The 57,671-nt window shown below is 54.4% G+C and carries 55 protein-coding genes; 20 read left to right on the forward strand and 35 right to left on the reverse strand.

Going from position 1 to position 57,671, the window contains the following annotated elements:
- From AC2FNE_RS07140 to AC2FNE_RS07150, 3 genes are all read right to left on the reverse strand, one after another.
- Window positions 1–483: nuclear transport factor 2 family protein (locus tag AC2FNE_RS07140; protein WP_496805045.1), on the reverse strand; the 483-nt coding region annotated here is incomplete at its 3' end.
- A gap of 370 nt (window positions 484–853) precedes the next feature.
- Window positions 854–2,116, reverse strand: coding sequence for a carbohydrate porin (locus AC2FNE_RS07145; RefSeq protein ID WP_496805046.1), 1,263 nt, complete (start codon window positions 2,114–2,116; stop codon window positions 854–856).
- Between the two features lie 2 nt (window positions 2,117–2,118).
- On the reverse strand, window positions 2,119–3,519 hold the full coding sequence (locus AC2FNE_RS07150) for a metal-dependent hydrolase family protein (RefSeq protein WP_496805047.1): 1,401 nt from the start codon (window positions 3,517–3,519) through the stop codon (window positions 2,119–2,121).
- 139 nt (window positions 3,520–3,658) lie between these two features.
- On the opposite strand from AC2FNE_RS07150, the gene AC2FNE_RS07155 reads away from it, so the two are divergent.
- The gene (locus tag AC2FNE_RS07155) at window positions 3,659–4,624 is read left to right on the forward strand and encodes a helix-turn-helix transcriptional regulator (RefSeq protein ID WP_496805048.1); all 966 of its coding nucleotides are present in this window, start codon (window positions 3,659–3,661) and stop codon (window positions 4,622–4,624) included.
- A gap of 268 nt (window positions 4,625–4,892) precedes the next feature.
- Here the strand turns inward: AC2FNE_RS07155 and AC2FNE_RS07160 are convergent, their stop codons facing one another.
- The 8 genes from AC2FNE_RS07160 to AC2FNE_RS07195 form a co-directional block, all read right to left on the reverse strand.
- Window positions 4,893–5,729, reverse strand: a complete 837-nt coding sequence (locus tag AC2FNE_RS07160) for a phosphogluconate dehydrogenase C-terminal domain-containing protein (protein WP_496805049.1) — start codon at window positions 5,727–5,729, stop codon at window positions 4,893–4,895.
- A 31-nt stretch (window positions 5,730–5,760) separates the two neighbouring features.
- A complete protein-coding gene (locus tag AC2FNE_RS07165) occupies window positions 5,761–7,107 on the reverse strand; it encodes a four-carbon acid sugar kinase family protein (protein WP_496805050.1) in 1,347 nt (448 codons plus the stop codon).
- Window positions 7,108–7,110: 3 nt separating this feature from the next.
- On the reverse strand, window positions 7,111–8,364 hold the full coding sequence (locus AC2FNE_RS07170) for a ribulose-bisphosphate carboxylase large subunit family protein (RefSeq protein WP_496805051.1): 1,254 nt from the start codon (window positions 8,362–8,364) through the stop codon (window positions 7,111–7,113).
- On the reverse strand, window positions 8,361–9,941 hold the full coding sequence (locus AC2FNE_RS07175; protein WP_496805052.1) for a TRAP transporter large permease: 1,581 nt from the start codon (window positions 9,939–9,941) through the stop codon (window positions 8,361–8,363). The genes AC2FNE_RS07170 and AC2FNE_RS07175 overlap by 4 nt, the downstream gene beginning before the upstream one ends.
- Entirely contained in the window at window positions 9,942–10,586 is a 645-nt protein-coding gene (locus AC2FNE_RS07180) for a TRAP transporter small permease subunit (protein ID WP_496805053.1), read from the reverse strand.
- Between the two features lie 95 nt (window positions 10,587–10,681).
- Window positions 10,682–11,701 carry a TRAP transporter substrate-binding protein gene (locus AC2FNE_RS07185; RefSeq protein ID WP_496805054.1) on the reverse strand — a complete coding sequence of 340 codons (1,020 nt, stop codon included), beginning with the start codon at window positions 11,699–11,701 and terminating at the stop codon, window positions 10,682–10,684.
- 249 nt (window positions 11,702–11,950) lie between these two features.
- Entirely contained in the window at window positions 11,951–12,685 is a 735-nt protein-coding gene (gene nanR / locus AC2FNE_RS07190) for a transcriptional regulator NanR (protein WP_496805055.1), read from the reverse strand.
- 314 nt (window positions 12,686–12,999) lie between these two features.
- On the reverse strand, window positions 13,000–13,896 hold the full coding sequence (locus AC2FNE_RS07195; protein WP_496805056.1) for a LysR family transcriptional regulator: 897 nt from the start codon (window positions 13,894–13,896) through the stop codon (window positions 13,000–13,002).
- Window positions 13,897–14,023: 127 nt separating this feature from the next.
- Here AC2FNE_RS07195 and AC2FNE_RS07200 point away from each other — a divergent pair, with 127 nt between their 5' ends.
- The 5 genes from AC2FNE_RS07200 (at window position 14,024) to AC2FNE_RS07220 (ending at window position 18,621) form a co-directional block, all read left to right on the forward strand.
- Complete coding sequence (locus tag AC2FNE_RS07200) at window positions 14,024–14,446, forward strand: DoxX family protein (protein ID WP_496805057.1); 423 nt, start codon at window positions 14,024–14,026, stop codon at window positions 14,444–14,446.
- Window positions 14,447–14,503: 57 nt separating this feature from the next.
- Window positions 14,504–15,325, forward strand: a complete 822-nt coding sequence (ygiD, locus tag AC2FNE_RS07205) for a 4,5-DOPA-extradiol-dioxygenase (RefSeq protein ID WP_496805058.1) — start codon at window positions 14,504–14,506, stop codon at window positions 15,323–15,325.
- A gap of 485 nt (window positions 15,326–15,810) precedes the next feature.
- On the forward strand, window positions 15,811–16,968 hold the full coding sequence (locus AC2FNE_RS07210; RefSeq protein WP_170608564.1) for a M24 family metallopeptidase: 1,158 nt from the start codon (window positions 15,811–15,813) through the stop codon (window positions 16,966–16,968).
- A gap of 2 nt (window positions 16,969–16,970) precedes the next feature.
- A complete protein-coding gene (locus AC2FNE_RS07215) occupies window positions 16,971–17,771 on the forward strand; it encodes a carbon-nitrogen hydrolase family protein (protein WP_170608565.1) in 801 nt (266 codons plus the stop codon).
- Between the two features lie 151 nt (window positions 17,772–17,922).
- A complete protein-coding gene (locus AC2FNE_RS07220) occupies window positions 17,923–18,621 on the forward strand; it encodes an RraA family protein (protein ID WP_170608567.1) in 699 nt (232 codons plus the stop codon).
- 130 nt (window positions 18,622–18,751) lie between these two features.
- Here the strand turns inward: AC2FNE_RS07220 and AC2FNE_RS07225 are convergent, their stop codons facing one another.
- Window positions 18,752–19,495, reverse strand: a complete 744-nt coding sequence (locus AC2FNE_RS07225; RefSeq protein ID WP_496805059.1) for a carbohydrate porin — start codon at window positions 19,493–19,495, stop codon at window positions 18,752–18,754.
- Window positions 19,496–19,670: 175 nt separating this feature from the next.
- Entirely contained in the window at window positions 19,671–20,678 is a 1,008-nt protein-coding gene (locus AC2FNE_RS07230; protein ID WP_496805060.1) for an AraC family transcriptional regulator, read from the reverse strand.
- Between the two features lie 133 nt (window positions 20,679–20,811).
- On the opposite strand from AC2FNE_RS07230, the gene AC2FNE_RS07235 reads away from it, so the two are divergent.
- From AC2FNE_RS07235 to AC2FNE_RS07255, 5 genes are all read left to right on the forward strand, one after another.
- On the forward strand, window positions 20,812–22,209 hold the full coding sequence (locus tag AC2FNE_RS07235; protein ID WP_496805061.1) for an amidohydrolase family protein: 1,398 nt from the start codon (window positions 20,812–20,814) through the stop codon (window positions 22,207–22,209).
- 26 nt (window positions 22,210–22,235) lie between these two features.
- Complete coding sequence (locus AC2FNE_RS07240; RefSeq protein ID WP_170608136.1) at window positions 22,236–23,000, forward strand: DUF3299 domain-containing protein; 765 nt, start codon at window positions 22,236–22,238, stop codon at window positions 22,998–23,000.
- The gene (locus AC2FNE_RS07245) at window positions 22,997–24,175 is read left to right on the forward strand and encodes a carbohydrate porin (RefSeq protein ID WP_170608138.1); all 1,179 of its coding nucleotides are present in this window, start codon (window positions 22,997–22,999) and stop codon (window positions 24,173–24,175) included. The genes AC2FNE_RS07240 and AC2FNE_RS07245 overlap by 4 nt, the downstream gene beginning before the upstream one ends.
- A 166-nt stretch (window positions 24,176–24,341) precedes the next feature.
- Window positions 24,342–25,049: an IS6 family transposase gene (locus AC2FNE_RS07250; protein ID WP_170611008.1), complete on the forward strand. Its 708-nt coding sequence runs from the start codon at window positions 24,342–24,344 to the stop codon at window positions 25,047–25,049.
- Between the two features lie 57 nt (window positions 25,050–25,106).
- Entirely contained in the window at window positions 25,107–25,982 is an 876-nt protein-coding gene (locus AC2FNE_RS07255) for a hypothetical protein (RefSeq protein WP_496805062.1), read from the forward strand.
- A gap of 182 nt (window positions 25,983–26,164) precedes the next feature.
- Here the strand turns inward: AC2FNE_RS07255 and AC2FNE_RS07260 are convergent, their stop codons facing one another.
- The 3 genes from AC2FNE_RS07260 to AC2FNE_RS07270 form a co-directional block, all read right to left on the reverse strand.
- A complete protein-coding gene (locus AC2FNE_RS07260; RefSeq protein WP_170607022.1) occupies window positions 26,165–26,392 on the reverse strand; it encodes a DUF6429 family protein in 228 nt (75 codons plus the stop codon).
- Between the two features lie 188 nt (window positions 26,393–26,580).
- Complete coding sequence (locus tag AC2FNE_RS07265) at window positions 26,581–27,552, reverse strand: SphA family protein (protein WP_496805063.1); 972 nt, start codon at window positions 27,550–27,552, stop codon at window positions 26,581–26,583.
- A complete protein-coding gene (locus tag AC2FNE_RS07270; protein WP_496805064.1) occupies window positions 27,552–28,988 on the reverse strand; it encodes an arylsulfatase in 1,437 nt (478 codons plus the stop codon). Before AC2FNE_RS07270 ends, AC2FNE_RS07265 begins: the two co-directional genes overlap by 1 nt.
- Window positions 28,989–29,101: 113 nt before the next feature.
- On the opposite strand from AC2FNE_RS07270, the gene AC2FNE_RS07275 reads away from it, so the two are divergent.
- Complete coding sequence (locus AC2FNE_RS07275) at window positions 29,102–30,115, forward strand: AraC family transcriptional regulator (protein ID WP_496805065.1); 1,014 nt, start codon at window positions 29,102–29,104, stop codon at window positions 30,113–30,115.
- A 69-nt stretch (window positions 30,116–30,184) separates the two neighbouring features.
- Here AC2FNE_RS07275 and AC2FNE_RS07280 read toward each other — a convergent pair whose 3' ends face one another.
- The 7 genes from AC2FNE_RS07280 to AC2FNE_RS07310 form a co-directional block, all read right to left on the reverse strand.
- Window positions 30,185–30,703 carry a DUF5681 domain-containing protein gene (locus AC2FNE_RS07280; RefSeq protein ID WP_170607038.1) on the reverse strand — a complete coding sequence of 173 codons (519 nt, stop codon included), beginning with the start codon at window positions 30,701–30,703 and terminating at the stop codon, window positions 30,185–30,187.
- 26 nt (window positions 30,704–30,729) lie between these two features.
- Window positions 30,730–32,124 carry a site-specific DNA-methyltransferase gene (locus AC2FNE_RS07285; RefSeq protein WP_170607040.1) on the reverse strand — a complete coding sequence of 465 codons (1,395 nt, stop codon included), beginning with the start codon at window positions 32,122–32,124 and terminating at the stop codon, window positions 30,730–30,732.
- Window positions 32,125–32,191: 67 nt separating this feature from the next.
- Window positions 32,192–32,896, reverse strand: coding sequence for a hypothetical protein (locus AC2FNE_RS07290; protein ID WP_170607042.1), 705 nt, complete (start codon window positions 32,894–32,896; stop codon window positions 32,192–32,194).
- Window positions 32,897–33,353: 457 nt separating this feature from the next.
- Window positions 33,354–33,875, reverse strand: a complete 522-nt coding sequence (locus AC2FNE_RS07295) for a DUF2478 domain-containing protein (RefSeq protein ID WP_170478789.1) — start codon at window positions 33,873–33,875, stop codon at window positions 33,354–33,356.
- A gap of 577 nt (window positions 33,876–34,452) precedes the next feature.
- The gene (locus tag AC2FNE_RS07300; protein ID WP_496805066.1) at window positions 34,453–36,519 is read right to left on the reverse strand and encodes an ABC transporter permease; all 2,067 of its coding nucleotides are present in this window, start codon (window positions 36,517–36,519) and stop codon (window positions 34,453–34,455) included.
- Complete coding sequence (locus AC2FNE_RS07305; protein ID WP_170607048.1) at window positions 36,516–37,568, reverse strand: betaine/proline/choline family ABC transporter ATP-binding protein; 1,053 nt, start codon at window positions 37,566–37,568, stop codon at window positions 36,516–36,518. Before AC2FNE_RS07305 ends, AC2FNE_RS07300 begins: the two co-directional genes overlap by 4 nt.
- Window positions 37,569–37,578: 10 nt before the next feature.
- Entirely contained in the window at window positions 37,579–38,529 is a 951-nt protein-coding gene (locus tag AC2FNE_RS07310) for an ABC transporter substrate-binding protein (protein WP_170607050.1), read from the reverse strand.
- A gap of 367 nt (window positions 38,530–38,896) precedes the next feature.
- Between AC2FNE_RS07310 and AC2FNE_RS07315 the strand changes: the two genes are divergently transcribed.
- Both AC2FNE_RS07315 and AC2FNE_RS07320 read left to right on the forward strand, forming a co-directional pair.
- Window positions 38,897–39,559, forward strand: coding sequence for a DNA-3-methyladenine glycosylase I (locus AC2FNE_RS07315; protein WP_496805067.1), 663 nt, complete (start codon window positions 38,897–38,899; stop codon window positions 39,557–39,559).
- A 42-nt stretch (window positions 39,560–39,601) separates the two neighbouring features.
- Window positions 39,602–40,288, forward strand: coding sequence for a hypothetical protein (locus AC2FNE_RS07320; RefSeq protein ID WP_170607054.1), 687 nt, complete (start codon window positions 39,602–39,604; stop codon window positions 40,286–40,288).
- Window positions 40,289–40,290: 2 nt separating this feature from the next.
- On the opposite strand, the gene AC2FNE_RS07325 is transcribed toward AC2FNE_RS07320, so the two are convergent.
- Window positions 40,291–40,701 carry a c-type cytochrome gene (locus tag AC2FNE_RS07325; RefSeq protein WP_254442590.1) on the reverse strand — a complete coding sequence of 137 codons (411 nt, stop codon included), beginning with the start codon at window positions 40,699–40,701 and terminating at the stop codon, window positions 40,291–40,293.
- Between the two features lie 96 nt (window positions 40,702–40,797).
- Between AC2FNE_RS07325 and AC2FNE_RS07330 the strand changes: the two genes are divergently transcribed.
- Complete coding sequence (locus tag AC2FNE_RS07330) at window positions 40,798–41,235, forward strand: DMT family transporter (protein ID WP_170607348.1); 438 nt, start codon at window positions 40,798–40,800, stop codon at window positions 41,233–41,235.
- On the opposite strand, the gene AC2FNE_RS07335 is transcribed toward AC2FNE_RS07330, so the two are convergent.
- On the reverse strand, window positions 41,219–41,905 hold the full coding sequence (locus tag AC2FNE_RS07335; protein ID WP_170478773.1) for an ABC transporter ATP-binding protein: 687 nt from the start codon (window positions 41,903–41,905) through the stop codon (window positions 41,219–41,221). The two genes, AC2FNE_RS07330 and AC2FNE_RS07335, sit on opposite strands and share 17 nt — an antisense overlap.
- Window positions 41,898–43,184: a lipoprotein-releasing ABC transporter permease subunit gene (locus AC2FNE_RS07340; protein ID WP_496805068.1), complete on the reverse strand. Its 1,287-nt coding sequence runs from the start codon at window positions 43,182–43,184 to the stop codon at window positions 41,898–41,900. The genes AC2FNE_RS07335 and AC2FNE_RS07340 overlap by 8 nt, the downstream gene beginning before the upstream one ends.
- Window positions 43,185–43,567: 383 nt before the next feature.
- Between AC2FNE_RS07340 and AC2FNE_RS07345 the strand changes: the two genes are divergently transcribed.
- Window positions 43,568–43,927 (forward strand): hypothetical protein, encoded by a 360-nt coding sequence (locus AC2FNE_RS07345; RefSeq protein ID WP_170607058.1) that lies wholly within the window; start codon window positions 43,568–43,570, stop codon window positions 43,925–43,927.
- Window positions 43,928–43,956: 29 nt separating this feature from the next.
- Here the strand turns inward: AC2FNE_RS07345 and proS are convergent, their stop codons facing one another.
- Window positions 43,957–45,297 (reverse strand): proline--tRNA ligase, encoded by a 1,341-nt coding sequence (proS, locus tag AC2FNE_RS07350; RefSeq protein ID WP_496805069.1) that lies wholly within the window; start codon window positions 45,295–45,297, stop codon window positions 43,957–43,959.
- A 343-nt stretch (window positions 45,298–45,640) separates the two neighbouring features.
- Here proS and AC2FNE_RS07355 point away from each other — a divergent pair, with 343 nt between their 5' ends.
- From AC2FNE_RS07355 to AC2FNE_RS07365, 3 genes are read left to right on the forward strand one after another with little or no spacing between them, the layout of a single operon-like run.
- Window positions 45,641–46,714: an AI-2E family transporter gene (locus AC2FNE_RS07355; RefSeq protein ID WP_170607350.1), complete on the forward strand. Its 1,074-nt coding sequence runs from the start codon at window positions 45,641–45,643 to the stop codon at window positions 46,712–46,714.
- Window positions 46,715–47,404, forward strand: a complete 690-nt coding sequence (locus tag AC2FNE_RS07360; RefSeq protein WP_496805070.1) for a P-loop NTPase family protein — start codon at window positions 46,715–46,717, stop codon at window positions 47,402–47,404.
- A gap of 49 nt (window positions 47,405–47,453) precedes the next feature.
- Window positions 47,454–48,998, forward strand: a complete 1,545-nt coding sequence (locus AC2FNE_RS07365; protein WP_254448005.1) for a Ppx/GppA family phosphatase — start codon at window positions 47,454–47,456, stop codon at window positions 48,996–48,998.
- Between the two features lie 12 nt (window positions 48,999–49,010).
- Here AC2FNE_RS07365 and AC2FNE_RS07370 read toward each other — a convergent pair whose 3' ends face one another.
- The 6 genes from AC2FNE_RS07370 to scpA form a co-directional block, all read right to left on the reverse strand.
- Complete coding sequence (locus AC2FNE_RS07370) at window positions 49,011–49,385, reverse strand: hypothetical protein (RefSeq protein WP_170478760.1); 375 nt, start codon at window positions 49,383–49,385, stop codon at window positions 49,011–49,013.
- Between the two features lie 37 nt (window positions 49,386–49,422).
- Window positions 49,423–50,436, reverse strand: coding sequence for an endonuclease/exonuclease/phosphatase family protein (locus AC2FNE_RS07375; RefSeq protein WP_170478758.1), 1,014 nt, complete (start codon window positions 50,434–50,436; stop codon window positions 49,423–49,425).
- Between the two features lie 3 nt (window positions 50,437–50,439).
- The gene (locus AC2FNE_RS07380; protein ID WP_170607068.1) at window positions 50,440–51,120 is read right to left on the reverse strand and encodes a molecular chaperone DjiA; all 681 of its coding nucleotides are present in this window, start codon (window positions 51,118–51,120) and stop codon (window positions 50,440–50,442) included.
- 45 nt (window positions 51,121–51,165) lie between these two features.
- A complete protein-coding gene (locus AC2FNE_RS07385) occupies window positions 51,166–51,654 on the reverse strand; it encodes a GNAT family N-acetyltransferase (RefSeq protein WP_496805071.1) in 489 nt (162 codons plus the stop codon).
- Window positions 51,651–52,247 (reverse strand): VOC family protein, encoded by a 597-nt coding sequence (locus AC2FNE_RS07390; RefSeq protein WP_170607071.1) that lies wholly within the window; start codon window positions 52,245–52,247, stop codon window positions 51,651–51,653. Before AC2FNE_RS07390 ends, AC2FNE_RS07385 begins: the two co-directional genes overlap by 4 nt.
- A gap of 120 nt (window positions 52,248–52,367) precedes the next feature.
- Window positions 52,368–54,494: a methylmalonyl-CoA mutase gene (gene scpA / locus AC2FNE_RS07395; RefSeq protein WP_496805072.1), complete on the reverse strand. Its 2,127-nt coding sequence runs from the start codon at window positions 54,492–54,494 to the stop codon at window positions 52,368–52,370.
- 168 nt (window positions 54,495–54,662) lie between these two features.
- On the opposite strand from scpA, the gene AC2FNE_RS07400 reads away from it, so the two are divergent.
- Window positions 54,663–55,109, forward strand: coding sequence for a DUF4174 domain-containing protein (locus AC2FNE_RS07400; RefSeq protein WP_170607075.1), 447 nt, complete (start codon window positions 54,663–54,665; stop codon window positions 55,107–55,109).
- Window positions 55,110–55,185: 76 nt separating this feature from the next.
- On the opposite strand, the gene AC2FNE_RS07405 is transcribed toward AC2FNE_RS07400, so the two are convergent.
- Together AC2FNE_RS07405 and AC2FNE_RS07410 are read right to left on the reverse strand one after the other, a co-directional pair.
- Window positions 55,186–57,231, reverse strand: coding sequence for an ATP-binding protein (locus AC2FNE_RS07405; protein WP_496805073.1), 2,046 nt, complete (start codon window positions 57,229–57,231; stop codon window positions 55,186–55,188).
- 120 nt (window positions 57,232–57,351) lie between these two features.
- Complete coding sequence (locus AC2FNE_RS07410) at window positions 57,352–57,555, reverse strand: hypothetical protein (RefSeq protein WP_170478745.1); 204 nt, start codon at window positions 57,553–57,555, stop codon at window positions 57,352–57,354.
- Window positions 57,556–57,671 lie beyond the last annotated feature (116 nt).

Genomic DNA, 57,671 nt, shown 5'->3' on the forward strand with positions numbered 1-57,671 from the left:
AGCAAGTCCCTCGGTTTGGCCTAACGACATGCTCTCACGCGCGGCCTCGGCCAGTTGAGACATTGACGTCTGCTCCATCCCCATGATGACTTGATTGGGCGTTGGCACAGAGCCGTGTCGACTGACGATTTTCCAGCTCCCTTGCTCCAGCGCGAACACAAGGGTATCGCGAAATTCGAACGGTTTTTCGGACCTGCCCACTAAAGTGACCTTATTAATGAGGGTGGCCCATCCGATGTCGCCTGCTTCAAAGGCTTCCGCGAAAAGCTCCTCCATATGCAGAATATCAGGCTTATCTTGAAAATACGCGACAACCGCGTCTCTTACTTCCTGTCCGCACCAATTCTCGCCACTCGCCGATCCTAGAAAGCGAAGGTACTCGCTGTTGGACAGAAAATTGGGCAAAGCTATCTGATCACCATGGCTGGTGACCATCGCCCAGCGGCGCGATACAGCAAGCAGTTCTGAAGAAGGCTTGATCACAAGTTTTTTCCAAGCGGCATCAGTTTGCTATCCCTGTTGCCGCGGCTCAGCAAATGGCTCTTACTTAATGAATACCGGAATTGCCTTGCAACTCAAAGGGCAACTTTGTCCGCATGTGAGACATCCGAAACCGGTGCAACGAATGACCGGTTCAAAACTGCCCAATTTGGCGGCGTTAAATGACCGCTTTCGGGGAATCGCGCTGCATTGCCGCGACAACCTCCGGAAATAGGCGTCGCGTGGAGGCCGATTTCGCGGCAGTGGCGACCGGCAGAGAAGTCCGCATGCCGGTCGTTCACAGAATTTTACGGAACGACCGCACCGAGCCCAAAGCGGCCCCGCTGGAAATGCAGGAACTGAGCCGTTTCCGTTAAAGATTTATCCGGACGCGCAGCCCGATGATCCAAGGATCATCGTCGCTAAAGCCGGGATTGTTGATGTGCTGTAGGTCACCTGTGATGGCTATGTTGTCGGACACGTCGAAGCGATAAAATGCCTCCACTGTCGTTTGGGTGTCCAACGCGTTGTCGCTACGATCGGCAACTGTGATACCAAAGCCAAAGAGGTCGTCATAAAACCCGGGTCGCCATAGAACCCCTGCATTAACAGCGCGGTTGGCGATGGGTGCCGTGCCGTCAGACCAGCCCAATCGTCCGAAGACCATCAGTTCATTCTCAAAGGTGTGGTTGGCCGACAGCATCGCGCCTTTTGCTGAGGGAACGCCTGCATCGGTGCGCTCATCGACGTGAAACACACCAAGATGCACGTTGGTTAGGTATCGCTTGGAGGGCTCAGGCGTCCATCCGATTTCGCCGTAGGTGAAGAATTCAGAGCCGCCCGGGAACCAGTCAATATCGGTTAACGATCCGTTGGCGTCGCTGACAAGACCAAGCGCATAAACCTGATCGGTCAGAAAGCCGCCTCCCGCGATACCGAACCCAGGATCAGGAATTGGAAGAACTGGGCTGAACAGGATCGAGTAGTTCGAAAACGTTGTACGCGGATTCACATAGCCGAGAATGTCGCTGTAGTCGCCGGGATCGATCCGACCGGCAACAAAGCCTGCGCGTCCACCGGCCAAAGCCTGCGCCCAATAGGCAACGGAGAGCGTGGTGTCCGTATCTGAGAAGGTAACACCGGTCGCGCCGACGTACCCTATTTCGCTTGCAAGCCCTGACGGCGCAATCGATTGCCCAAGGCGGTGACGGTTCTCCAAGATAAACACCAAACTGCCGGTGTTGTCCCCGCCACGGTTCAGGAGGTCCCAGTTGCCCAAAATGCGGAATTGGCCTGACGCGGCTTCGTCGGTGCCGTTCAAGCTGTCGGATGATTTCTGATAAAGAGCCTGATAGTCAAAGCTGAGGTTCAACCCTGTGCGCTTCCTGAGGCGTTCTCGCGCCGCCTCAATGGGATCAAACCATCGGTCCAATACTGGCGAGCGACTGTCTTCCAATCGCCTGAGCCGATCTTCTTCGAGCTGCGCCGGAGCAGAGCCCGGCCCACCGATAGAAGCCTGCGCAGTGGCTTCCAATCTTTCTCTCGGCGAACCGGCTGCTTCCTGTGCTTGTGCCTCCGAAGCAAGCGAAAGCCCAAGCACAGAAGCACTCAGAACCGACAAAATCCTGCGCCTCAACCTTAGTTCTCCAAAGTGTTTTTGTAGATGATACCGTCTTTCATGATCACTCGAATAGTTTCGATACCTTCGCCGCGCGGTTCTGCATCGAACCATTTCTCATTACCGCCAATGACTGTGATGTCCTCAAGCGGGTTTCCGTCAACGATGAGGATGTCCGCGTAGGCGCCTTCTTCGATGACACCAAATTTGCCGGGGTATGGGTTCCGCCGGTTGGTGATCTGAGCCAGTTCACCCGCCGTCGAAGTGGCCGACACAAGCATGGCATGATTCCCGAACAGGCTGGCGAAGTAGTATTTCTCAAAGTCGCGGTGTGCACGGGCTGCCTGCTTTGACAGCAACACGGAATCTACGTTGTGCACGATCTTGGGTTTGTACTTTTTGACGTACTCAACGAGGTTTTTCGACTCCTCGAAGAAGTAATCGACCTTTTCCCGCACTGGCCCCGACGCATAGTTTGGAACCTTCAGCAAGTCAGGTGTGAGGCCCGCGGTATTCAGAGCCCAATACGTTCCCAGCTCAGCCATGCGTTTCACAGTTTCTTCCTGCGCCATTTGACCGTGTTCGATGCCTTTTACCCCCGCATCTAGGGCTGCATTAATTGACCTGTCGGTATAGGCGTGAACCGTAACGTAGGTATCGAAAAACTCAGCTGCTTCGACCGCAGCTTCGAGTTCTTCTTGTGTGTAAGCGTGTGACCAGAGTGGGTCCAAAACAGACGACACCCCTCCACCGGCGAATAGCTTGATCTGGGTCGCGCCGTTTGAAAGGTTTTCGCGCACAGCTTCGCGGACCTCGTCGGGATTGTTCGCAAGTGTTATGACGCCCTTCTTCTCTAAAGAAGTTTCTGGCGCACCCAAGTAACGACCTGAAGGCGCTCTCCAGTCGCCATGACCCGATGTTGGCGAGATGCAGGCCCCCGATGCATAGAACCGCGGACCAATTATGTCCCCGCGATCGATGGCATGCCGGACAGCGTCCGAACTTCCGCACGCGTCACGGACGGTCGTGTAACCATCCATCAAAAAATCGCGCGCGTTTGCTGTAATCATCAAACCAATCTCATCCCAACGCGCACTCTGCCCATCGTTCAAAGTCGTCATCGTATTCACGAGGTTGAAGTGCACATGGTTCTCGACCAGCCCCGGCATCAGGGTGCGGCCATCGCCATCGATGACAACGGCATCGGGTGCATCAATCGCGTCTGAAGAGATTTCTTTGATGATGTTGCCTTCGACAAGAACGCTCGCATTCTCGATCCGCTCTTCATTTATGCCGTCAAAGATATGGACGTTGGTAAAGAGCGTCAAAGGCGCATCAGGCGTCGCACCTTGCTGAGCGTGGCCGGCGACTGCCGCAAATGAAATTGCAACGGTCGCTAGTAAATTTCTTAAAATTTTCATGTGCACACCTCGTCCGTTTGGAAAATTTTGCATATAAAAAAAGACTATCACTCGGTGTTGCTATGAGAAGTTGGGATTTAACGACAGGGCACGCGGCACGGTGGAGCAGCAGCGAAGCCGATTTTGCGGAGAGCACATAATGCCAAAGCCCTTGCCAGTGGCATCTTTGCCGTTTTTGGCGTCCATCGCCGCACCGCTCCAAACCGCCGGATCGCCGGTCACGCGCCATCTGGAGGCGTGCGGCTTGCCCGGGGGCGTTTTGGACGTGCGCGACGGCCTCGTCTCGGAACTGGCGTTATGGGATTTTGAAGAATGTGCCGCGCGAAAGGAAGGGTTCGAACACTTAGGGTATGTCGCGTCCACGGATTTGATCGAAGCGGGTACCTTGTACGGGCACCGGCTACCTGTTGCCCGAACCGTTGGCGAGTTGCTTTGTGAGTTCGCGAAATGGATTACGTCGCATTCGAACTATGCCGCGCACTCAGTGCAGTTCACCGCATCTGGCGCCTGGTACAACTTCGACAATCGTCGACTTACAATATCGCTCCCGTGGCAGGTCGAGCAGTACATCATCGGAATGATTACGGCTCTTGTTCGGACAGCCTCACCAGACTGGAAGCCCGCTCGTTTGCGGTTAACGAATCCGAAGCCTTGGCATCAGGTTCCGAAAGACTGGGAGAACGCCAAAACGGATTGGGGTGCGGGGTTGACCGGCGTGTTTCTAAGCAACGATACCATGTCCACTCCCGTCGTATTACCATTGCATGGAGATGCTATCGTTTCTCCGGACGCGTGCGCTTCCGATGCATTCGAACATGTGCTGAAGTCCCATGTTCTTGGAGGTAATGCTTCTCTGGATGCCGTGGCGCATTCTTTCAGGATGTCCCCGCGCACGCTTCAACGGCTACTCGCTGCGAAGGGCGGCCGCTTTCGCAGTCTGAAATCCGTGGTTTCGATGGGGATCGCACGCGACTTGCTCTACAACCATAACGCAACAGTAAAGGAAGTATCGTACCGCTTGGGTTATTCTTCTGTTGCCGATTTCTCAAAGGCCTACAAACGCCATTATGGCGTCAGCCCAAGCTTGGATCGTATAAGCGGATAACTTCAAGTTTACTCGTTCGGTTGAAACGCGTTGCGTCGAATTTGCGAAAACTGGGTCATGCCCGAAAGGGCGGCTTTGTCCGCATCTCGGTCATTCCAATAATTTTCGCCACCTTCTGCAATTGAGAGAAGCAGCCATTCGCGACTTGAGTTTCAAAAATTTCGGCGTGAAAGTCAGCTACGGGACGCATTCTCTTCGACGCACCAACCCTATGCCTCTGGCCACGCCACCGACGCGAGTATCTAATCAATACATTGTCGTACTTCGATTAGGCACAGATAGATTTCACCGATGCCTTCACGGCCTCGTCAGAAAATACGTTCTCCATCCAACCCTCTTTAAAGATTACGGGTTCGGCCTCTTCGATCGCCTTCATACAGCCGTCAGAGAGTTTGCCCCCCGGCTGAACACCAAATGCGACGGCTAAAAGGATTGTCAGATGCCCCAGCAGGAAATCCTCTGCGGCCTGATAGGGAATGCCGCGCCGCGCGGCTTCGTCAGTTGCGTCCTTCAGGACCTTGGCGAAAGTCGCTCCAATGGATTCTGAGAGCGCCGGCTCTAGCATCGCCATCTGCTCCACAGTGACCCGATGAGACCGCATCACCGGTCCGTAGAATACGCGTGCGATTTCCTCGCATTTGGCATAGTGCTCTTCCGGACCTTGAGCCAAAGCGCAAACGATATGTTGCTTCGCAGCAATTCCGCCGAAGTAATCTTTTTTTGCGTCTGGATCAGTTTCGTCGTTGAAAAGCGGCGGATGGCAGGGATGCGCGACGAAGTAAGTCACGTCATCGCGTTCAGGCAAAGTATCCGCATGCGGAGCCGCCGCATCCAGCATGATTACGGAAGTCCCCGGATTAAGATCATCGATGAACCCGGACAACACCTTACCGATCAGGCGATCTGGCACTGCGAGAATGACAGTATCTGCTGCACTCAACGCCTGGCCCTGGTCAACACAGGTCAGACCCGTTTCCGCCTCAAGCCGGGCCTGGCCTTCGGGATTCACCTCGACAGGCAGCAAGTCATATGGAGCGTTCTTGAGATTAGACGCCAGACGCACGCCCATTTTCCCACCTGCGCCGAAGAGAGCTATACTTGTCATTCTTGAGATCCTTTCATAAGCGGGTACGGCCTCAGGCATCCCCGGTTTTTGTTTTAATGAAGAAATCGGGAGCGCCCATCTGCCCGCCTTTTAATGTGACTTCGAGCCCATCAATTTTTGGCGAGTTGCTGGCATGCAGCCTGCAAAGTGGCGCCCCGGCTGCCAAGGGTGCAATGGCGGATAGTGCATCAGCATTCAGTTCTGTCAGCACTTGGCCGGAGGTGTCGCCGCCGCCAACCGCAATACGTTGAAGACCGGTCGTGCTTCGTACATTGGCGACAAGGTTTCCCAGCGCTCGCCCCAGACTTGCATTTGTGCATTCAGGGCTAGAATTTTGGTGCTCTATTACCTGGCGCATACGGTGAACCGCAGGATCATCCGGGCCGCGAGCCGTGGTGACAATGACGTCCCGGCCTTCGGAGAGCAGCGCTAGGACCGAGACGCGCGCACGATCAATTTCGGCATTTAGCATCCTGTCGTCGACCGCACTTGAGGCGTCAAAATCAAGAATCTTAAAGCCATAAGCCTCAGCTTGCACAATTTGATCGGCGGTCGTGGGCGAACATGAGCCGGAGACGGCGAAGAGTTGTTCGACAGCAGCAAGCTTCGGCACCTGAACTTTCCGTGGGATCAAGCCAACGGCCCGCCAATGCGCAACAAGTGCGTATTCAACACCTTGCGAGCCGATGGCAAATCCGGTGCCGCCCTGATCAATCAATCGACCGGTGATTTCTAAGGTCGCCTCATCCATTGCGTCCAAGGAGATGATTGCAGCGCCGGCTCTAATTGCGCTTTCCACTCCCGCCTCGGCCCTTCCAGCGGTCATCGCAACGTAGTCGACGCAGCCAGTCTTGAGTGATGTCTGACGGGACAGATGCCTACCCAGATCAGCTTCATCCATCGGGGTGACTGGATGACGTGACATGACTGGGTGGCGATCCAAGCGGTGAATTGCCCCGCCCGTGTCCGCAAAGAGATTTCCGAACACCTGGTAGCGGCCAATTGCAGGGGCACCGACCACAAGGGGGATCCAGCCAGGGGCAAAAACGTCTTGGCCGACCTCAGCCGCGACCCCAATTGAGCCAGTGTCTGGCGCGCTGTCGAAGGTCGAACAGACTTTGTAGTGCACCAACGGTGCTCCAAGTTTCTGCAAGCCTTTGAAGATTGGTGGGAGGTGTTCCCTCAGCCATTTGTCGGACTTGGTTCGCGCAATTCCGGCAACGCCGATAGCTTTGAGGTTAGGATATCTCTGCAGCACCTCTTCGCTAGGCAAATCGAGAAACATCATCGTTTCAATACCGGCAAAGCTGAGCACCTCCATCACGGCAGAAGAGCCTGTGAAGTCATCGCCGTAGAAGGAGATCATCGGAGCCGTCATCGATCAAAACGCCTCCAGCGCGGTTGCAAGGGCGGGATGATCCTTGGCATGGACTTCAGCGGCGATCCCTGAACAAGCCGCGTCATAGGCGGCAAGCATCGCTTCGACGCCGGCGGCGACACCGTCCGGATGAGCGACGATCCCACCGCCGGCAGTGACAATAAAATCAGGTGAGCCAACCGCCGCCAACGTGGCAGCGGCCTGATGAACAGTCTGGCCTGAGGAGAATACCGGGACAGCGCACATCGGTTTCGCTTCAAAAAGCGGCTTAGAAACAGATCGGGCCGAGGCTACAACACTCTCGTTGCTTTCAGAGAATTTGTTGTCGATCCCATTTACATGCATGTGGTCGGCTCCAGCCAAACGCCAGAGTTTGGACCAGGCAGGATAGTCCCAGCCAAGGGATGGTGCTCGGGTCAAGGCGCCCCAGCCACAGCGATGCGCGTGGATCGGCAATTCTGTATGGCGACCAAGGGCAATCATGCCCGACATACCCACTGCTGTTAAACTAGCCATGACACAGGTGCCGCCTTCGGCCAGAACCAGATCGTGACGGCGGCGCATCTCGTCAATTTCGCCTGTCAGGTTAAAGGCCATCATCACTTTCTTGCCGGTCTTGTCCGCCGCTGCATTGATAGCCGCCATGACCGACCGAACACGATCATCAAAGGGGCAAGCAGGACCATCAGCCTGCAGTTCATCGTCCTTTATGAAATCGATGCCACTTTCGCAGAGCTCGGAGACCAGGGCGCCAGTGTCTTCTGCGTTCAAGCCAACGCTCGGTTTGATGATCGTCCCGATGATTGGCCGGCCTTCGACACCCGATAAACGGCGGGTACCTTCCACGCCAAACTTCGGACCTGGATACACTTCGGCAAAGGCCTTTGGCAGACGTACATCCATGAGCCGCAAGCCTGAGAACGGTTTGAGTTCGAAAAGATTGCCCGCGATGGTCGCGATCAGGTTGGGCAAAGATGGACCAAGGTTCTCAATTGGCCAAGACAGCGTCACCAAAGCCGATTGGCGGGCACCCCCTTCTGGGCTGGCTGATCCCGGGAGAGATGGCGCCTGAACGGCCTCTAGCGTCTCAAGCTTTTCGACGCATGCGGCAGCACGTGCCTTCAGTTCCGGTGTCTCTCCCGGAACAGGACGAAACGTGCCCGATGATTGCTCGCCCGCCATGATTTCGGCGGCCTGCTCCACGGGAAAGGCCGTTTCAATCAGATAGTCAGCTTCGATACGCACCGGGTCTGTCATAGGAACAACGTGGTAATTTGCGGGACGAAGAGGATCAGCGCCAGCACCAGCAACTGAATGCCGATGAAGGGCAGGAAACTGCGGAAGATCTGCGGCAGGGTAATGTGAGGGGGTGCAACGGATTTAAGGTAGAAGGCCGCTCCTCCGAAAGGGGGCGACAGAAAGCTCACCTGCATATTCACGCAAAAGAGCACGCCGAACCAAACCTGTACCGCCAACTGGCTGTCGAGACCGCCGAAAAGGCCCAGTTCGTCGCGCGGCAGCTTCAGGACGATGGGCAGGAAAACCGGCATCACTAGCAAGACAATCCCGGTCCAATCCATAAAAGCGCCCATGAAAAGGAAAACCAGCATCATGATCAACAGAACACTGAGAGTGGAGATATCCATGCCGACAATCAGGTTCGCCACGTAGGTCGGACCACCGGCCAATGTGTACGCACCTGCCAACGCAGTTGCGCCGATGGTGACCCACATAATTGTACCTGTGGATTTGAACGTCCGCATCGAAGCTTCTTGCAGCAATCGCCAAGAAAACTCTCCGCGCAAGATGATCAAAAGCAGAACAGCGACCGACCCAATACCTGCGGCCTCAGTAATGCCCGTAACCCCACCGTAGATTGATCCCAGCACAACAAATACGATTAGGAGCGGGGCAACCATACCTTTGCCATTGCTCCACGCTGCTCTGATGGTTTGAAGACCGATTCCGAAGACCAGCAAACCCCACAAGCCCGCAGCCACGGCAGCAGACTTGAGCAAATAGCTCGTGCTGACATAGTTCGTTTCTTCGTCAACAAGGCCAGCACCGTTTAGGTAAAGTCCGCGCAGAACCATAATCGCTGCCCCTGTGCCGATCACCATGAGGATCAACGCTAGGCCTTGAACGCGTTTCTCCGAACCGTTCAGATCGCCTTCTCTCGGTTTCGGAAGCGGCGCCAGCTCCGGCTGCAAGTTTGTGCGGATCAGGATGTAGGCGATATAGCAGCCCGCGAGGATGAACCCCGGAACGAAGGCCGCCTGAAAAAGAGCGTGAATCGAGGTATCGGTAATCAATCCGTAAAAGATAAGAACAATGGATGGGGGGATCATGGTCCCCAAACTTCCACTCGCGCAGATCGTCCCGATGGCAAGGTTCTGATCGTAGCCCAGGCGCAACATTTGAGGCAGTGCGATTAGGCCTAAAAGAACCACTTCGCCGCCGATGATGCCTGACATGGCAGCCATGACTACAGCCATCAGTGCGGTCACAACGGCAATGCCGCCACGGGTACGGTTCATCCATTTTTCGAGCGTATCGTACATGTCGCGCGCAATGCCCGAACGCTCCAAAAGATTAGCCATGAATATGAAGAGCGGCACTGACACTAATACATAACTTGTTGTAATGCCGTAGATTCGTTGCCCCAATAGGTTCAAGGGACCGGCACCGAAATTACCAAACAGCAAGTCTGGACCGAATTTCATTACCATCACAACAACGGCCAGAAAACCCGATGCAAAACCCAACGGCATCCCGATAGCCAGCAAGACCAGCATGCCGGCCAAAACGACGAGAGAAATCGTTCCGATATCCATCTAAAAGGTCTCCCGCCGACTTGTTTTGTCTTGATCCTCCCCAGCGGAAACGTCCGCATGATCCTCGGCCCCTCCAAGAGGACGTGCATCCAGATGGTCTTCACTCAGGTCATTAAGAAGATCGTCAATGTCTTCAACAAATTGCCGTTCGCCTTGATCCCTGTTCCAGTCATAGATGAGATTTGAGATCGCCTGGAGTGCCAGAAGCGCCATCGTCAAAAGGATCAAAGGCTTGATGGTCGCGGGGATTGGTGGATTAAATTTCGTGCCAAACCGCTCCCAGCTCAAAAGCTTCTCAAGCGCTTCGTCAAAACTCCCCCAAATCAACGCAAAAGCAAAAACGCAAATACAAATCGTCGATATGACATCGAAGGTGCGGCGCAGCCAAAGCGGGGCCAAATCGTAAAGAATGAAAATCCGGATATGGCTTCGCTGTTGCATCGAGTAGAGCCCGGCAAACATGTAGACGGCGCCGGCGACCCAAAGAGATGTTTCGTTCACCCATAGAGTGGGGCGTTCGAACACGTAGCGCAGAACCACTTCCAGCAAGATAATCGCTACAATAAAGGCGGGAAGCCACATCGTGACCCGGCTGATCAACCAGATGAGTCTGTCGAGTGGACCTGTTCTTTCATGTTCAACCAAGCTGTGCCCTCCCAATTGGCCAGACTAAGGCCAACTCCGCTTTCAGAAGGCATTGGCGAGCCAACTCGCCAATGCCGTTCGTGCGTTAGCGAAGATTACTTAACGAGGCCGATGCGGCGCAGGAACGCTTCGTGGCTTTGCACCATCTTTGTCGCTTCCGGTGATTTAGCGCCCCACTCCTGCCACGCGCCTTGAGCGGCCGCACGGAATGCTGCGCGATCCTCCGCGGACCAGTCGTAGATCGTCACGCCCATCTCGGGCATCTTTGCAAGCGCCTCGCCATTTAAGACCAAAGTCGAGATCATCAGATCAAGTGCAACGTTTTTGTAGGCTACCTCGATTATGCGGCGTTGCTGATCGGTCAAAGACTCCCAAACATCAGTCCGGCAAGCCAATTGGTCAGAAGACATAGAGTGAAAGCCAGGGAAGGTGGTGTGCTTGGCGACATCGTAAACGCCGATGTTGAGGTTTGTGGCGAGTGTCGAAGCGTCGGCACCGTCAATGATGCCTGACTCAAGCGCCGTAATTACTTCCGTAAAGTCCATCACAATCGGCGACGCACCAAGCGACGCAAAGATGTCAGACTCCATGCCCGGAGGAGAACGGAATTTGAAGTCTTTCAGATCTTCGATGCCGCGCAACGGGCTTGTCGAGTTCAGGGATTCCTGACCTCCGACATGCGCGCCAACGAATGTCATGCCATGTGCCGCATAAAGTTCGTTGATCGCTTCGCGACCGCCGCCCTGCTCGACCCATGCCTGATACTGAAGTGGGGTATCATAACCGCCCATCGTGTCGGCCACAAACTGGAAGGCGGCGTTCTTACCGGTTTGGTAAGAACCGTTGGTCATATCGCAATCAAGAATGCCGTTCTTGGCTGCATCAAACGTTTCGGCAGAAGGTACGACAGACGAAGAATAGAACATCTCAATCTGAAGATCGCCGCCCGACATCATCGCGACATCTTCCACAAACTTTTGGATCGCAACGCCATATGGTGACGTCTGGCTTTGGTGGTTCTGTATGCGCAATGTGGTCTGCGCGGACGCCGCCGTTGCTATGAGCGCAGTTGCTGCGACACCTGCAAAGAGGGTCTTGGTTACGGTTTTGAGCATCTTGGTCCTCCCTTTCGCTCTGTATGACTGGGCCCGATTGATATGCTCCAATCCCTTAACCCGGTTGTCCGGACCCGCGTTTTAGCCGCCGCTCATAACGGCCGACTGTACAACTGGTATGATCAGTATATCATCATTTAATTATGTCAAGCCACTAAAACGCACTCGCCGGGTTGGCGAGTCCCGCAGTGTCGTGACAGGAAGATTAGTGAAAACGGCGCCCCTTCGGGTACCGATTGAAGCGAGCGCTTAGCCGGAGTTTGTATAAAGCGGGTCAGAGCGATCCAAATGCTCTCGCATCAGCGCAGCAGCTTTATCCGCATCGCCGGCCTCGATATGGTCAACAATTTTGTCGTGCTCTAGGAGAGTGGTGTTTTCACGCCCAGACCAATGTAAGAGCGGTTTGTAATACTCGAAAAGCCAAGTCAGCATTGCTTGCGTCACAGCCTGCAAAAGAGGATTGCGAGACGTATAGGCGATGGCCGTGTGAAACTCGATATCGGTTTGTATGAACCCTTTTGGGCTCTTCAGTTGAGCCCTCTGCTTTGCAACAAGGTCGCGTAAATGCTCAACATCCTTGGCAGTCCTGCAATCTGCCGCTACGCGCACAGTTCCGGCCTCCAAGATCTTCCTAACCTGCTTGAGGTGTTCGAGATTGGAAGGTTCTGCTGACAGTAGCAGCTTCGCGACATCATCAATTTGGTCAAAAGCAATGTCTGCACTGAGTGCGTTAACGCGACTGCGCTCGCCGTGAGAAATGGTTATCACGCCTTTACTCGCAAGCGCCTGCAAAGCCTCGCGTACGGCGGGACGCCCGACCGCGAAGCTTTCCATCAATTTTCGTTCGGACGGGATTGTGTCGCCAGGCTTTAACTCGCCGGAGACAATCATTTCCCACAGTCGCTCATAGACTTGGTCCGACAGTTTCTGCCGAGTGATAGGCTCGACGTCGAACCGTTTAGCCGCTGAGTTAGTATCTGCCATAGGTGTGTCTCGCAACAGTTTGAGACCACGGTACACACGACGCACTGGTATGACAAGGTGACATGACTGCTGCGATAGGCGGCTCGGCTTCCGCCCCGCCGCAGCCCATCTGCAGACGGTTGATACACCCGTATCCTCCCGCTGGACGGGTTTGAGGAACTGTCCCAGTTTTTCGGCCGGTTTATGCTGCCGGAATGAAACAAGGGCTTTGAAGGCAAGGCCCCAGCTTTTTTACGGTCCGCTCACCGAGGAACGCGGACGCAGACAGGGGCGAGAAAATCGAGCGGACGGGCAGGCCAACCAGTCGGTTCGGATCAGAAGATCCCCTCTGATCGAATGTCCTGCGCCACGAAATCGATCAGGGCCCGGACCTTTCGGGGCAAGCCGCGCCCTTCGAGATAGACGGCGCCGAGCTCCCCGACTGTCCCGGTGTACGCGCCCAGCAAAGGCAGCAGCCTGCCGTCTTCAAGCTCGTTGCCGAGCGCAAAGCGGGGCGTGTAGGCAATCCCCAAACCCTGAGCGGCAAGCTCGATCGCCGCACGGGCGGAGTTCACCTCAAACCGGCTCGTGACGGCCACCGCGCTCTCAACTCCCTCGTATTCGAAGACCCAGCGGCGGGCATTGCGGCGGTTGGTATCGACGATACAGGCGTGTTGGGCCAAGTCGACCGGGATCTCCGGGCATCCCTTTCGCGCCACATAGTCAGGGCTGGCGACGACGACACTTCGAAATGCACCGAGCCGACGCACCTTCAGCGATGCCAGATCGAAGCTGCCTATGCGGAACGCCAAATCGATCCCCTCGGCGGCGAGATCGACGTAACGGTCATTCAGTCTCAGGTCGATAGAGATGTCGGGATGGGCCTCGGCAAAGCGACCAAGCAGACCCGCGACATAGATCTCACCGAAGGTCACCGGCGCCGAGACACGCAACACGCCGGTCAGCTGACGCGATCCTTCGGACACCTCCGCCAGAAGCTCGTCGAGATCCTCAAGGAGCAGCGGAGCACGGGACAGCAAATCCTCGCCCGCTGCCGTCAGCCCCACTTTCCGCGTCGTGCGTTGAAACAACCGGACGCCGAGGCGCGCTTCAAGCTCCGCCACGTATTTTGACGTCAGCCGGTTCGATGTTCCCAGCTGTTCGGCGGCCGCGGTAAACGAGCCTGTCCGAGCCGTGGCAACGAACGCGCGGATCTGATCCAGAAGGTCCATACCCCATTAAGAACATTTTGTGGATATTCATTCAATACCTTCGCTATTTCATGAGGGCCGACCCAAACGTAAATATGGATGACACAAGCACGCCGCCCCGTCGGCTACCCTTAGACAGGATTTCGACATGACCACTTATTCCAATTCCGATTACGCCGCTTTTGCGCTTCGCGTCTCCAGCGGCGCGCTCTTTCTGGCCCACGGCTGGCTCAAGTTCAGCGTTTTCACCATCGCCGGCACCGTTGGCTATTTTGAAAGCCTCGGACTGCCGGGCCTCCTGGCCTACCTGACGATCCTCGCGGAAATCGTCGGTGGCATGGCGCTCATCCTCGGCGTGGCAACGCGTCTTGTCTCGCTCGCCCTGATCCCGGTGCTTCTCGGGGCGACATGGGTGCACGCTGGCAATGGTTGGGTCTTTTCCAGCGAAGGCGGCGGCTGGGAGTTCCCTCTTTTCTGGGCGGTGGTTCAGGGGGCGATCGCCGCGCTTGGCAGCGGCGCTTTCGCCCTCCGGGTGCCCGGACTTCACAAAGCCCTTGGGCAGTTCGCCTGACCTTCAATTGCTCCCGGGCCGCGACCATGCGGCCCGGTACATTCACGGGAGCCCATCATGCAAACGCGCAGTCTCCAGGATCTGAAAGACAGCTTCGCACCGTCCGACCGGATGCCGGTCGTCTTTCTTGGTCACGGAAGCCCCATGAACGTCATCGAGGATACCCCGTTCGGCAGAGCCTGGACGACCCTCGGGCAAGCGTTGCCGCGACCGAAAGCGATCCTTGTAGTCTCGGCGCACTGGATGACCCGGAACACCACCCTGGTCGATGTCTCCGCGATGCCGCGCACAATCCACGACTTCTACGGCTTCCCGGAGGCGCTTTACGCCAAGAATTACCCCGCGAAAGGTGCCCCGCCACTCGCCCGCGAGGTGGTCACGCTGCTGGCCAGCCATCGCGCGCAGGAAGACGACACATGGGGTCTCGACCACGGCGCCTGGGCCGTTCTCAGGTTCCTTTACCCCGAGGCGAACGTGCCGGTCTTTCAGGTCTCTATCGACATGGCGCGCGGTCTCAGTCATCAACTTGAGATTGGTCGGACGCTATCGGAACTGAGAGACCGGGGCGTTCTTATCCTTGGTTCTGGCAATGTGGTTCACAACCTTCGCACCATGCGCCCCGGCGCCCCGCCCCTCGATTTCGCGCTGGAATTCGACACGCTCTTCGCCGAGCGGCTCGCGGATCGCGACTTTGCGGCGCTGGCGGACGAGGAGGCTCTCGGGGCGCTTCTGCCTCAGGCGCACCCGAGCGTCGATCACTACCTGCCCGCCCTGACCATCGCCGGGGCGTCGGATACGCGCGACACATTGAGCTTCATGACCGATGCCATTGATCTTGGATCGGTCTCCATGCGGTCGTTCGTATTTCACGGATCGTGACAGGCCGCTCATCCTGAGGACTTTTTTTGCACAGTGCGTTAACTGACAACAACATCTGGCCCAGCAGTTTCAGTATTGTCATTGCGATACGCTCAGCAAATTGATCTCGTGTGGAACACCTGCCACGATACAAATTGTACTTTATAGTTTGGCTAAAAAATTTCGCTTTCTGGCTCATTGGCGAGGGCGGCTTCGTCCGCGACTCGGACATAGCCTCAATTTTCGCCAGCGTCTGCTCTTGATGTAAGCAGCCGTTCACGACCGGAACTTTGAAATTCTGCGGTGAACGTCGGCTATGCGCTCTTAACCTGTCTCCTGAAAAACGGTCGTATTACCGAGTCGAGCCCAAAGAGCATTATGCAGCAGCTTCGACCCATGTCTGCTTTCGGTTGGCCTGTCACGGTCAACAGTTGATTCAGTGGCCAAATCCTTTCATCGTCCGAAAGCACTTCAATCAATCTGAATAACGGTCGAGGACAGTCATCATGCTTGAAGAAGCCAAAACCCGCACGCTGACCCTGCAGGCCAATATGAAAGAACTGGGTATCCGATGCGCGGTTTTCACGGACGAGAGTTCGATCGCTTACCTAGCCGGGTTCTGGGGGTATCTGGGAATTGAATTTGGCCGCCCGACAATGCTGGTGGTGAAAGCCGATGAAGCTCCCGTAATTATAACGCCACTGATGGAAAGCGAAATGGTGGGGGCTATGACGTGGGTCGAAGATGTGCGCATTTGGGAAGACATAGGCCAGCGCACGTGGGCGCGCGCCCTCGCCACAGCTATTGGAGAAGCGCCCACGGAGATTTGGGTCGAGCGCAGCAGCATTCCAGCGATTATTCGGAACCATCTGGACGAAACCTATCCGGGAGTGCCTACCAAGGACATATCATCGGTTCTCGGAGCGATGCGAATGATCAAGTCTCCATTTGAGATCGAAGTGATGAAAGAGGCCGGTCAAATCGCCGGAGAAATGATGGCCGCGGCGCATTCAAGCCTGCGAGAAGGTGCCCGGGAATATGAAAGCGCACTGGCCGTGATTGACGCGGGCACACGGCGCGCAGCCTCATTTCTAACGGAAAAGGGATGGGATCGATTTGTTTCACCAATGATCCACAACCTCCAAATTCTGCAAAGCGGTCAGGACACATCCATGGTTCACCGCCGTGCTTCGGTGCGTCACTATCGCCGCGGTGACCCGGTGTACTTTTGCTTTTGCAACATGGCGCAATTCAAGCAGTACAAACTTGGCTTTGATCGCATGTTTCACGTCGGTGAGGTCAATGATGAATCGGCACAGATACAGCAAGCGGCCATTGACGCCCAACAGGCCGCAATCGCTGCAATCCGCCCGGGCATTGAGGCACAAGACGTCGCCGCAGCCGCCAACGAAGTGTACGCCTCACGAGGCTATGAGACCGGCTACCGGACAGGTAGATCCATCGGGTTGGCCTATCTGGAAGCACCGGAACTGAAAACAGGTGACAAAACAATTCTGCAACCGGGTATGACTTTTGCGGTCGACGGCGGCATTTCAATCGACGGAGTAACGGCAGGTCGTATAGGGGATTCAATCGTCGTGACGGACACGGGGTTTGAGTACATCACGAACTACCCTCGTGAACTATTGGTTACGGAAAACTAGAAATGGGGCCCAAGTTCCACCTCGCCGTTGGGCAGTCACCTGCCGAACTATCATCGACAGAGCAACGGTTGGACTGGCTCAGTGCGACTTTGTCAGAGGTTGCTAGACGGGGAGCGGATCTTCTTCTTTTGCCCGAACTCTTTGCAACAGGTTACAATATTGGCGTTGAGGTCGAAAAACGTGCCGAGCCTGCCGACGGGCAAATCGCTAAAGAGATTACAAGATTGGCGAAATCCCACGCCCTTGCCATCCACTATGGTTTCCCCGAGGCTGCCGGGGGAATGATATTCAATTCTGCGCAGTGCTTTGGCCCAGACGGCAAACGATTGAGCATAAGTCGCAAATTGCTGATCCCGCCCGGGTTCGAGCGTGATTATTTCACGCCTGGCCAGGGGTGCGCCCTGTTTACGTATCTTGGCGTTCGGATTGCTACGCTAATCTGCTACGATGCAGAGTTTCCCGAAACTGTGCGGCATGTAGCTTCTCGTGGGGCTGTGCTGATACTGGTGCCAACGGCCCTCGGAGCGCAATGGGAATGGGTTGCAAAACGGATGATCCCTAGCCGCGCGTACGAAAACGGAGTTTTCCTAGCCTACGCCAACAGTGCTGGCACAGAGCGTGGATTGGAGTTTTTGGGTCAAAGCTTCATTGCGACACCGGATGGTCAGGAGTTGGCTCGCGCCGGCGCGGAGGCGGAAGTCATATACGGCACCTTGGACTTTGACAGAGTCTCTTCAGCCCAGTCCCGACTTCCCTACCTTTCCGATCGCAAACTGTTAGAACTGGACGTACGCGAGCCCTAACCCGATTAAGACTCTGTCTGCGAGTAAGACAAAAGTGCATGGCGCAGCGAATGGCCCTAACAACAGAGGCGGCATGACATTGCGCAAGTCGACAATAAGTAGCGTGGCTGAGTGAGGATTGCTTGCTAACTGACAGGAGAGGAATTGCCACATGATCGAAGCGCCGCCAACACTGACTATTAAGAAGACCCTTAGACGCCCGACTGAAGCGCAGATTTCCGCCTTCAAAGATGCTCCCACAGGCTTTGTGGTTGATGCGATGTTTGGTGGTGGCGCGCTCTCCAACAACATTCAGCCTTTTGGAGGGGGTCGTGACTTCGAATGTGTCGCGGTGGGACCAGCTTTGACCGCGGAATGCGGTGCTGCAGATGTTTTGGCAGTATTCGCGTCGTTAAAATTCATTCGACCCGGCGACATTGTCGTGTCGTCCTTTTCAGCTCACTCCGGATGCGCTGCTGGTGGTGACGGTTTGATTGGAATGATGAAGAACTCTGGTGCGGCTGGGTTCGTAACGGACGGACCGCTTCGTGACTACAACGGCATCGTATCAGTGGGTTTACCGGTTTGGTGTACCGGCATTACCCCGGCATCGCCCCACATGTCGGGGCCAGGCGCGGTTGGTTTTCCAATCCAAATTGGCGCACAAGAAGTGGAAACCGGTGACATGATCGTGGCCGACCAAGATGGCGTTGTTGTCGTACCGTTCGAGCGATTGGATGAAGTGATCCAGAACCTCGAACGAATTAAGAGTGCCGAGCAGAAACAGGACGAACGAGTTGCCACAGGTCTACAGGCTCCAGAATGGGTGGAGCAGCTATTAGCAAGCGACCAAGCTATTTTTAGAGAGTAAGAACCCGTCGCGCATGCAGCGAGCCAAAAGTCGGCTTCGTCCGCATGCCGGTCGTTCACAGAATTTTACGGAACGACCGCACCGAGCCCAAAGCGGCCCCGCTGGAAATGCAGGAACTGAGCCGTTTCCGTTAAAGATTTATCCGGACGCGCAGCCCGATGATCCAAGGATCATCGTCGCTAAAGCCGGGATTGTTGATGTGCTGTAGGTCACCTGTGATGGCTATGTTGTCGGACACGTCGAAGCGATAAAATGCCTCCACTGTCGTTTGGGTGTCCAACGCGTTGTCGCTACGATCGGCAACTGTGATACCAAAGCCAAAGAGGTCGTCATAAAACCCGGGTCGCCATAGAACCCCTGCATTAACAGCGCGGTTGGCGATGGGTGCCGTGCCGTCAGACCAGCCCAATCGTCCGAAGACCATCAGTTCATTCTCAAAGGTGTGGTTGGCCGACAGCATCGCGCCTTTTGCTGAGGGAACGCCTGCATCGGTGCGCTCATCGACGTGAAACACACCAAGATGCACGTTGGTTAGGTATCGCTTGGAGGGCTCAGGCGTCCATCCGATTTCGCCGTAGGTGAAGAATTCAGAGCCGCCCGGGAACCAGTCAATATCGGTTAACGATCCGTTGGCGTCGCTGACAAGACCAAGCGCATAAACCTGATCGGTCAGAAAGCCGCCTCCCGCGATACCGAACCCAGGATCAGGAATTGGAAGAACTGGGCTGAACAGGATCGAGTAGTTCGAAAACGTTGTACGCGGATTCACATAGCCGAGAATGTCGCTGTAGTCGCCGGGATCGATCCGACCGGCAACAAAGCCTGCGCGTCCACCGGCCAAAGCCTGCGCCCAATAGGCAACGGACCTTCGCAACCGAGCTTTGCTAACTCCGAAATACACAACGAAACGGCCAGTTGCAGAGGTTGTATCGGCGGTGGCAACCAACCATTCATGTCGTCGACTAACCTGTTCAACGTCGCACTACAACTTTTCCGAACTGATCCCACGAGGACTTAATCTTCGAAGCGTTCATTTGGCTCGACCACATTTACTTGCTTCGGAACTTGGTCGGTGTCATTCCGGTCTGACTTCGGAAAAAGCGAGTGAAATGGGACTTGTCAGAATAGCCTAGCATCAGACCAATCTCCGCAATTGTCATCTGGTCTTCTTTGAGGTGCTCCTTGGCGACATCGATACGCAGCCGTTTGATTTCGCGCGGTAACGTTGTGCCTTGTTTTTGAAGCGCTTTCAGGAACCGTTCCGGCTGTATTCCCAGAAACCCGGCCACCATCTCCGGCCCCAAATCGGATTCATCCAGTTTGCCGCGCAAGACAGAGCGCAAAGCAGCCACCACAGTTACTTCTTCATCTTGTCGCGGTGAGGCCATCGGCTTGGCAGAGCCGTCAGAGACATGGTGCAAAAACAACCATTCCACAGGAAAACTAATTTGCATTCCGGGATCGGTTCCAAGGCCAACCTTGATCCCTTTGTAGTTGACAGGCAAACCATTGATGTATCTGCTTTCCCATCGCACACGCGAAGAGTCCCAGGAATCGCCGACGACGGTCTGCAATAGGCGTACATAGATTGCAGCACCAAATCCGGTTACCTGAACGGGTGGGACAGTTGGCTCCTGTTGTCTATCGATACGATAAGTCGCTTTGTCCGCTTCAATGATAAGGCCGTGCCTCACAGAATTGGACTCCTGAGGTACGAGTTCAACAAAGCGGGTAAAAAACTCGAACAGCGTCTTTGTAGTTCGCAGGGCTTGAGCGAACGGAGGCCATTCTTGTAGGTCAAATGACTCCCCCACATTCAGTCCAAGGTATCGATCCCCTGACACTTCTGAGAAGGCATTTACCAAGCCGTAGACCAACTCTGAGTGAACGAACACGGAGGGGTTAGTCAACAGTTCGGCTTTCAAGCCGACCTGATCCAATGCTGGTTGCGGATTGATCTTACGTTCGGTGAGATATTGCAGAAACGGAGCAGCTAAAGAGAGGCGAACAAAGCCCTCGCTATGCTCTCGGGAGGCGGAGTTGAAAGGCAAGCTCATAACCCTTGTTTGGATTAGCTTTAAGAAGTGGCCATTTTTGCAGTCACATTCGTACATCCTAATTCAAAAGGGGCAACCGAGCCAATGAATTCCGGACTATAGTTGGCAAAACATGAATATGAAGGGAGTACTTATGTCCGGCTTACGAATGTCTCTTTGCTCGACGGCAATTGTCGCGGCAGTTTTTTCTTTTTCGACGACCGCGCAGGCTCAGGATCAAGAAGAACCCCAAACGCTGTTTACCAACGTACATGTCTTCGACGGCGTCAATGAACAGCGGATCGAAAATGCAAGCGTTCTGGTTGAGGGCAACCTTATCAAGGTCGTCTCAACTGATGCGATCGATGCCCCCAATGCGGAGGTGATCGATGGCGGCGGTAGGACACTCACACCTGGCTTCATCGAGCTTCACGCACACCTCATGCTCATGGGACCGTCTATCGCTTCCATGGAAACGAACTCGACCTGGGAGGATTTTGGCATCCATGGAACCAGGATGGCCGAGATGTACCTGATGCAAGGATTTACGACTGTAAGAGATGCTGGCGGCGCCAACGGCGGTCTGCGGAGGGCCATCGACGCCGGACAGATCGTCGGTCCACGTCACTATGCGTCAGGCGCGTTCCTCGGGACACGCGGCGGCCACGCTGACTTCGCATCCTTCACCTCGCCGCCGGGAGGACAGACCAACTTCGGTAATCTGAACATGGCGCAACAGGTCAGCGGTGTCGATGATGTCTACTTGTATGGTCGTAATAACATGCGCATGGGGGCGACACAGCTGAAATTCATGCAGTCGGGTGGGGTGATCTCGGCCTTTGACCCATGGCAGTTGCTCGCCGGCTCCAAGGAAGAAATCGAAGCTGCCGTTCAGGTTGCCAACGAATACGGCACCTATGTCATGGCGCATTCTTATCGCAAGGAAGCAATCATGAACGCCCTTGAGGCCGGTGTAATGTCCATTGAACACGGCTTCTCCTTCGATTGCGAGATTGCCGAGATTATGAACGAGAAAGGGGCTTACATAACGACCAACCTCACGGCTTTTGATCCGGGTTTGTTGGATATCCCATCGGTCAAGAACGAGCCCAAGAGCCTCGCGAAAGCGATATCGGCGTCCGCGACTTTCGCGAACTACATTCCGAATATGAAGGAATGCCCGGTAAAACGCGGCTTTCAGACCGATTGCGTGGGATCAGTGGAAGCCTGCAACATCCAGATTGCTTATGAAAAACATCTCAATAACGAGTTCTTCGGACCGTACCAGTCGATGGTGACGCTTACGTCAATCGGCGGTGAGGTCGTAGCATTGTCAGGCGATTTCTCGAACCCTTACACGGCTGGCAAGCTCGGTGTGATCGAGGAAGGCGCCTATGCGGATATCCTGCTGATCGACGGTAATCCGCTCGAAGATTTCTCGGTGGTTGGTACGGGTGATCAATGGTTTGGGGCCGACCCGAGGCCTGAAAGCCCAGAAACAATCCGCCTGATCATGAAGGACGGTGTAATCTACAAGAACACACTGGATTGAGCTGTCTAAATAGCCGGAGAGTATTTATGCACTATTGGTTTCGCTCCGTAGTACTCGCAGGGATGGTTTGGTGTGGTCATCCTGTCATGGCGACGCCAGGAGCCGCGTTGGACTGGTCTGACTTGCCTGACCCGTCCGCGCAGGTCTTTGAAGACCCTTATCGTGAACTTAGCGCCGAACAATTCGACGATGTCCTTTACGTCGTACGGCTGCGCGGCAGGTTACAGCAGGATAGTGGCAGCGAAGAAGAGAGGCAGAAAAGGCGGGAGCTTCTGACCGAGACTGAGGATGCCTTGGCGGCTGATGGGATTGATGTCGACTGGCTACTCGATCAGCGGAAGGTTGTAACGGAACGTCGAAGAAAGGCTGGCACGAACGGAAATCCGCAACTCGACGGTCAGACAGTCACTTTGGCGGGCTTTGCCATTCCTGCCCCGAGTGATCCGGACGGTCGGCCTGTGGCATATTTGGTGCCAGAACGTGGGATGTGCAGTCACATGCCTCCACCTCCGCCCAACCAGATGATCCGTGTGCGGTTGAATGGGGACTGGGCGCCCAGCTATTTCCATGAACCTGTTCGACTGACGGGTATGCTGACTATCGATCCTTCTGTTCAGAACATGATGGTTGTGGATGGCCTCATGCCAATGAATGCGACTTTCCAGTTGGAAACGGAACGTGTCGAAACGCTGGAAACCGAGACAGACAGGCTGGAATGGCAGCAGCGCGCCGCTGATCGCATCCGGGCGGCGGGAAATCGCAAGACCGGCGGGGCAAGGGCGTCTGAATGATAAGGCTTCTGGTTGCCGCTTTGAGCATAGCCTTCGCTGGCGCCGCGTCGGCTCAGGGACTATCCGGTCCATCTTCGGTCGAAGCTGATCTAGAGCCCGGAGATGGCCTGACCGACCCACAATACCGTTCCGATTTTCCGCGCAACATCGCGCCGGGTTGGTTTGAGTGGAAAGACCGGCTGGCTGAGGGTGGGTTTCGGTTCAACATTGATTACTTGGCGTTGGGCCAAACCACGAACGCTGATCTGGGAACCGGCGAAGCGGCCAGCGGCATCGCTCGTTTCTACGGGAGTTGGCAGGCAACTGAACGGGGGTCTCTGACATTCAAGATCGAAGACAGGCACAGTTATACTGACGTTGCTCCGCAGTTTCTCGGGCTGGATGGCGGAGCCCTTTCAATCACGGGAACAGCCTTCAATGACAACGGTTTGCTTCTGACCAATTTGTTCTGGACCCAAAGGGCTGAGAATGGGTCGTGGACGCTGCAAGTCGGCCAGATTGATGTAACGGACTTTGTGGATATCTACGGGTTGGTAAGCCCCTACAGTGGTTTTCAAAACCTGTCTTTCAATACCAATCCGACAATCAACACGCCCAACCAAGGCCTTGGTATTGCCGGTGGGGTAAAGCTGAGCGAGAACCTCTACGCCGTTGCCAGCGTATCAGACGCAAACGCCGACCCGTCCGATCCAAACTTTGATGTGTTTAGCGACGGCAATCTCTTCAAGTCGCTCGAACTTGGGTACACGTCCGGCTTTGATCGCATCTACTTCGACAATATCCATCTGACCCTCTGGCATGCGGATGCGGCTGACGATGGCAGTCGAGCAGAAGATTACGGCGCAGCGTTTTCCGCCGCATGGTTTGTTGACAATAAATGGATGCCGTTCTTCCGTGCAGGGGCCTCGAAGGGGACCGCAGCGCTTTATGAACGGTCGATTTCTGCCGGTCTCGGTTACTATGGTCGCAACACCGATTTGGCCGGTCTGGGCCTAAACTGGGCCGAAGCAAGAGGCATAGATGGCGATCAGTTCACGCTTGAAGCTTTCTACCGCTTTTCAATCTCACCCGGACTGCAGATCACGCCATCGGTACAATTCATTTCCGACCCGCTTCTAAATCCCGATCAGGACCGGATTACCCTGTTCAGTCTAAGAACCCGGATCGTTTTCTAATGCGGGGTGAAGGCAGTCTCTAAGGGGTGTGCCAAAGGGCAACTAAAAGAGATCAAGCGCGTGCCGGAATTTTCAACGCCAGTCGAATGAAGTTGGGAAGCAAAGGAACGGTCTTGTCAGAAGAACTTTGCTTGAGCGGGGCTGGGCGGTTGCATAGCCTTCGGACATGACCAAACCAGCCTCATTCAAATACTTTAAGACTAGTCCCGAGATCATCCGCCTGGCGGTGATGCTGTATATTCGGTTTCCGCTCTCGCTTCGGAATGTCGAAGATCTGCTGCACGAGCGTGGGATCGATATCAGCCATGAAACCGTCCGCTACTGGTGGAACAGGTTCGGCCCAATGTTTGCTTCTGAGATTAGACGCAAACGGGTCCAGCAACTTCGTGCATTCTCGAAATGGAAGTGGCATGTGGACGAAGTCTTCGTGAAGGTGAACGGCAAACGTCACTATCTCTGGCGTGCCGTCGATCACGAAGGCGAGGTGCTGGAAGCCGTCGTCACGAAACGCCGAAACAAAGCTGCAGCACTGAAATTCCTCAGGAAATTGATGAAGCGGCACGGTTGCGCCGAAGAGATCGTCACGGATCGTTTCGCATCCTACAAGGCGGCGCTCAGAGATTTGGGTGCACTGGAAAAACAACAGACGGGCAGGTGGCTCAATAACCGAGTTGAAAACTCGCACCTGCCGTTTCGACGACTCGAACGCGCCATGCAACGTTTCCGGCGTATGCGAAGTTTGCAGAAATTCGCCTTCGTCCATTCCTCAGTCTACAACCATTTCAACCAGGAAAGATCGCTCGCCAGCAGAGACACCTACAAGCTGACACGCACCGCCGCTCTTGCCGAGTGGCGCGAACTTGGCGCGGGATAAAGGACAGCCCTACTGGCCTACCAGAGACTGGTTCGAATTCGTCTGACAGCACCCGTCGTGAAGCAGGGTGATGACTACGTGATATCTGGAGCTTTGCTGCAATTCTCATCAGAGGCAACCGAGCTGCTGCTCGACGGCCTCCGTCATACGCTGGAGCTTGGCCCACGCCAGACACTCAATCTGACCGAAGATCAAAAACGCGGTTGTGCGCCGCTCTTCGCGAATGCCTGGCTGTTCGCGGAATTGCCAAAGGTTCTTGCTCCCGAACTGCCGACGTTGACCAATAACAATGGGGACCCCTTGGAATTCCATGATCTGCGGTTTCCGTTCGCGGCCGGTGTTCTGCAGAAAGATGTAAAATCTCGCCTCGCCCGGCATCCGGAGCTTTTAACTGACGGACAGAAGGCGTGGAGTTGGGTGACCCCGGAACCGGCAACCTACGGCGGTCCTAAGGGTGCATTAGCTATGCACACGACGAAGGCCGGCCAGACGGTCCTTGGATATCTGGAATTGAAGGGCAAGGCACTGATCCTGTCGGTCAACTCGGCTGAACGCGCAGTGACCGGGCGCAAGATGCTGATGAGCGCACTCGACGGATTGGTGAAGGCACCGTTGACGTCAATCCAAACTGCCGAAAAGGCCATGGCAGAGCACCAGGAAATTCCATCCGACGAAGTCCCACCAGATATCGCCAGACAAATTACCCATGAAACTCTCAATCGGCACTATCGGGAAACTCTGGACAAGCCGGTTCCGGCACTTGCAGACAAAACACCGCGGCAGGCCGTGCGCGGTGCCGCTGGTCGTAAAAAGGTCATCGCCTGGCTAAAACACATTGAGAACGCGAGTGCGCGCCAGCCCGGAAGTCCAATGGCAGAGTACGATTTCCGCTGGATGTGGGAAGAACTTGGCCTTTTGGACGAGCGGGTATGAAAAGTCTTCCTTTGCTGGAGGTGGCATCGACACAACTTTGTTTTTGAGGCGGGGCAGTGAATGCAGCAAAACCTGGCGCCAAGGAATATCGGCGTTTGACGGACCACCAGGCTTTGGTCATTCGTTTTTTTGCCAGTCGTAAATAATTGGTGCGCGCATCGCTGCGGTCGTATGAAGACACGTCAACTCTTGCTGAACAGCCGGGCCAGAGCGGCCTGCGCTTCTGCAAGGCCTGCTTCCGTCAGAACAAGGGATTTGGCCCGACCGGAGGGGTTTTCTATCAGGCCTTTCTCAAACAACCTGTCCGTGATCGCCCAATCGACCCCTTTCCAGACCCGGCGTCCATCATGCAGTGTAAGGCTCAGAATTGCGAGTGCGGCAGCATCCAGTTTATCTGTGTCCAGTTCCATCTTTCTAACTCAGGCAGGTTTTCCGTTCGAATTCCATCTGACCATGTAGAACCTGATGCTAGACACGCGTCAATTATCCCCTGTCTACCAACGCTGGACTCAAATTTCCGCTCAGAACGTCTGCATTATTCGGAAACGGACATTCTTGAATTTTGCCGCTACGACCGAGTTGCGGACCAAACAGACAATCAAAAGGATAGAGAAATCGTGAGGAACGCGGCGTACCCTTCGGTCCGATTTTTGGTTTCAAACTCGTCATAGGCACGGAGGCTGGCGTAGACGGGACGGCCTCCAATTTCGCCGCTGTAAGCAATCTGAGGTCCAATTCCGTACGTCTCTGATCTGAAGCCGTCCAAAATATCTAGGGCTCCTTCGTCATCAGATACTTGTTTGTAGGCGAAACCGACCGCGCCGATCTGCCATTTTTCTGAGACAAACTTGGAAACTGCCCAATCAAGATGAACGGCTTCGCCGCTCGTGTAATCGGTGTCGGGGTTTTCGAAGTTGTAGGTCAAACCGAGCGTGGCCGATGCTTCCCAGCCTGTGTCCGGATTGAAATATGTATACGCGCCGCCCACGTCTATTGCAGCATGGCCGATGCCGGTATTCGCAAGACGATCTGGGTCATAAGACCCCACGGGGATCGCGCCCGTCAAATAGGTCATCCAGTTGTTGACGCCATTGTTCCAAAAAACCTGAGCTGTCGGGTACAGGTCGCCAAATCCGGTCAGATCGTCTGATAAATCAGCGGGAAACGGACCCAATGCAACATCAGCGGAAACGTCACTTTTTGCGACGATTGCAGCCAACGAAAATGCCACCCGACCACCCCAGACTTCAGTATCCGGGCTATAAGTCGGAATGATGAACTGACCTAAGTACCGTGCATCTACCCCGAACAAGACATCTCTGCCCTTCTCGATCAATTGATCGCCAGGTGCGCCACCCGAATAGTAATAGGTGACCAGCGGCATGGAGAAGCCCGGTTCAGGTGGAATTGCGGCAAAACTAGCGTATTGCCCCGGCAACCAAAAGCTAACGCCCCCTTCGTCGGCTGCCGAGTGGTTGCCACAAGCAATTGCTAGGAGCAGGCCAAAGATGACGCCTTTCGCAACTGTCCACTCAGAACGCGGCGACGGAACGAGAGTTACTTTCCGCATCACTGCGCCGGAGGCTCGTACGGGTCGGGCTGTCCCGGTGGAATGGCTGGGTAGGTTTCAAACGTGGCTAAGTGCTCGCCAACGATTGGGGCGGCCTGCTCAGCGACCCAAGTGTGTGGCAGAAGCACATCTTTTAATTCGCCCGGATCATTGATCAGATCATAAACCCGAGGCGTCGAGTAATTTACCGTATTCTGCCAAGTACTTTCGTTTTCCTTGGACACCAGTTTCCAGTTCCGCCACTTCACGCCGTAGATTTCCGAGCCCATATACACGATCACGCTTTCGCGGTTCGACTTGTCTTGCTCACCAAGGATAAACGCGGATTGATCGATGCCGTCAAAGGCACGGTCATCGGGAACTCTCCCGCCGACTATCGCGGCCAGTGTCGGATACAGGTCCATCTGATGAACAATCTCGTTGCTGGCACTGCCCGCAGGTATACGACCGGGCCAACGGATAGCGAATGGCACACGCAGGCTTCCTTCAAATGGTGTGAAGAGTGTTCCACGCCACGGGCCTGCACTTCCCTGTGCGTGATCCTGTGGAGCGATATCGTTGCCCCCCTTTGCCGCCGCTTCTGGTCCATTGTCTGCGGTAAAAATCACAATAGTGTTTTCGCGAATACCGTTGCTGTCTACGGCTTCCAGAACGCGCCCGATGTATGTGTCCGTCTGTCTTAGAAGGTCTGCAAACAGACCCATTCCGGTTGACCCGTCAAAATCAGGATGTGCAATGGAGGGTGTGTGCATGTTCGTCATTGCCAGATAGATAAAGAACGGGGCCTCGTCTTCTGCTTTGCGGTTGATAAAGTCGATTGCTTTATCAGTCAGATCAGCATCGATCAGAGCGCGATATTCCAAGTCATATACGCGGGCGACCGACGCGGCTTCACCAGCAACCCCTTCCATGACATGAGGTGGCTCAAGGCCCAGTGCCTGCCAGCGGGCCGACGATGTCCACATCGTTTGGTCGGTGCTTTCGACGCCGTAGAACTCGTCAAATCCTTGATCTTTGGGATAACGACCTTCGCTCCATCCCAGATGCCACTTGCCGTACATTGCCGTGTTATAACCGACGGCCTTGAGCATTTCCGCCATGGTGACTTCCCACTGGGTCAAGCCGTAGACGCCACCACCACCGGGGATCGTGTGGTTTCCGGAGCGAATGCCATAACGGCCTGTCATCAGAGCAGCCCGTGACGGCGTACACTGGGCTTCGACGTTGAAGTTCGTTAGACGCATCCCCTCTTCTGCGAGGGCATCCATGGCTGGTGTCGCGGCTCCGCGGATGATGCCACCCCCGTTAAAGCCCGGCTCTCCCCAACCGAAGTTGTCGAGATTGATCAATACGATGTTGGGCTTCTCTTGAGCACAAGCCGCCCCGCTCGCGCCAAGTAGCAGCGCCAAGAAAACCACCCGAAGGGTTCCGATCATAATCAGCTCCGATGCAATGCTTAAGAAACGCTTGGCGACACGGTAAGCGATATCCGGATTGCACCTTGAACCATTATCCGCCAAACTAAAAAAAAATTTGGAACGCCCGCCGAATGACAAACGCCCCGCCTATGACTGTTGCCGAAGTGATGGGCAATATTCCGGAAATCGTTGGCGGCGCTTTGGGTTCGAAGCCACTTGCTCGCTGTTTCTCTGACGCTGGACTATCATCAGATATGCCATCTCAAGAAGGAAATTACATTCCGCAAATAGCCATTGACCGTTTCCTTCACAGCGCCGCGCGTCAATCCGGCGATGAGTTCTTCGGAGCCAATATTGCGAAGCATGTGTCGGTGAGAGATTATGGCGTTTGGGGAGACTACGTGTTGGAGGCACCAACCCTGTATTCGGCGCTGATACGGGCGACGAGCGTCATTCATCTCCACGCTGACAACGATACGCTGACACTGCAAAGACGCACAAACGCGCTGCGGTTCGAATATGGGTTCGGGGAGCGCGGCGGCAAAGGTTACAATCAGATTGCTATGGCCTCGCTTGGGGCCCTCTTGAGCATTCCACGACATTACCTTGGCAAGGCGTGGCAACCGGTCTCCATCGGTCTGAATTTAGGGGACCGCCGTGCCGCCAAAGGCTTGGAGAGAAAATTCATGAGTCGAATGCGTACAAACGATACGGCCATAGCGATTGAAATAGCGAATGCCGATTTGCTGAAATCCAATCCAGTTGAAGACCTCGGAAAGACAACCCGTGAAGACGTGGTGCGAGCCTGCAGAGGAGGCCCTCCGAAAGGGATCGTCTCAATAGTTGAACAGCTCCTCCTGCAAAGGATGGGAACGGGCAGTACAAGGCTTGAAGACATGGCCAAAGCACTTGACGTAAGCACTAGGACTTTGCAGCGGCAGTTGGATCGCGAAGGTGTGGACTTCAGGTCGCTGTCGAGATCAGTACGTATGAGGCGCGCAGCAGAATTGCTCAAAGGGAGCGAATTGACGATCTCAGTGATTGCAAACCTGCTTGAATACTCAACGGCCAGCCATTTTGCACGTGCTTTCCGGCAGTCTTTCGGAGTCGCACCCGAGGAGTACCGCAGTCTTGGTGTTCAATAAGACGAGCGCCAACTTTGGGCTCATTACCGCCATTCGCTGCTCTGCGCCTTAACAGCCGCTTTTGTCCGTTTAGCCGACGTCTTCCTCAGATTCTTCGATGCCCAGAAATGCTGTAAACTGTCCGGGATAGTAGTGATTGAGGGTGGCACCCAATTTGAGCAATATGAGTTGTTGCTCATGGGACAGGCTATCATCGAAGTTCTTGAAGTTCGGATTATCCAACACCCATTCGTGCAGAAATCGTTCGTATTGGTGCCTGAGCTCGGCCAGTTCGGCATCCTTCTTTTCAAACAACCCCATCAAATAGCGTTGCTGCGAGACCCTGCCCTTCATCGCGCTCTCGAAGATCTTGTTCAAAAGCGCTGCCCGGCGATCCAGCGTCTCGGGCTGTCCGTTGACCATCAGCTCGACCTGCGTGTTGGCAAAGTGTTGAACATCGGACGGGCTGTAGTTCTTGAACCTCTTTTTGCGTGGTCGTCCTTTCGGATTTGGGCAATGACCCTTGCGCCAACGGCCGCGGGCGTCCCGGTTCAGATCTGCCGGTTTAGAGCCCACTTCGGGCCCGTTTTCATCTTCTTCAAGCATCATTAAACCTTTCGCTTGATGGTTGGATGTCAGCAGGCTGGCTCGGCGTCCGTCGCGGACGGTGCCTGCACCTCGGCCTCGTGTTCGGAAGCCTTTGTTGCATACCGCGTGCCCGTTTCAGCGCACCGCGCATGCTTGCCAGTCAAGTTTTGCCATCGACGGATGATTGTGTCGCAATATGCCGGGTCCAGCTCCAAGAGCCGAGCGCGACGGCCGGTCTTTTCGGCAGCGATCAGGGTCGTGCCTGACCCGCCAAAAGGATCCAGCACAATCTGACGCTGCTTGGAGCAGTCCTTGATGGCATCCGCAACCAGCGCAACAGGCTTGACGGTGGGATGCATGGCCAGGGCCGCGTCGCGGTCTTCGCCGAAGCTGTTAACGCCAGGGTATTCCCAGACATTGGTCCGGTAGCGACCAGTTTGGCCAAGCTCAAATGTATTGATGTGCGGCGCCGTCCCGCGCTTGAAGACAAAGACCAACTCATGTCGCGACCGATAGAATGTACCCATGCCACCGTTTGACTTGGCCCAGACACAGAGATTCTTGAGCTCGTCATAAACACTGTGCCCGGCCGCCAGGGTCTCGCCCATGTGCCGCCAATCCATGCAGATAAAATGGATCGAACCATCAGCGGAATGGGCCGCCATGTGCCCGAAGACGGTGGCCAGGAAGGCCTGGAACGCCTCTGATGACATCTCGCCCGATGCCATCGGGAACTCGCGATGCCGCGCCTTTCCAAGGCCAGACACATGCCCGGCAATGGGGACGTTGTAGGGCGGATCGGTAAAGATCAGTGAGGCGACATCGTCGCCGAGAAGCCGTTCATAGGAGGTAGGGCACGTCGCGTCCGCGCAAAGCAGACGATGTGATCCAAGTTCCCAGAGATCGCCGACACGGGTGACAACGGCATCCTCCTCGGGCGCCGGCGGGATCTCGTCATCGCGCCCAGGATCAGCTGCCTGACCAGTCGCCTGCTCCTCGAGGATCAGATCCACCTCTGCAAGGTCGAAACCCGTCAACTCAACAGAGAAGTCTACGTCGATAAGCCCCTGGAGTTCGATCGCGAGGATTTCCCGGTCCCAACCGGCCTCTTCTGCGAGACGATTGTCCGCAAGGATGTAGGCACGCTTTTCTGCTTCGCTCAAATGCTCGACGCGCAGTGTGGGAACCTCTGTCCAGCCAAGAGATTTGGCCGCTTCAACGCGGCCGTGACCGGCGATGATCCCATTGTCCACATCGACAAGCACCGGGTTCACGAAGCCAAAGCGTTCGATCGACGCCGCGATCTTGCGGATTTGTCGCTTTGAATGCGTCCGTGCCTGCCTATCATGCGGCTTCAGGCGCGCGATTGGCAGTGTCGCTGTTCCCTTCAGGGCTCTGACGGGCGCCTCTGGATCGATTGTCTCAAGTCTAACAGCACTCATTTATTTAACCTCGATAGGGGTTGATTTGGGCTATACTTTGGGACCGGAATGGATCATTGCTCACGCCTTAAGCCTTTGGGCGCCCGCGCCGGATGCTTGGGGCTTGTTCGAGGAAGGCCGAGACTGCCTGGGCCGTTGCAGTCAGTTCCAGGACGGTGACGACCCGGCGGCGATTTGGCATCGCGTCGCTCAGAACTGCACTCAGCGCTTCGATCCCGTCGCAAAAGTCGGGCTCAAGGAACAGGGGCGTCTTTTGCGCACGGGCCCTGGCCTGCGGCACGATCTCCCGCAGCTCGATCTTACTCAAAACGACGAACTGGCGGGCATCCAGGTATCTCCTGCCGTCCGCTCCGAATGTCGGGCGGGAGGGGTCGACCTCGGGTTTATACCTTTGGCGGGCGTGAAGCGACGGGCGTTCAACAAGCCCAGGCAGGCGCGCCTCGAGCTCGGGCCGAAGGTATCGCATCAGAAAGACGATCTCTGATTGCTTGAACCCGGCATCGAGCAAGTCCAGTCCAATCGCCAAACAGAACACGTCGATCGAAGTATAGGCGGCTTCCGCACCACTCTCTTCCGGCGGCGCCACAAAGGACCATCGCACAGGCGGCGGATCCGAGGCCTCAGCAAAATCGTGCTCGCGATCCACATCAAGAAGACGTTTCACCCTTGTGCGGAAGACCTTTGGTACGTCGTCTGACGCACTACGCCCGACCGTGAAGCTCTTCCACAGCGCCCACTCGGCTTGTCCGCGACCGAAGGTTTGGTTTGACATTGGCGCACCCAAATCAACTTGACTTAGGGTCAAATTAATATTCGCGCCTCGACAAGTCAACCCCTATTGGGGTCATATTATGGCTTGCCGCTGAATCAACCGCGTGTACCGACCCTGATTTGCTCCTGATTTCCAAGCCCCCTACCCTGTAGATCACGTGTTTTACACGTGTTTCTGGCGTGTTTTCCAAAGTGCCCTGAATTCGACTAAACCACGGAAACCGTGGCACAATATCGGAGAACTCCGACAAAAGAGCTGATCCAAAACACCAAAAACCGTGAAAAACAGGTAAATCTGGCCAAAAACAGCGGAAGTGCCCAGTCTTTCCCGCGACCTTCGCTGAGACCGGTTCGCTCTGGACTGCGTCCACCACCATTTCACAACCTTAATATCCAAAAGTAATAGTTTCTTCAAAAACTTGATGGTTTGGTTTCATAAAGGCCGAGCAACACGCGCATCACGCGGCCGCGTTTCTCGTCCTATTGACACGTTCGAACCAGGCCACAATTGCGTCCACGTTAGGCTCAAGCGCTTGTGCTGCACCATCAGTAAAATCTTTGAACTTTTCCTCGTTCAAACCGTTTACTCCGACCAATACCGGAATGTCCTGAGCTAGGGCCTCACCAATCACAGGTCGAAATCCGCGACCGTCGGATTCATGTTTTCCAAACTTGTTGATTATCAACAACTGTGGACCATCCGACAGTGAAGCCGTTACATACCCGACAGCCTCCTCAAGAGCAGCTGGATCCAGACGACACCCCCGCGACATCGTGCCCAGCGATTGTGAAATGCGGATCGTCGCGCCATCGGGCAGAACCCGCAGGTCCATGTCGCATTTTGTGTCGTCCGCGCATTCGGTGTTTGTCTGCACTACTCCTGAAAGTTGGGCGCCCTGGGCCAATAGTCTTTCTGCCACAGCACTGAGCAGCCTGTCAGTTGCTCCGCGATCAGTAGTGGTCACATAGGCCAAGTGCATTTGGTTGTCCTCTTAGTGCAGCATTCCAGCAATCCAGATAGCACGCATAGGCGTGCTCGGCCACTCCCCCAAGCTAAAGCAAAGTCGTTCAACTGAAAAAAGGTTCGTGCAAACCCCAGAAAATGCAGTGGAAAAAGGCGGGCCAAGCAAGCTTTGGCTCTGGTCCAAAGTTGAGGTTTTCGCAGAGGAAGACACCGCCACTAGCATTCATTTCAACGACGCGTCGATGGTCGTTGGACATCTTGCCAAACAAATGCATCAGCTAACAAACCGAACAGAATAACAAACAATGAGCTTCTATTGATCAGAATGTTAGTGCGTGGTCACACTGTTACCGATGGGGGAAATAGTTTACATAGGGTATGCCGACCCATCACACCTACTAGCGATCCACGCGTCTGGTACCCGTTGGTACGATGCAGCTGAGCACATGGGTCACTATGGAAGCTAGCAAGTCGTCCCAACCTGCCGCGGTCATATAAGAACAGAATGAGGCTTAGTTCAGAGTACGGCGTTCAGGCAATCTTTGCACCAAATAACGTGCTTGGAAGGGCGGATTTATCGCCGGACCAAGCTCTCAAAGCCCAAGAGCCTGACGCCGTTCTTCAGCAAAACCCTGTACTATTCGGTCGGCCACCAGCGCTAGAATCGCCATCGCTGCGCCAGCCGATATCCCCAACCCGACATCCGCCTGGCCCAGCGCCAAATAGATTGACTGGCCCAACCCCGTGGTACCGATCAAAGCTGCAATAACCAACATGGCAAACGCGTATAGAATGGTCTGATTCAGCCCCAATAGGATCGTAGGCGCGGCATAGGGTGCTCTTACGTCGCGCATGATTTGCCAATCGGTTGCACCACTTGAAATGGCGGCCTCCATCATTTCGTCTGGCGTGTTGACCAACCCGTGGCGAGTATAGCGTATCATCGGCACAATCGCGTATGCGCAGATCGCCAGAAAAGCCGAGAATTCACCAATTTGAAATACCATGAGAACCGGAATCAGGAACACGAACAAAGGAATTGTTTGCAGCATATCGCAGATCGGACGGACAATCTTCCAGATGGGTTCCCACACCGCACAAGCCAGACCGATCAGACCGCCAAAAACCGCACAGAAGAAAACCGCCGCCCCGCTGAGGTAGAGCGACAACAGCGCCCTTTCCCACAAACCCGACACGAGGATCGTGCTTAGTAACGCAACCACCAATACCGCAAGACGCGAACCGCCAGCAACCCAACCAAGCGCTGCGGCACCGGTCAATACAAAGGGCCAAGGTAAGTTCGAAACACCGGTCTCGAGCATCCCAATCAGGATAAGCGCCAATAACCCACCTGTCAGATGACCGCGCCAAGCAAAAACCAATGCTATTACAGCTCCAAAGACATACAGGCCATAGCTCATCTGAGCGGTCCACTGAAAGCCCCAGGTAAACGGCAGCACGGCCTGATCCAAACCAATCCGAAGCGGTAACAGAACATAAAACAATGAGTTGTTTTTTAGAGCGTCCAGCCAAGGACCATTATTCTGGGTGAACGTCGTCAATCCATTATCCACCGCTTGCGCAACCGGATCCAAAAGGGTCAAATCTGCCGGATTTGGAAGCCTCGCCCAGAAAACGGCCGTGAACGCCGCTGCAAAAGCCAGCATTGCCCAACCGACCTTTTGGTCGTACCGCTTACGCTCGGTCGCAAGGGTTCCACTCATCCGGTCGATTACCACCGCAAAAACTACAATGACCAAACCGGCCAGTAGCGACTCGCCGAACTGAGCCTTGCGCATGGTCAGCAGAACCTCCCAACCAATGTCGTTGAAGCCGCCAATCACGGCGGCAATAATCACCATCGAGAGTGCGGCCATCAGACATTGGTTCACGCCGACCATAATCTGAGTTGCAGCGGCGGGGATTTCGACCTGAAACAGCTGTTGGAAGCGTGTGCCACCTGACATAATGGCGGCTTCTTTTATTTCCGGATCAACTCGCTCGAGCCCAAGCATTACATTGCGAGCCATAGGAGGTGCAGCATATATGGCTGAAGCGATTAATCCGACAACCGGCCCGAATCCGAACAGTAATAAAAGCGGTGTCAGATAGGCAAATGTCGGCACGGTTTGCATTACGTCCAGCACCGCCTGAACAAATGACTTCACCTTTGGCACCTCGTTAGCGAGAATCCCGATTGCTCCACCCAGTATCAATGCAACTGGAACTGAAACGGCCACCAATGCCAGTGTGTTCATGCTTTCGGCCCAATATCCTGACGCCAAAACAAAGCTGAGACCCAAAAAGCCAAGTGCAGCCATCGGCAAGCCACCCAAATACCAACCCATCGCGGTTACAAGGCCTATCAGAATGGGCCAAGGAGTGTTGCTCAACACGAAATTGGCCCAGTTCATCGGATACGCCATTACGTCGGAAAACAGACGTGCAAAAGGTTTGATTGCATTTAGCGACCAGTCGAGAAAATTCCCAACCCATTGTGTAGCCGGCAATTCCCAGGCGGCTGGCCACTGGATCAACCAAGGCGCAACTCCTTCCAGAACAAGACAAACTGCACCAACGATTACAGTGATCAATGCCGCCTTCGCTCCGGCCGTCAAACGCGCGGAATCTTGTGCTGGAACATCCGTCAAAACTGTCATGTTTCGTCCACTTGCAAAGCAGCGGCTAAATCAGACGGATGTACCGTACCAACAACTTTGCCGGTGTCATCCCTGACCGGAACGGGTTCGTAAAGTTCCATGCAGTGCGCCAACGCCGCGTCAAGCGTCATCGCTGTGGTCAAACCCGGATCATCGGGGCCCGTTTCACTGCCTCTGTCGCGCATAACTGACCCAACTTTGGCGTGTTGGCCCTTTGCCACGTCCTTGGAAAACTCACGCACATAGTCGTCTACTGGGCGCAGAACTATGTCTGATGGCGTACCAATTTGAACAATTTTTCCATCGCGCATGATGGCTATTCGGTCAGCCAGCTTTAGCGCTTCGGCGATGTCATGCGTTATGAAAACAATGGATTTTTTCAAGGTCGCCTGAATGCGCAGAAATTCATCCTGCAACTGGCGGCGGATCAGCGGGTCAAGCGCCGAAAAAGGCTCATCCAGAAACCAGATGTCTGGGTTCACAGCCAAAGAGCGCGCGATACCCACGCGCTGACGCTGACCACCAGAAAGCTGCCGAGGGAAACTATCTTCGCGCCCCTCGAGGCCGACGAGAGAAATGACTTCTTGAGCGCGGGCAAGACGTTCCTTGCGGCCCACACCCTGAACCCGCAGGGGATACGCTACGTTTTCGGCAACGGTCATGTGTGGAAACAAGCCAAAGTGTTGAAACACCATCCCCAGCTTTTTCCGCCGAAGATCGGTCAACGCCTTCTTCGAGGCGCCTACCACGTTTTCGCCTTCTACACGGATTTCGCCGCCTGTTCCCGGCAAAAGCTGCGAAATGCAACGGATAAGAGTGGATTTGCCCGAACCGCTGAGCCCCATGATGACGAACAACTCGCCGTCGCGGACTTCAAAGTTGGCATCTTGCACGGCGGGTATGAAACCTGCATCGCGCAGGTCAGTTGCGGCCTTATCGGCATCATCCCCTGACCGAGACAGCGCTTCGGTCAGGGCTTTTTCAGCGCCTTGGCCAAAAACCTGCCAGAGATTCCGGCAGGCAATAGCTGGCGTATTCGTGTCAGTCACTTAAGTGAACTCACTGCGTTGCCGCGTCTACGACCGGACGCCATTTATCTTCATTTTCGGCCATCCAAGCGGCAACAACCTCTTCGACGGATCCACCGTCAACGTCAATTGCACCCATCATAGGCTGCTGATCTTCGACTGCCAGTTGATAGTTCGACAGGATTTCATAAGCAGCTGGCCATTTGTCAGCCATTCCGCTCCAACCTGCTTTGAAAATGCGTGAAGGTGCGAAGTCACAGTCATTCACAGCATTAGGGTTCGGTCCCCACGCAGGATCATTAAAGCAGGCCTCTTCACCCACCGGCAGGTCGACGAACTGAACATCATATGCAGACATTGCCCAATGTGGTTGCCAAAAGGTAATCAGAAGGGGAGATTTCCGCTCGGTCGACGCGCGGAGTTCCGCGATCAATGCACCTTCGGAGCCCGCTGGAACAGCCTTGAAAGGCAGATCGAGCCCGGTCATGCGATCCGCACCTGGGGTACCCCAGTCAGCCGGATAGTCAACCAAACGACCGCCTGGCAGCGTGTCGGCAGTAGCAAAAACTTGCGCGCATTCCTTCAACGCTTCCCAAGCTGGCAGACCCGGGCAAAGTTCGGCTACATGCGCGGGATATGCGATGCCTTCCTTGGCATCCAGACCCAAATCACCCAGTTCAACAACGCCGCCTGCATCAACTTTTTTCGCATAATCGTCTGAAACGTTTGACGACCAGATTTCCATGGCGCCGTGGACTTCACCATCGGACATGGCCTGGTACATATTCATATAGCCCGCAGTAACATATTCGACGTTATATCCTGCAGCCTTGAGCATCTCACCCGCTACATGGGTCGAGATATGTTGACCGGTCCATTCATTGATCGCCAGTTTGATCGGTTCATCGACGGCGCCCATATCCGCTGCTGCAGCAGTGCTTGCCACAGTCATTGCCAAAAGGCCTACACCAAGTTTTTTCATGGAATATTCTCCCTGTCTTTTTTGATTGCCCCATGTGGCGAATTGTTCGCCCCAATGGCTTCACTTGCAGAAACTGTAAAGCAGAATGCACGAGTTAGTTCGGATGCAAAAGAGTGCACATAACAGTGTTATCGAATTTGTTGATCGATCAATCCAGCGAAACACCCCCACTCATAAGAACATCGCCCAAAGCTTCTGGTCAATTAACGGCGCTAGACTGCGGGAAATTGATTGACCAGTCAATTACAAAAGTGTGGGTCTGTGGTTCGATAAAACAAGCGACACCTTAGTTCCCGGGCTAAACAGGAAATAGGAACTTGAATACGTGAACAAAATGGCAACACTTGATGCAAGGAGGGTACGAGACATGCTTCATTTTGATGATATTTACAAACTGGCCGCAAACCATCACGGCGGCTCGGACGCATTGGAAAGTAAGTTAGACAAGCCAAAGCCCTTGGCCGAACTGGTCGCCATGCCGGACGACCGTTGGCTTGCAACAATTACAAAGACGATCTTTCAGGCTGGGTTCAACTGGAAAGTTATCGAATCCAAGTGGGACGGGTTCGAGACCGCGTTTGATGGGTTCGACGTGGGGCGCTGCGCCTTCATGGATGACGAAAAATTCGACGCGCTATTGCAAGATACGCGTATTGTACGCAACGGGATCAAGATAGAGGCGGTCCGTGATAACGCAGCCTTTCTGCTGGAACTGCGCCATGAAGGTGGGGTCGGTCAAGTACTGGGCGGCTGGCCGTCTACTGATTTCGCCGGATTGCTAGAGATGCTTGGCAAACGCGGATCGCGTTTGGGTGGAGCATCGGCGCAGTACGCGATGCGTTTTGCAGGACGTGACAGTTTCATTCTGTCCCGAGATGTGACGTCGCGACTGATTGCAGAAGGCGTGATTGACAAACCGGCGACTTCAAAAAAGGCGATGGCAGCAGTTCAGAGGGCTTTCAACTCGTGGATGGATCAGTCGGGTCGTTCGTTGACAGAAGTTAGCCGGGTTTTAGCTATGAGCCTTTGAAAACAGCTTGCAGCCCCTGCCTTGAGCATTACGGTCTAAGATATGGTGCGCCTCTTTCTAATTATTGTACTTTGTTTTTTCGCGTCCTGCGGTCGCCAACTGACCGAGCAGGAACGCGCATTTGCGAGCAACATCCAAGGAAATACGCTCGACTTGGACCGGGTTAGACTAGTCGAAGGTGCTCCGGTTGCCGCAGTCACCTATACCCGCAAGGCGCGGCCACGGCTGGCTTGTCGCGAACTTATACTTCCACCCGTTAAAACTGAGACCGTAACGGGCAGACCAGCGGCCGTCGCACTTTTTAACCGCGTGTATTTCACCAAGGACTGGTATCTGGACGATTACATGTCCAAATATCCCGAAAGAGTGAACTTGATCGCCGCGATGCTACTCGCACACGAATTGACACATGTCTGGCAGTGGCAAAATCGAGAAAAAACCGGGTATCATCCTTTGAGAGCCGCAGCGGAACATGGGCGCCAATCCGATCCCTATTTATTTGACCTCGATACATCCCCGGATTTCTTAGCATATGGCTACGAACAGCAAGGATCGATTGTCGAAGAATATGTATGCTGCCGTGCGCTTGACCCTGGTGCACCTCGCACACAGCGGTTGCACGACATGCTCCAACCGCATTTTGACCTCGCATCTCTGCCCAACGGGCGCAGAGAAAGCGACGTCCTGCTTCCGTGGGATGGCGCCGAGATCGAAGGAATTTGTCGCTGACTTTACTGCTGGCCTTGCAGTGTCTTGAGGTATGCAACTAGATCGGCAATCGGTTTGCTTGTCGGTATTGATTGCCCGGAGTCTGTTTTGATTGTAGCGTCCCGGCCCTCAAAAAACGGACCATAAACCGGCATTGGGCTACCATGGCTGACTAAGGGTTCTTGCCCGTCGATGCGCGCGACAACCCGCTCTGTGGGAAATTCACCGCCCGAAGTTACCAACTTTGTCAGATTGGTAGGTTGTATAACCAGCACTCCGGCCATTGGCCCATTTCCTATTGCGTCCAGCCCATGACAGGTCGCGCAATAGTTCATATAGATTTCTTCCCCAGATTCCACGTCTTGCGACCACGCTGGCACAGATATCGAAAGCGCTGCTGCTAAGGCAAAAATTTTACCCATCCAACCTGCCATAATTTCCTCCAACAAAATTAGACGAGTTCAAGCTTGCCCGACAGAGGCGATACCGCAATGATCCAGATCAACGAGATCAGCGCAGAGGTTCAACACATGGCACATTACGCGGCGATCATGCTAGCGGCTGGAATTGGTGTTCCAATTCTCGCTGCGCTGAACGCTACCCTTGGAAAAATGATCGGGTCGCCCAATGCGGCGGCTGTAATCCTGTTTGCCGTCGCACTTACCGCCTCTGTGATCGTTCTGCTCGTACTGCCAGCCGACCACGCATTCGCCAAGGCGGCAAAGGTTCCAAAACATCTGTTTCTGGGAGGTGTATTAGTTGCTTTCTACGTGCTGGCCATCACCCATGTCGCGCCTCATTTCGGGGTCGGAAACGCGGTGTTCCTAGTGTTGGTCGGACAATTAATCAGTACAGCTGTAATTGATCATTTCGGTTTATTTGGCGCCCAGGTAACGCCGCTCACTTGGATACGTGCAGGAGGTATTACCCTGATGACCATTGGCGTCGCGATCACACAGCTGGCTTAATAACTCCACTGTCCAAGCGTACCGTTCGGTCCATTCGCGCCGCAAGCTCAAGGTTGTGTGTTGCGATGAGGGCGGACAGGCCTGCTTCGTGTACAAGATTCATCAAGACATCAAAAACCTGATCGGAGGTTTCAGGATCAAGATTTCCGGTGGGTTCGTCCGCCAGCAATACACGCGGCTCGTTCGCCAGCGCGCGGCAGAACGCCACTCGCTGCTGTTCCCCACCCGACAGGGCGGCAGGGCGATGATTGGCCCGTTGGGCTATGCCTACCCGCTCCAACAGTTTCAGTGCGCGCTCATTCGCAGCCGTTTGTGCCACGCCATTGGCCAGTTGAGGCAGGACAATATTTTCAAGGGCTGTAAACTCTGGCAACAGGTGGTGGAACTGGTAAACGAATCCGACATCCTTACGCCTGATCGCTGTACGAGTGCGATCTCTTTTACCAGTCGCCTCTTGCCCGGCAATCTGAACCGTGCCCGTGTCCGGTACGTCCAGCAACCCTGCAATATGCAGCAAAGTGGATTTTCCGGCTCCGGATGGCGCTACCAGCGCAACCGCCTCTCCGGCACGCAGTTCCAGATCGGCTCCGCGCAATACCTCAATTTCGCCAGGTGTTCCTTTGAGATAGGTTTTGCTGAGACCCTGCAACCTTAGAGTGACATCATTCATAGCGCAGCGCCTCAACCGGATTTAGCCGAGCTGCGCGGCGGGCCGGGAAATATGTCACGAAAAAGGACAATCCAAGAGACAGGGCGACGGCCTTAAGCACATCTGAAAGATGCAGTTCGGCGGGCAACGCATAGATTCCTCGGATGGCAGGGTCCCATACACCACCGCCCATCGCATAGTTTACGAAAGAAAAGATAGGATCGATGTAAAGCGCAAAAAGACACCCGAGGACTACGCCCATCGCAGTACCGATAATTCCGGTGAACGCACCGCAGATAAAAAACACGCGCAGAACCGAGCCCTCGCTCAATCCTATGGTTCGTAATATGCCAATGTCCCGCCCCTTGTTTTTTACCAACATAATGAGCCCCGACACGATGTTCATCGCGGCGATCAAAACGAGGATCGACAAAATGATGAACATCACATTGTCTTCGACCTCAAGCGCCCTGAGAAATCCACCCGAAGCATCTTGCCAGGTCCATACCTGTGATCGGCCTCCTGCGGCCTCGAGGATCGGTATCAGCACAGGGTTCATGTTCTCTGGCTGTTCCACCATGACCTCAATCTCGTCCGCGGCGCCTTCGCGGTTAAAAAAGCTCTGCGCCTCTTCAAACGGCATGTAAAGCCGTGTCCGGTCGATGTCATAACGACCAGAAGAAAACACATAGACCACGTCGTATGCATTTACCCGCGGGGATGTTCCAAAAGCCGTCTTCACCCCATTGGGCGAGGTCATCTTGATTTTGTCGCCGACCGTTACACCAATTGCACGTGCCACGCCCGAGCCGATCGCTACTCCTTCTGCAAACTGTGAAAGATCACCAACGGCCTTGTCACCGTCAGCAATTCCAGGCAGCTCAAGCAGGTCGTCAGGACGAATACCGAACACTTCGACGCCGGTACTTCGTTCGCGGTTTGTTAAAAGTACTTGCCCTTTGACCAACGGCGCTGTGCGCGCAACACCCGAAACCTGTGCGATCCGTGCCGCCATGTCGTCATAGTCGGCGATGGTCCGGTCAACACGACCCTGTGCATCGATTTCCCCGGACGAGTAGACTGTCACATGCGCATTCGCACCCAAAATCGTGCCCACGAACTCGGAACGAAACCCCGACCGCACCGCCAGCGTTGCGATTAAGGCAAATACTGCCAAAGTAATACCGATCAGCGAAATCCAGGTCATTACGCTTACACCACCCTCAGCGCGGCGGGCGCGAAGATATCGCCAAGCAATTTTCCACTCGAAAGGCGCAAAAGGAGGAGGGGTTTTGGTCATTCAGGCTCCGGGCGTTTTATGCTGTGGCGACCCTTTCGGCAATTTATCGGATGGTCAAGCCGATCATCATTTATTGGCAATCTATTTTACGTTCTCAGGCTCATAACCTCAGCCGAATCTATTGTGAAACGAATCAACTTTAAGCTTCATCGCCGCCGCTCTATCCATTGGCGAGAAACTGCCGGAAAAAATATACTCCAAGTTGTGACCCCCTTCACAGACAAGGACTTATTGTTTCAGTAATGAAGTTAATGCGCGCAATTCGCGAGGTACTGAATTCTAAATGCAACATTAACTGAGCAATTTTATTCCACGTTTTGCTTATTTTCCGAAACTTTGACACCCTTTCATGGGGGAACACATTTTCAGAGCGGGGGTCGCTCATGAGTATTCAAGAAAACGTAGGGGGGAAGGGCCCGATACTGGCCCGAAAATCAACAACAGAACTGGATTGCGAATCCGCAGCGTTGTTGCGTGCGGCCATTCGCCCAATATTTGACAGCGCGGCGAGTTGGGGAAATCTGGCGGACTTGCTGACCCAGAAGGGTTATCGGCTAGCGTTCCGTCAAGGAAGTCTTTGCGTAACCGATCGAACCACTGACGAACGCGTCTGCGGCCTACGATTTTTGGGGTTCGAATTCCGGGAGCTTGTTCGTCGCATGGGGCGCCCGATTGTCGTGGCTCGCGGCAGCGAAGCAGACGGTGACGTGTTGGCCGCGCGGCCAAAACAAAACGACACCTGACATTATTTATGAACTGAACCGCCCTAGCATCAGGCAATTTTTGCGTATATTTGACCAACCTTGGCTACTGCTGCCTCGGGGCTAAGCTCTTCGCTTTCACCGGTACGGCGGCTGGTTAGTTCGACGACACCGTTTTTCAATCCGCGCGGGCCCACGGTGATCCGCCAGGGCAAACCGATTAGATCCATCCTTGCGAATTTGCCCCCTGCCCTTTCATTGCGATCATCATACAACGGCTCCAACCCCAACGCGGTCAACGCGTCGTAGATCGATTCACAAGCAGTGTCTGCTTCATCATCACCTTGCTTCAGATTCACAATCCCACAATGAAATGGGGTCACGCCTTCTGGCCAGATTATACCTTTGTCGTCATGGCTCGCCTCGATAATTGCGCCGACCAAACGGCTAACACCAATCCCATGACTACCCATGTGGACCGGTAACGGCTTACCGTCCGGCCCCTGAACCGTCGCGCCCATCGCTTCAGAGTACTTGGTGCCAAAATAAAAGATCTGTCCCACTTCGATCCCTCGCGCAATCCGGCGGCGTTCCTCAGGGACCTCATTAAACAAGGCCTCATCATGAGTTTCATCTGTGCGAGCGTATTTCGAGGTAAACTCTTCCAATATTGCCTGACACTGATCACGAGAATCATAGTCGATCTCGCGGTCACCAAAAGTCAGGTCTGTGACTGCGCTGTCGTAGAAGACCTCGGACTCACCTGTGTCGGCCAGCACCAGAAATTCATGTGTATCGTCGCCGCCTATTGGGCCAGAATCGGCGCGCATCGGTATGGCCTGCAGGCCCATGCGTTCGTAAGTGCGCAAATAACTAACCAAATGGCGGTTGTATGCGTGCAGGGCATCCTCTTTCGTCAGATCAAAGTTGTAACCGTCTTTCATATAAAACTCACGGCCACGCATCACGCCGAAACGTGGACGTATTTCGTCGCGAAATTTCCACTGTATCTGGTAAAGAGTAAGAGGCAGATCTTTGTAACTACTGACATGTCCGCGGAAGATGTCCGTCACTAGTTCCTCGGCAGTGGGCGTATATAACATATCCCGGCCATGGCGATCCTGCATTCGCAACATTTCCTGACCATAGTCGTCATAGCGCCCTGACTCGCGCCACAGGTCAGCGGATTGCAAAATGGGCATCTGGATGGCGACATGACCGGCACGCGCCTGCTCTTCGTGTACAATATTTTCCAGTTTGCGCAGAACTTTGAAACCCAACGGCAACCAGGAATAAATACCGGCGGCGGCCTGTTTGATCATACCAGCGCGCAGCATCAACCGGTGGCTGACGATCTGGGCCTCGGACGGGTTTTCCTTGAGCACGGGCAGAAAGTATCGGCTGAGGCGCATTTTTTGACCTTCAAAGGTAAGAATTCGACTTCAACCGTGATTATGCCAAAGCTACGCCGGGGGCAATCGCGCTTCGGTCTTTTTTGAGACCGGACGTCAGTGGTCATTCGGTCAACTCGGTCGGGTGGTATTTCGAGTGGAATGAGAATTTCAGAATTGGAACATCGAAACTTCAGGGAAAGAAGACGCCATGTGGTTCCACTCGAGCTGGCAAGTCTGGGTGCCGGCGCCTTTTAGGGCCTATGCTGCTAAATTGCGATAAAACGCATGCGCCATGAACCTCTTGCATCATACACTCCATTGCGCCAAGAACGCCTCAGGCCCCGCAACAAAGGAACGCGCAATGGCTTTGCCGGTTAGGGATCAGCTTAGGTATTGGGGCATTGCGGCTATTGTTTTTGTGTTGCTGTTGTGGCTGTTGGGCGATGTCTTACTACCTTTCGTAATTGGTGGCGCAATCGCCTATTTTCTGGATCCGGTCGCTGACCGGCTTGAAAAATTGGGCCTGTCGCGCGTTGCGGCGACCGGTATAATTACTGTCGTCGGTGTGTTGGGGTTCGTCCTCATGATCCTTATGGTGGTCCCCGCCCTGATTACCCAGATGTTGGACCTGGTCGACGTTCTTCCCAGCCTTTTCAAAGAGCTTCGAGCCTTCATCGAAAAGCAGTTTCCATCGCTTTTAGATAGAGAGTCGAACACTCATCAAATGTTGGTTTCATTTGGAGAGACGCTTAAGTCGAAAACCGGGGACGTCTTGCAAACGGTGTTATCTTCGGTGGGCTCAGCTATCAATTTGTTGGTCCTTCTTGTCATCGTTCCCGTCGTAGCCGTTTACATGTTGCTCGACTGGGACCGTATGATAGCCAAAATTGGTGATTTGCTGCCCCGAGACCACGCACCCACGATAAAACGTCTGGCCCGCGAAATTGATGATGTTCTGGCGTCCTTTGTACGCGGAATGGGTACTGTTTGCCTAATTCTGGGAACATATTACGCCGTCGCACTCATGATAGTTGGATTACAATTTGGCCTGATTGTTGGGTTTATTGCTGGTTTGGTCACCTTTATCCCTTATCTGGGCGCATTAATCGGCGGCACACTGGCGATCGGATTAGCGCTGTTCCAATTTTGGGGCGATTGGGCGCATGTTGCTTTGGTCGCCGGTATTTTCATGGTTGGGCAAGTCACAGAAGGCAATTTCCTAACGCCAAAACTCGTCGGCCACTCGGTCGGCCTTCACCCGGTCTGGCTGTTGCTAGCTCTATCTGTATTCGGTGCATTGTTCGGTTTTGTCGGTATGCTGATCGCCGTACCGGTAGCCGCCGCTATCGGCGTTCTGGCAAGGTTTGGCACGACGCAATACTTAAGCAGCCGCCTATATACAGGCCTGGATGGGTCGGCGCAGGACAACGAATGAATGGCCACCCAACTTAGTTTTGATCTTCCATCGAAAACCGCCCTGGGGCGCGAAGATTTCTTTGTCTCACCCACCAACGCGCTTGCTGTGGCAATGATTTCAGCGACTTCCTGGCCTGGCAATAAGCTCGTACTAAGCGGCCCTGCTGGGTCCGGCAAGACACACTTGGCTCATGTCTGGGCAGCCGAGTCAGGCGGGCGGATCATTCCTTCTGTTGATTTAGTGAACGAAGATGTGCCCAATCTGGCACGCACCTCAATCGCAGTAGAAGATGTGCCCCAGATTTCCAGCGACCCTGAACGACAGAAAATATTGTTCCATCTGCATAATATGGTGCTTGCAGAAGGCAATGACCTGTTAATGACTGGCCGGCCTACGCCAAATCTGTGGGCGCTTTCGCTGGCGGACTTGCAAAGCCGGGTCGACGGCGCGCACCATGTTGCGCTTCAAGGCCCTGATGACGCGCTCTTAGGTGCCGTGTTGGCCAAACTTTTTGTAGATCGCCAACTGAACCCCAGTCCAGACGTAATCGCGTATCTCGTCAAGCATATGGACCGCAGTTTTGAAACTGCGTCCAAAGTGGTCGGTCTTATTGACGATCTGGCTCTCCGCGAAAAACGCGAGATCAACCGCGCTTTGGCAGTGCGGGTTCTTACCAATTTACGCTCCGAACTCAATTCATATGATTGACCGAAGTTTAACGATTTCGCATCCTGCTAAGCAAAGGAATGGGGAATTCATGGAACAGACCGGCGAGACTGACACCGCGGACTACGGCCCGTTTGGAAGGCCTTTGTTCGACGACCCCGGTGCAAGGGCGCTGGCCCGTGTTGGGGTTGTTGACGTTGGATCGAACTCTGTCCGAATGGTTATCTTTGATGGTGCCGCGCGTTCGCCTGCCTACTTCTTCAATGAAAAGGTCATGTGCGAACTTGGCGCTGGGCTTTCAGATACGGGTCGCCTGAACCCACTTGGACGGGAACGCGCACTTGCGGCGTTACATCGCTTTCAAGTTCTTGCGGACGATCTCGGCCTGCCCGCCTTACACTCTGTTGCCACCGCCGCCGTGCGAGAAGCCAAGGATGGCCCGGAATTCTGCGAAGAGGTCAAGTCCAAGACCGGCCTAAACATCAACGTCGTTGATGGCGAAGAAGAAGCGCGATTATCTGCCCAAGGTGTTTTGCTCGGCTGGCCTGGAGCGTACGGATTGATTTGCGATATTGGTGGTTCTTCGGTCGAATTGGCAGAAATTGGTGATGGTAAAGTTGGCCGCAGAATGACTTCGGCACTTGGCCCTCTAAAATTGCGCGACATCAAAGGCGGGCGACGAGCCAGAAAGGCGCATATCAAAGCAACTATGGAAGAAATGCGGGATCAGATGGGTCCGCAAAAGGACCGTCTGTTTCTTGTCGGCGGAAGTTGGCGGGCATTTGCTCGACTGGATATGTTGCGCCGGAATTACCCCCTGAATGTGCTGCATGAATACCGTATGAGTAACAAGGCGGTTCGCGATACGATTAAGTTCATTGAAAATGGCGACCCAGACAAGCTGCGCAGTCAGGCGGGTGTCTCAAGCTCGCGCATGGCATTAATGCCCTATGCGATGGACGTTCTTTCCCGGTTAATCCGGACATTCAAACCAAAAGACATTGCAATCTCAAGTTATGGCATTCGTGAAGGGTTGCTGTTCGAACAAATGCCGCGACGTGTTCGCGACCGCGATCCCCTGATCGAAGCGAGCCGGTTCGCCGAAGCCAAGGATGCCCGCCTGCCCGGATTTGGAAAGCACCTTTTCGACTTCGTGATGCCCCTGTTTAAATCAGCGCCACCCCAAAAAGTTCGCCTGATCAAGGCGGCTTGTCTGCTACACGACGTCAGCTGGCGGGCCCATCCCGATTACCGCGCAGAAGCGTGTTTCGAATATGTTACCCGAGCCAACATGAGTGGACTGAAACATTCGGAAAGAGTTTTCATTGGATTGGCTCTGCAACACCGTTATCGCAACAAGCGCGAAGGAAACCGCTTTGCCCCATTGTACGAATTGCTGGATGAGCGCGGACAAAATGAGGCTGAAATTTTGGGTAAAGCACTGAGGTTCGGTGCGATGCTATGGATGCAACCTGATGCAGCGATGGGAAAACTCCGGTTTTTCCCAAAAAAGCAAGAACTTGACCTGATACTCCCCAAATCCGCCGCGCCTTTGTTCAACGAAGTGGCTGAGGCTAGGTTCAAATCTCTGGCAAACGCCTTGAACTCCGATACACGCATAATCATGCAGGGTTGAACTTGTCAGAACTCAGATATCAGTGAATTCTTCCGTTGAAGGTTCTTGCGCCCTAGGAGGCTCAGGTTCCTCGGGCTGAGGTTTTTTTCGAATTATGATGTCGCCATTAGGCAGCATTTCGGGCGTCTCGTATAACCCCCAATCCTGAACCTGAGCAGCGAGTTCAGCAAGCGCTGGTCCCATTTCCTGAATAAATGTTTGCATCGCAGGCCCGAACTGATCGGCAAAGCCTAGCAATTCATCAAAAGAGGGCTCCATTTCCTGCCGCAAACCTTCCAGGAACATTTCAGCTCCGCGTTCCATAAGCGATTTGCCATTATTTTCCTGCGCCTTTGCAGGCAAAGCGGCAGTGACGCTCGCAACGCAGATCAATAGAATACGTGTCATGCTGGAAATATAGGACGCTGATACCTTTGTTGAAAGGTCAGAGATCAATATCCAGAGTGACCGGAAAATGATCCGAAGCATCCAGCAGCGCGTCGCGCAATTCCGTGTTAGACCAGCAGGCAGCATCCTTAAACGGATGCCAAATTCTCCAGCGAGGTTGAAGATCACGTAAATCCTTGCTGACCATTATGTAATCCAACAGCGCCTCAAGATACCTGCCCTCCTGTGGTAAAGCGAACCTTGCCGTTGAAAGAGAAACGTCTGGTCGCGGGCCATGCGTTTGTGCAGCGTGCGGGTCGTAAAGGCCCGCTTTGAGCAGGATTTCGACGGATGATCTTCCAAACAAATGTTCAAATTCATCCAGACCGGGGCCATCGTTCAGGTCGCCTAACAAAACGACGGGCTCGGATTTTTCTAAATGTGACCGTACCCGTTGAGCCAGCCACACGGCTTGCGCCAGCTGCTTTCGCCTGTTCGCAATGGAAAGTCGGATCGCTTCGTCCCGAGTGGTCGCTCCGTGCGGCGACTTTGATTTCAGATGCGTACCAATCAAACGGAATGTTTTCCCCGAGTTGGTTTCAATCTCCAACTCCAGCGGAGGTTTTGAAAACCTCACAATATCCTCAGTCGCGTCCACATCTAGATCGATACGAAAGAAGGTATCGAACCGCGGTGCATCCAGGCTGCCATTTTCATCGGCTGGTTCCCCAATCGGATCATGCCTGAGTGTCATCACGGATGGATCATACAGCAGGGCCAACTCTTGATGCGTTTCATTAGGAAACCCCATCACCGCTTGTGAGGTTCTCAGGTTAAATGCCTCAGTAAAACGCAAAAGTGCACGCACGGTGTTCTGTGTTCTGCCTGTGTTAGGTGCCTCGACGATCAAAATTGCGTCGGCATCAATTGCCGTCAAAACCTTGGCGATAGCCTCGATTTGCTGAACTTTTGTTACGTCGTGCCGCCCAGACCAGCTATCATCCACGATAAGTTTGTCGTTGCGGTCGAACAGATTGGCAAACCACTCAATATTATAGGTGGCCATCCGCATAGTTCAGACCCTTGCGCCGTTGATTTCGTCCCAGGCGCGGTTGATATCTATCATTTTCTTTTCAGCGAGGCGCACAGCTTCTTCTGGAACTCCGCGCGCCATCATTGCGTCCGGATGCGTCTCGCGCACAAGCTGCCGCCAAACTCGCCTGATTTCCGGCAAAGGCATGTCAGGCGCAACCCCTAGCACTGTGTAGGGATCATTAGGTGCGTCCGGGACAAATCGCGCTCGAAGTGCCATAAACTGAGCCTCGGACTGACCAAAGATGCGGCTGACCTCTGCAAGAAATTCGTTTTCGTTGGGATGATAAAAACCGTCTGCCATTGCGATATGGAACAGTCCTTCCATCAAATCGCATAGCGTGTTGTTGTCGTCCGCAAACATGCGCGAAATTTTTCTTGCGTAATCCTGATAACCTGCCACATCCGTTCGCGCCATGTCGAACACTTTTGCCGCGCCAGCCTCATCTTCGCGAGCGATCTGAAAGACTTCGCGGAATGCGGTGACCTCGTCGCGGGTCACATGTCCGTCGGCCTTGGCCATCTTGGCCCCTAACGCGATTACGGCGATTGCAAAGGCCACCGAACGCTCGGGCGGAGTACGCAACTTTTCAAAAACAGCAGTCAGACTTTCGCCTTTGGCTAGCGCGTTTAGTGCATCTGATATTCTGGTCCATATCGACATGAGCGCACCCTAACGCGCCGTGCTGCCGCTGTCAGGTGCAACAGTTCAGTTCGATGCAAGAATTTTCTGCATCAAAACCAAATCAAGCCAACGCCCCCATTTTCGTCCAACCTGCGGCATCCGGCCAACTTCGGAAAATCCAAGCGCCATATGGAAGGCAATCGCCGGAGGGTTTTCAGATGAAATACCCGCGACCAAAACATGGACATTATTTTCAATTGCCGCATTTTCCAAAGTAGTCATCAAAGCGCGACCTATTCCTCTGCCTCGCGCTTCAGGCGTCAGTTGAATTGAGTGCTCGCGGGTATGTGCGTAGCCAGGCCCTGACCGGAATGGGCCATATGTGGCGAACCCAAGGACCTTCCCTTCTTCCTCTGCCACCAGAAAATACCCGGATCGAGCCTCAATATCTGCTGCAATACTTTCGGGTTGGCGCACCTCAGTTGTGAAGGTCGCAAGACTGTCTCTTATGATTGTGTTGGTAATCTGAGTAATAGACGCCGAATCTGCGGGCTGTGCGTGACGGATTTTCATTCCAAGGTGCGAACGCCCCAGGGCGTTTCAAACTCTGCCCGTATCGCTGCGGGACCGGTATCGAACTCGATCAGTTTTATCTGTCCCAACAACTTTGCCAATTCCAAAGCGTCAGGGTGATATACAATCAGGCGCCGTAATCGAACACCGCTGGATTGCAACATTCGTGCAGGGTGCAAATCCCCCTGCCATTGGATTAGCGCCGGATACAGGTTGTCGTACGGCAACCTCCCCGAGGCGGGCACCGCCATACGCCACCGCAATGCACCTCGATCCAAATCTATCGGAGTTACTGGCCCGTCAGGCATAGTTATGGCGTCAATGTCCGACACGCGGCAAATCCAGTTTGTCAGACGCGCAGGACCAGAGAAACGATCCAAATCAAACCAACGGGGTTGTTCGGGTGCAGGCGCATCTGGGTCGACTGCGATTGCCTCCAAATAAAGACCGTCTTCAAGCCCAAGCAGGCGATTGTAAGTACCGAATTTCGCGTGTTTGCCTCCCGGCTGCAAAGAAACACCAAGAGCTTGCTCGACGTGCGCAATCGCGGCTTCCAGCGTACTGCCTGAAACCGCTATGTGATCCAATTGCATCTATAGCCTCCTTCAGAACATTGGACGGCATATTCAACACCGCACCTACGACAACATCTTTGTCGCAAACTTATTACACACGACATAACAAGAAAAACTTTGTTCGCCGCCATCAAAGCATTAGCGTTTGGCGACGGCAATCAACCGCAGAATGTCCTGGGCGGCTTCAGGAATATTAGTGCCCGGTCCGAATATCGCCTTCACGCCGTGATCGTAGAGGAACTGGTAATCCTGTTGTGGAATCACGCCGCCGCAAATGACGATTATGTCCTCTGCCCCTGCTTTCTTAAGCTCTTCGACAAGTTGAGGCGCAAGAGTTTTGTGGCCAGCCGCCTGTGAAGATATTCCAACCACGTGAACGTCATTGTCCACCGCATCCTGTGCAGCTTCGGCTGGCGTTTGGAACAAAGGCCCTACGTCCACGTCAAATCCGATATCCGCGAACGCAGTCGCGATCACCTTGGCACCGCGGTCATGGCCGTCCTGACCCATTTTGACAACCAGCAAACGCGGGCGACGCCCTTCGGATTGGGCGAATTCCTCGATCGATTTCTGGATTGCCGCAAAACCTTCGTCGCCCTCATAAGCGGCACCATAGACTCCGGCCAGTGTCTTTACTTCGGCCCGGTGACGACCGAATTCCTTTTCCATTGACATGCTGATCTCTCCTACGGATGCGCGGGTGCGGGCTGCCTCAACAGCGGCCGCCAACAGGTTGCCACCTTCGCGCGCGGTTGCGGTCAGATTGTCCAACGCGCGTTGGCACGCGGCCTCGTCACGGGTAGCGCGGATACGTTCTAGTCGGGCGACCTGAGCCTCGCGAACGGCAACATTGTCGACGTCGAGAATATCGATCGGGTCTTCCTGTTCCTTGCGGTATTTGTTGACGCCGACGATGACTTCTTCACCCCGGTCGATCATGGCCTGACGACGCGCAGCGCTTTCCTCGATCCGCAGTTTTGGCATTCCCGACGCAACAGCCTTGGTCATGCCGCCCATTTCTTCGACTTCCTCCATCAATGCCCAGGCTTTTTCAACCAGCTCATTAGTAAGGCTTTCTATGTAGTAAGAACCAGCAAGCGGATCGACCACGTCGGTCACACCGGTTTCTTCCTGCAGTACCAACTGGGTGTTTCGCGCGATGCGAGCCGAGAAATCGGTGGGCAGCGCAATTGCTTCATCAAGAGCATTGGTGTGCAGCGACTGTGTCCCACCCAGAACAGCACTCATCGCTTCATAAGCGGTGCGGATGACGTTGTTATATGGGTCCTGCTCTTGCAAAGACACGCCTGATGTCTGGCAGTGGGTCCTAAGCATTTTCGACCGCTCGGACTTTGCACCGAAGTCAGTCATCACCCTGTGCCACAAGGTGCGTGCGGCACGTAACTTCGCGATCTCCATAAAGAAATTCATGCCAATAGCGAAAAAGAACGACAAACGACCTGCGAACTTGTCCACGTCCATGCCGGCCTCGGTCGCCGCTCGCACATATTCACGCCCATCGGCAAGCGTGTAGGCCAGTTCCTGAACGAGGTTCGCGCCAGCCTCTTGCATATGATAGCCCGAAATCGAGATTGAATTGAATTTCGGCATCTCGTTCGAAGTAAATTCGATGATGTCCGAGATAATCCGCATCGAAGGATCAGGCGGATAGATATAGGTGTTGCGCACCATGAACTCTTTCAAAATGTCATTCTGAATGGTGCCTGACAGAACAGATTTATCGTGCCCCTGTTCTTCGCCTGCGACGATGAAACTCGCCAGAATGGGGATAACCGCGCCATTCATGGTCATGGAGACCGAAACTTTGTCCAGCGGAATTCCATCAAACAGAATCTTCATATCTTCAACGCTGTCGATAGCGACCCCTGCTTTTCCCACGTCACCGACCACACGCGGATGATCGCTGTCGTAACCCCGGTGGGTGGCCAAATCGAATGCCACGGAAACACCCTGTTGTCCGGCTGCCAGATTGCGGCGATAAAAAGCGTTTGATTCCTCGGCTGTAGAAAAACCGGCATACTGCCGGATCGTCCATGGACGCCCGGCATACATTGTCGCCTTCACACCGCGTGTGAACGGCCCGAAACCGGGCAAAGACCCCATATGGGGCAGACCCTCAGTATCTTCCTTTGTATACAGTGGCTTAACCGGAATACCCTCTAGTGTATCCTTAGTCAGATCGTCCAACGGACGTCCGCGCAGCTCATTCTCTGCAAGCGCTTGCCAGTCCTTCGCGTTGGTCATTGCATGTTCCTCTTGTTAATTCTGATCTCCGCAGAGTTGGAACTGCGGTTGAAAGTGTTCCGGGCGATCACCTGAATCGCAGTGATGCGCGACATTTTGAGCGCCATGTGAATTTCGCTGGTCGCATTCGTCGGTACACAGGCTATATTCATCTCAGCAGGAGGCCTTATGACACGAACGCTTGCCTTTGTTTTTGCGACACTATTCCCCTTGGTTGCGTGGGCGGCTGATGGCGCTGCGCCCGCGGACGATGATTTCATTCGTCCGGCAGGCGATAGCGACCTGAGCGAGTTTCTTTGGACCCACCGCCCAATTGTTGTCTTTGCAGACACGCCAGCCGATCCCCGCTTCCAAGAGCAGATCGACATGTTGCTGGACGGTGAAGAAGCCATGCGAGATCGCGACGTAATTGTCCTTACAGACACTGACCCATCGGCACGCTCTGCCGTTCGATCAAAGCTGCGCCCACGAGGGTTCCAGATGGTGTTTGTCGACAAAGACGGCGTGGTCAAACTACGTAAACCTTCGCCTTGGAGCGTTCGGGAAATCGGTAGATCAATCGACAAAACCCCGTTGCGCCAACGCGAAATTCGCGAACGCCGTGAAGGGGGATAAACCCGACATTCCGGTCGCCAATAACTAATGCCCAAAGCCGTCGAGATCAGTTTACTTGGCGACTGGGTCATCATGATCACTCAAACTCGATAATCACATCATCAACTGCGAGACTGTCGCCTGGACCCGCATTGATTTTGGCAACAACGCCTTTCTTTTCAGCGCGCAGAATATTCTCCATCTTCATCGCTTCGACTGTGCACAGGGCCTGCCCCTCCTGCACCTCCTGACTGACTTCGACATCAATCTTCACGATCAGTCCGGGCATTGGGCAAAGCAGCATTTTCGAAGTATCAGGCGGCAATTTCTCCGGCATTAACCTGGCTAGTTCCGCTTGACGCGGACGCCGCACGTGCACCTTAAGGTCTGCCCCCCGATTACGGATCCGGAAACCGCCCGAGATCTTTCCGGCCTTAAGGACCAATGGGCTGCCGTCAACGTCAAGAACCGCTAGTTGATCGCCGGGCGTCCAGTCAGATGTGACGCGCAGGGTAGAACCATCTTCAAAACGAACGGTTGCGCCTTCTTTATCGGCTCCAACCCGAACCGCGAATTCATGACCCTGTAGCGTAACCACCCAGCGGTTGCCCACTTTGCGTTCATGATTGTCCATTCTTCCCGAGACACGCGTCCGGCGAATTTCAGCGACACGGTGCATTGCTGCGCAGGAGGCAGCGATGCGACGCAGATCAGTTTTGGGCAATACGACCCCTTCAAAGCCGTCAGGATATTCTTCGGCAATAAAGGCCGTCGTCATGTCACCACTTATGAATTTTGAGTGGTCCATCACCGCTGATAGGAATGGTAGATTGTGCCCGATACCTTCGACTTCGAAACTGTCCAGCGCGACGCGCATCGCCTCGATCGCCTGCTCTCGCGTTGGCGCCCAAGTGCACAACTTGGCGATCATCGGATCGTAATACATGCTGATCTCGCCCCCCTCATAAACGCCAGTGTCATTGCGCACCGCATTTTCGCCACTAGGCGCATCGCCTTGCCATTTGTCATTTGCCAAAAGCGGACCAGCGGCAATCTCTTGCGGTGGGCGATAGCGGGTCAAACGGCCAATAGATGGCAAGAAATTTCGATAGGGATCCTCGGCGTACAGACGGTTTTCAATAGCCCATCCTGTCAAGGTCACCTCGTCCTGCGTAATCGACAGCTTTTCACCCGCCGCTACTCGGATCATTTGTTCCACAAGATCGACGCCGGTAATCAACTCGGTCACCGGGTGCTCGACCTGCAAACGTGTGTTCATTTCAAGAAAGTAAAAGTTCTTGTCCCCGTCAACGATGAACTCAACCGTCCCCGCGCTGGCATAGTCCACCGCTTTGGCCAAGGCCACTGCCTGCTCTCCCATGGCTTTTCGCGTGTCAGGATCAAGGAAGGGCGACGGTGCTTCTTCCACAACTTTTTGGTTGCGTCGCTGAATCGAACATTCGCGCTCACCCAAGTAGACTCCATTGCCATGGCCGTCGCACAGCACCTGAATTTCAATGTGACGTGGCTGTGTCACGAACTTCTCAATGAAAATCCGGTCGTCGCCAAAGGAATTAGCCGCTTCATTCTTGGAAGACTGAAAGCCTTCTCGCGCTTCGCCGTCATTCCACGCAATTCGCATTCCCTTGCCACCGCCACCAGCGCTGGCCTTGATCATCACCGGATAGCCAATTTCGTTCGAAATTTTCACCGCTTCTTCGGCGTCTTCGATCAAACCCATATAGCCCGGCACCGTAGAGACGCCCGCATCCTGAGCGATTTTCTTTGACGTTATCTTGTCACCCATCGCTTCGATTGCGCCCTTTGGCGGGCCGACAAACGCGACACCTTCCGCTTCTAGCGCTTCTGCGAATTTTGCGTTCTCAGATAGGAAACCATATCCAGGGTGAACCGCCTCGGCCCCGCTTTGTCGGATGGCGTCCATTACCTTATCTATCACGATATAGGATTGATTGGCAGGCGGAGGTCCGATGTGAACAGCCTCATCAGCCATTGAAACATGCAGCGCGTTCTTGTCGGCGTCCGAATAAATGGCAACAGTGCCAATTCCCATCTTTTGGGCCGTCTTGATGACGCGGCAGGCAATCTCGCCCCGATTGGCGATCAGGATCTTGTTGAACATGAAACGTCCTTTGTCTTTGTATTCGGGAAACGCAAAGCGCCGTTGCAGGATCTGACCCCCTCAACGGCGTATAGCTTGATATCGGAAGGGGCGACGGCACGCGCCCGCAAGAATTCCGGGTTATCTACAAGTGTTCTGTGTTTTGCAGTAAAGCACATTGCCTGCGGCGCCGACCACCGCGCCCAATAGCGGGTCGGCACTGACCACTGCTGCGCCCACGGCTCCCGCGCCGCCACCAAGCAGCGCCTGTTCACCGACGGTGTCGCCACACGCTGCGAGACCCGCGCAGGCCGTCGCAACAAACAAGAGTTTCGAGATTCGCATTTATTCTGCCCTTTACGCCTTCTAATTGTTGTCGGTGGCAAATGGGACAATCCATCGTTGTTATTCAATAACAACTTAAGAGACATTCGATAATGCGCAGAAAGTTGCTGTTCGCG

The organism is Ruegeria sp. YKSD179 (genome assembly GCF_059612885.1).

Coding starts and splice junctions, on each gene's coding strand:
- AC2FNE_RS07150 (WP_496805047.1), bottom strand. CDS start 3,519: ATGAAAATTTTAAGAAATTTACTAGCGACCGTTGCAATTTCATTTGCG.
- AC2FNE_RS07155 (WP_496805048.1), top strand. CDS start 3,659: ATGCCAAAGCCCTTGCCAGTGGCATCTTTGCCGTTTTTGGCGTCCATC.
- AC2FNE_RS07160 (WP_496805049.1), bottom strand. CDS start 5,729: ATGACAAGTATAGCTCTCTTCGGCGCAGGTGGGAAAATGGGCGTGCGT.
- AC2FNE_RS07165 (WP_496805050.1), bottom strand. CDS start 7,107: ATGACGGCTCCGATGATCTCCTTCTACGGCGATGACTTCACAGGCTCT.
- AC2FNE_RS07170 (WP_496805051.1), bottom strand. CDS start 8,364: ATGACAGACCCGGTGCGTATCGAAGCTGACTATCTGATTGAAACGGCC.
- AC2FNE_RS07175 (WP_496805052.1), bottom strand. CDS start 9,941: ATGGATATCGGAACGATTTCTCTCGTCGTTTTGGCCGGCATGCTGGTC.
- AC2FNE_RS07185 (WP_496805054.1), bottom strand. CDS start 11,701: ATGCTCAAAACCGTAACCAAGACCCTCTTTGCAGGTGTCGCAGCAACT.
- nanR (WP_496805055.1), bottom strand. CDS start 12,685: ATGGCAGATACTAACTCAGCGGCTAAACGGTTCGACGTCGAGCCTATC.
- AC2FNE_RS07195 (WP_496805056.1), bottom strand. CDS start 13,896: ATGGACCTTCTGGATCAGATCCGCGCGTTCGTTGCCACGGCTCGGACA.
- AC2FNE_RS07200 (WP_496805057.1), top strand. CDS start 14,024: ATGACCACTTATTCCAATTCCGATTACGCCGCTTTTGCGCTTCGCGTC.
- ygiD (WP_496805058.1), top strand. CDS start 14,504: ATGCAAACGCGCAGTCTCCAGGATCTGAAAGACAGCTTCGCACCGTCC.
- AC2FNE_RS07210 (WP_170608564.1), top strand. CDS start 15,811: ATGCTTGAAGAAGCCAAAACCCGCACGCTGACCCTGCAGGCCAATATG.
- AC2FNE_RS07215 (WP_170608565.1), top strand. CDS start 16,971: ATGGGGCCCAAGTTCCACCTCGCCGTTGGGCAGTCACCTGCCGAACTA.
- AC2FNE_RS07220 (WP_170608567.1), top strand. CDS start 17,923: ATGATCGAAGCGCCGCCAACACTGACTATTAAGAAGACCCTTAGACGC.
- AC2FNE_RS07230 (WP_496805060.1), bottom strand. CDS start 20,678: ATGAGCTTGCCTTTCAACTCCGCCTCCCGAGAGCATAGCGAGGGCTTT.
- AC2FNE_RS07235 (WP_496805061.1), top strand. CDS start 20,812: ATGTCCGGCTTACGAATGTCTCTTTGCTCGACGGCAATTGTCGCGGCA.
- AC2FNE_RS07240 (WP_170608136.1), top strand. CDS start 22,236: ATGCACTATTGGTTTCGCTCCGTAGTACTCGCAGGGATGGTTTGGTGT.
- AC2FNE_RS07245 (WP_170608138.1), top strand. CDS start 22,997: ATGATAAGGCTTCTGGTTGCCGCTTTGAGCATAGCCTTCGCTGGCGCC.
- AC2FNE_RS07250 (WP_170611008.1), top strand. CDS start 24,342: ATGACCAAACCAGCCTCATTCAAATACTTTAAGACTAGTCCCGAGATC.
- AC2FNE_RS07260 (WP_170607022.1), bottom strand. CDS start 26,392: ATGGAACTGGACACAGATAAACTGGATGCTGCCGCACTCGCAATTCTG.
- AC2FNE_RS07265 (WP_496805063.1), bottom strand. CDS start 27,552: ATGCGGAAAGTAACTCTCGTTCCGTCGCCGCGTTCTGAGTGGACAGTT.
- AC2FNE_RS07270 (WP_496805064.1), bottom strand. CDS start 28,988: ATGATCGGAACCCTTCGGGTGGTTTTCTTGGCGCTGCTACTTGGCGCG.
- AC2FNE_RS07275 (WP_496805065.1), top strand. CDS start 29,102: ATGACAAACGCCCCGCCTATGACTGTTGCCGAAGTGATGGGCAATATT.
- AC2FNE_RS07280 (WP_170607038.1), bottom strand. CDS start 30,703: ATGATGCTTGAAGAAGATGAAAACGGGCCCGAAGTGGGCTCTAAACCG.
- AC2FNE_RS07285 (WP_170607040.1), bottom strand. CDS start 32,124: ATGAGTGCTGTTAGACTTGAGACAATCGATCCAGAGGCGCCCGTCAGA.
- AC2FNE_RS07290 (WP_170607042.1), bottom strand. CDS start 32,896: ATGTCAAACCAAACCTTCGGTCGCGGACAAGCCGAGTGGGCGCTGTGG.
- AC2FNE_RS07295 (WP_170478789.1), bottom strand. CDS start 33,875: ATGCACTTGGCCTATGTGACCACTACTGATCGCGGAGCAACTGACAGG.
- AC2FNE_RS07300 (WP_496805066.1), bottom strand. CDS start 36,519: ATGACAGTTTTGACGGATGTTCCAGCACAAGATTCCGCGCGTTTGACG.
- AC2FNE_RS07310 (WP_170607050.1), bottom strand. CDS start 38,529: ATGAAAAAACTTGGTGTAGGCCTTTTGGCAATGACTGTGGCAAGCACT.
- AC2FNE_RS07315 (WP_496805067.1), top strand. CDS start 38,897: ATGCTTCATTTTGATGATATTTACAAACTGGCCGCAAACCATCACGGC.
- AC2FNE_RS07320 (WP_170607054.1), top strand. CDS start 39,602: ATGGTGCGCCTCTTTCTAATTATTGTACTTTGTTTTTTCGCGTCCTGC.
- AC2FNE_RS07325 (WP_254442590.1), bottom strand. CDS start 40,701: ATGGCAGGTTGGATGGGTAAAATTTTTGCCTTAGCAGCAGCGCTTTCG.
- AC2FNE_RS07330 (WP_170607348.1), top strand. CDS start 40,798: ATGGCACATTACGCGGCGATCATGCTAGCGGCTGGAATTGGTGTTCCA.
- AC2FNE_RS07335 (WP_170478773.1), bottom strand. CDS start 41,905: ATGAATGATGTCACTCTAAGGTTGCAGGGTCTCAGCAAAACCTATCTC.
- AC2FNE_RS07340 (WP_496805068.1), bottom strand. CDS start 43,184: ATGACCAAAACCCCTCCTCCTTTTGCGCCTTTCGAGTGGAAAATTGCT.
- AC2FNE_RS07345 (WP_170607058.1), top strand. CDS start 43,568: ATGAGTATTCAAGAAAACGTAGGGGGGAAGGGCCCGATACTGGCCCGA.
- proS (WP_496805069.1), bottom strand. CDS start 45,297: ATGCGCCTCAGCCGATACTTTCTGCCCGTGCTCAAGGAAAACCCGTCC.
- AC2FNE_RS07355 (WP_170607350.1), top strand. CDS start 45,641: ATGGCTTTGCCGGTTAGGGATCAGCTTAGGTATTGGGGCATTGCGGCT.
- AC2FNE_RS07360 (WP_496805070.1), top strand. CDS start 46,715: ATGGCCACCCAACTTAGTTTTGATCTTCCATCGAAAACCGCCCTGGGG.
- AC2FNE_RS07365 (WP_254448005.1), top strand. CDS start 47,454: ATGGAACAGACCGGCGAGACTGACACCGCGGACTACGGCCCGTTTGGA.
- AC2FNE_RS07370 (WP_170478760.1), bottom strand. CDS start 49,385: ATGACACGTATTCTATTGATCTGCGTTGCGAGCGTCACTGCCGCTTTG.
- AC2FNE_RS07375 (WP_170478758.1), bottom strand. CDS start 50,436: ATGCGGATGGCCACCTATAATATTGAGTGGTTTGCCAATCTGTTCGAC.
- AC2FNE_RS07380 (WP_170607068.1), bottom strand. CDS start 51,120: ATGTCGATATGGACCAGAATATCAGATGCACTAAACGCGCTAGCCAAA.
- AC2FNE_RS07385 (WP_496805071.1), bottom strand. CDS start 51,654: ATGAAAATCCGTCACGCACAGCCCGCAGATTCGGCGTCTATTACTCAG.
- AC2FNE_RS07390 (WP_170607071.1), bottom strand. CDS start 52,247: ATGCAATTGGATCACATAGCGGTTTCAGGCAGTACGCTGGAAGCCGCG.
- scpA (WP_496805072.1), bottom strand. CDS start 54,494: ATGACCAACGCGAAGGACTGGCAAGCGCTTGCAGAGAATGAGCTGCGC.
- AC2FNE_RS07400 (WP_170607075.1), top strand. CDS start 54,663: ATGACACGAACGCTTGCCTTTGTTTTTGCGACACTATTCCCCTTGGTT.
- AC2FNE_RS07405 (WP_496805073.1), bottom strand. CDS start 57,231: ATGTTCAACAAGATCCTGATCGCCAATCGGGGCGAGATTGCCTGCCGC.
- AC2FNE_RS07410 (WP_170478745.1), bottom strand. CDS start 57,555: ATGCGAATCTCGAAACTCTTGTTTGTTGCGACGGCCTGCGCGGGTCTC.